Source organism: Planctellipticum variicoloris (assembly GCF_030622045.1).
GTDB classification, from domain to species: Bacteria; Planctomycetota; Planctomycetia; order Planctomycetales; family Planctomycetaceae; genus Planctellipticum; species Planctellipticum variicoloris.
In genome coordinates this window covers 2306861-2364531 of record NZ_CP130886.1, presented here as the reverse complement: position 1 = coordinate 2364531, position 57671 = coordinate 2306861, and the positions used below count along the sequence as shown (strand labels likewise).

General features: G+C 63.6%; 44 protein-coding genes and 1 tRNA gene (2 of these 45 running past the window's edge). 34 read left to right on the top strand and 11 right to left on the bottom strand.

Annotated elements, in window-relative coordinates; all coding sequences use genetic code 11:
• Together SH412_RS09225 and ahr are read left to right on the top strand one after the other, a co-directional pair.
• Positions 1-4623, top strand: partial view of a ThuA domain-containing protein gene (locus tag SH412_RS09225; protein ID WP_336523218.1) — the 3' portion only. Its footprint begins 1818 nt before the window's first position; 4623 of the gene's 6441 nt are visible here — the last part of the coding sequence; its start codon lies off the left edge, out of view; it ends in the stop codon at positions 4621-4623.
• 160 nt (positions 4624-4783) lie between these two features.
• Complete coding sequence (gene ahr, locus SH412_RS09220; protein ID WP_336523217.1) at positions 4784-5794, top strand: NADPH-dependent aldehyde reductase Ahr; 1011 nt, start codon at positions 4784-4786, stop codon at positions 5792-5794.
• Positions 5795-6207: 413 nt separating this feature from the next.
• Here the strand turns inward: ahr and SH412_RS09215 are convergent, their stop codons facing one another.
• Positions 6208-6876, bottom strand: a complete 669-nt coding sequence (locus tag SH412_RS09215; protein ID WP_336523216.1) for a Rossmann-fold NAD(P)-binding domain-containing protein — start codon at positions 6874-6876, stop codon at positions 6208-6210.
• Between the two features lie 285 nt (positions 6877-7161).
• Between SH412_RS09215 and SH412_RS09210 the strand changes: the two genes are divergently transcribed.
• The gene (locus SH412_RS09210) at positions 7162-7578 is read left to right on the top strand and encodes an STAS domain-containing protein (protein ID WP_336523215.1); all 417 of its coding nucleotides are present in this window, start codon (positions 7162-7164) and stop codon (positions 7576-7578) included.
• A 113-nt stretch (positions 7579-7691) separates the two neighbouring features.
• Here SH412_RS09210 and SH412_RS09205 read toward each other — a convergent pair whose 3' ends face one another.
• Positions 7692-7991, bottom strand: coding sequence for a type II toxin-antitoxin system RelE/ParE family toxin (locus SH412_RS09205; protein WP_336523214.1), 300 nt, complete (start codon positions 7989-7991; stop codon positions 7692-7694).
• A gap of 2 nt (positions 7992-7993) precedes the next feature.
• The gene (locus SH412_RS09200; RefSeq protein WP_336523213.1) at positions 7994-8269 is read right to left on the bottom strand and encodes a ribbon-helix-helix domain-containing protein; all 276 of its coding nucleotides are present in this window, start codon (positions 8267-8269) and stop codon (positions 7994-7996) included.
• Positions 8270-8460: 191 nt separating this feature from the next.
• Between SH412_RS09200 and ilvA the strand changes: the two genes are divergently transcribed.
• The 8 genes from ilvA (at position 8461) to SH412_RS09165 (ending at position 15740) form a co-directional block, all read left to right on the top strand.
• Positions 8461-9981: a threonine ammonia-lyase, biosynthetic gene (gene ilvA / locus SH412_RS09195; protein ID WP_336523212.1), complete on the top strand. Its 1521-nt coding sequence runs from the start codon at positions 8461-8463 to the stop codon at positions 9979-9981.
• 176 nt (positions 9982-10157) lie between these two features.
• Positions 10158-10988 (top strand): hypothetical protein, encoded by an 831-nt coding sequence (locus SH412_RS09190; protein WP_336523211.1) that lies wholly within the window; start codon positions 10158-10160, stop codon positions 10986-10988.
• Positions 10988-11413: a hypothetical protein gene (locus tag SH412_RS09185; protein ID WP_336523210.1), complete on the top strand. Its 426-nt coding sequence runs from the start codon at positions 10988-10990 to the stop codon at positions 11411-11413. The genes SH412_RS09190 and SH412_RS09185 overlap by 1 nt, the downstream gene beginning before the upstream one ends.
• 87 nt (positions 11414-11500) lie before the next feature.
• Positions 11501-11935: an ankyrin repeat domain-containing protein gene (locus SH412_RS09180; RefSeq protein WP_336523209.1), complete on the top strand. Its 435-nt coding sequence runs from the start codon at positions 11501-11503 to the stop codon at positions 11933-11935.
• 796 nt (positions 11936-12731) lie between these two features.
• Positions 12732-14759 (top strand): alpha/beta hydrolase family protein, encoded by a 2028-nt coding sequence (locus SH412_RS09175; RefSeq protein WP_336523208.1) that lies wholly within the window; start codon positions 12732-12734, stop codon positions 14757-14759.
• Positions 14760-15053: 294 nt separating this feature from the next.
• Complete coding sequence (locus SH412_RS09170) at positions 15054-15302, top strand: hypothetical protein (protein ID WP_336523207.1); 249 nt, start codon at positions 15054-15056, stop codon at positions 15300-15302.
• A complete protein-coding gene (locus tag SH412_RS28585; protein ID WP_419555776.1) occupies positions 15299-15604 on the top strand; it encodes an HNH endonuclease in 306 nt (101 codons plus the stop codon). The genes SH412_RS09170 and SH412_RS28585 overlap by 4 nt, the downstream gene beginning before the upstream one ends.
• Entirely contained in the window at positions 15489-15740 is a 252-nt protein-coding gene (locus tag SH412_RS09165; RefSeq protein ID WP_336523206.1) for a hypothetical protein, read from the top strand. Before SH412_RS28585 ends, SH412_RS09165 begins: the two co-directional genes overlap by 116 nt.
• Before the next feature lie 778 nt (positions 15741-16518).
• On the opposite strand, the gene SH412_RS09160 is transcribed toward SH412_RS09165, so the two are convergent.
• Positions 16519-17808, bottom strand: a complete 1290-nt coding sequence (locus SH412_RS09160) for a mandelate racemase/muconate lactonizing enzyme family protein (RefSeq protein ID WP_336523205.1) — start codon at positions 17806-17808, stop codon at positions 16519-16521.
• A gap of 304 nt (positions 17809-18112) precedes the next feature.
• Here SH412_RS09160 and SH412_RS09155 point away from each other — a divergent pair, with 304 nt between their 5' ends.
• The gene (locus SH412_RS09155; RefSeq protein ID WP_336523204.1) at positions 18113-19750 is read left to right on the top strand and encodes a carboxylesterase/lipase family protein; all 1638 of its coding nucleotides are present in this window, start codon (positions 18113-18115) and stop codon (positions 19748-19750) included.
• Positions 19751-19891: 141 nt separating this feature from the next.
• Here SH412_RS09155 and SH412_RS09150 read toward each other — a convergent pair whose 3' ends face one another.
• Positions 19892-21283 (bottom strand): sulfatase family protein, encoded by a 1392-nt coding sequence (locus tag SH412_RS09150; RefSeq protein ID WP_336523203.1) that lies wholly within the window; start codon positions 21281-21283, stop codon positions 19892-19894.
• Positions 21284-21293: 10 nt separating this feature from the next.
• Positions 21294-24017: a cation-translocating P-type ATPase gene (locus SH412_RS09145; protein WP_336523202.1), complete on the bottom strand. Its 2724-nt coding sequence runs from the start codon at positions 24015-24017 to the stop codon at positions 21294-21296.
• A gap of 188 nt (positions 24018-24205) precedes the next feature.
• On the opposite strand from SH412_RS09145, the gene SH412_RS09140 reads away from it, so the two are divergent.
• On the top strand, positions 24206-25330 hold the full coding sequence (locus SH412_RS09140; RefSeq protein WP_336523201.1) for an SGNH/GDSL hydrolase family protein: 1125 nt from the start codon (positions 24206-24208) through the stop codon (positions 25328-25330).
• Between the two features lie 419 nt (positions 25331-25749).
• A complete protein-coding gene (locus SH412_RS09135; RefSeq protein ID WP_336523200.1) occupies positions 25750-27045 on the top strand; it encodes an HD-GYP domain-containing protein in 1296 nt (431 codons plus the stop codon).
• 222 nt (positions 27046-27267) lie between these two features.
• On the opposite strand, the gene SH412_RS09130 is transcribed toward SH412_RS09135, so the two are convergent.
• Positions 27268-28812, bottom strand: coding sequence for a DUF1501 domain-containing protein (locus SH412_RS09130; protein ID WP_336523199.1), 1545 nt, complete (start codon positions 28810-28812; stop codon positions 27268-27270).
• Positions 28813-29050: 238 nt separating this feature from the next.
• Positions 29051-30319, bottom strand: a complete 1269-nt coding sequence (locus SH412_RS09125) for a hypothetical protein (protein ID WP_336523198.1) — start codon at positions 30317-30319, stop codon at positions 29051-29053.
• Between the two features lie 338 nt (positions 30320-30657).
• On the opposite strand from SH412_RS09125, the gene SH412_RS09120 reads away from it, so the two are divergent.
• Together SH412_RS09120 and SH412_RS09115 are read left to right on the top strand one after the other, a co-directional pair.
• Entirely contained in the window at positions 30658-32034 is a 1377-nt protein-coding gene (locus SH412_RS09120) for a DUF1501 domain-containing protein (protein ID WP_336523197.1), read from the top strand.
• A gap of 129 nt (positions 32035-32163) precedes the next feature.
• The gene (locus SH412_RS09115) at positions 32164-33801 is read left to right on the top strand and encodes a YifB family Mg chelatase-like AAA ATPase (protein ID WP_336523196.1); all 1638 of its coding nucleotides are present in this window, start codon (positions 32164-32166) and stop codon (positions 33799-33801) included.
• A 475-nt stretch (positions 33802-34276) separates the two neighbouring features.
• Here the strand turns inward: SH412_RS09115 and SH412_RS09110 are convergent, their stop codons facing one another.
• From SH412_RS09110 to SH412_RS09100, 3 genes are all read right to left on the bottom strand, one after another.
• Entirely contained in the window at positions 34277-35578 is a 1302-nt protein-coding gene (locus SH412_RS09110; RefSeq protein WP_419555790.1) for an IS4 family transposase, read from the bottom strand.
• A 376-nt stretch (positions 35579-35954) separates the two neighbouring features.
• Positions 35955-36028, bottom strand: a tRNA-Arg gene (locus SH412_RS09105).
• 122 nt (positions 36029-36150) lie between these two features.
• Positions 36151-36888 carry a hypothetical protein gene (locus SH412_RS09100; RefSeq protein ID WP_336523195.1) on the bottom strand — a complete coding sequence of 246 codons (738 nt, stop codon included), beginning with the start codon at positions 36886-36888 and terminating at the stop codon, positions 36151-36153.
• Positions 36889-37009: 121 nt separating this feature from the next.
• Here SH412_RS09100 and SH412_RS09095 point away from each other — a divergent pair, with 121 nt between their 5' ends.
• From SH412_RS09095 to SH412_RS09015, 18 genes are all read left to right on the top strand, one after another.
• Entirely contained in the window at positions 37010-39217 is a 2208-nt protein-coding gene (locus tag SH412_RS09095; RefSeq protein WP_336523194.1) for an RHS repeat-associated core domain-containing protein, read from the top strand.
• Between the two features lie 18 nt (positions 39218-39235).
• Positions 39236-39625, top strand: coding sequence for a toxin-antitoxin system YwqK family antitoxin (locus SH412_RS09090; protein ID WP_336523193.1), 390 nt, complete (start codon positions 39236-39238; stop codon positions 39623-39625).
• A gap of 178 nt (positions 39626-39803) precedes the next feature.
• A complete protein-coding gene (locus SH412_RS09085) occupies positions 39804-39989 on the top strand; it encodes a hypothetical protein (protein ID WP_336523192.1) in 186 nt (61 codons plus the stop codon).
• Positions 39990-40140: 151 nt separating this feature from the next.
• Positions 40141-41058, top strand: coding sequence for an ATP-dependent Clp protease ATP-binding subunit (locus tag SH412_RS09080; protein WP_336523191.1), 918 nt, complete (start codon positions 40141-40143; stop codon positions 41056-41058).
• Positions 41059-41122: 64 nt separating this feature from the next.
• Entirely contained in the window at positions 41123-42334 is a 1212-nt protein-coding gene (locus tag SH412_RS09075) for a glycosyltransferase family 4 protein (RefSeq protein ID WP_336523190.1), read from the top strand.
• 268 nt (positions 42335-42602) lie between these two features.
• On the top strand, positions 42603-43451 hold the full coding sequence (locus tag SH412_RS09070; RefSeq protein ID WP_336523189.1) for a sugar phosphate isomerase/epimerase family protein: 849 nt from the start codon (positions 42603-42605) through the stop codon (positions 43449-43451).
• Between the two features lie 203 nt (positions 43452-43654).
• A complete protein-coding gene (locus tag SH412_RS09065; RefSeq protein WP_336523188.1) occupies positions 43655-46789 on the top strand; it encodes a DUF1553 domain-containing protein in 3135 nt (1044 codons plus the stop codon).
• Positions 46786-48231, top strand: a complete 1446-nt coding sequence (locus SH412_RS09060) for a DUF1501 domain-containing protein (RefSeq protein ID WP_336523187.1) — start codon at positions 46786-46788, stop codon at positions 48229-48231. The genes SH412_RS09065 and SH412_RS09060 overlap by 4 nt, the downstream gene beginning before the upstream one ends.
• 357 nt (positions 48232-48588) lie before the next feature.
• On the top strand, positions 48589-48837 hold the full coding sequence (locus SH412_RS09055) for a hypothetical protein (protein ID WP_336523186.1): 249 nt from the start codon (positions 48589-48591) through the stop codon (positions 48835-48837).
• Positions 48838-49113: 276 nt separating this feature from the next.
• A complete protein-coding gene (locus SH412_RS09050; protein ID WP_336523185.1) occupies positions 49114-49356 on the top strand; it encodes a hypothetical protein in 243 nt (80 codons plus the stop codon).
• Positions 49357-49578 carry a DUF6980 family protein gene (locus SH412_RS28580; RefSeq protein WP_419555775.1) on the top strand — a complete coding sequence of 74 codons (222 nt, stop codon included), beginning with the start codon at positions 49357-49359 and terminating at the stop codon, positions 49576-49578. It abuts the gene before it with no gap.
• A 26-nt stretch (positions 49579-49604) separates the two neighbouring features.
• Positions 49605-51065, top strand: a complete 1461-nt coding sequence (gene rimO / locus SH412_RS09045; RefSeq protein ID WP_336523184.1) for a 30S ribosomal protein S12 methylthiotransferase RimO — start codon at positions 49605-49607, stop codon at positions 51063-51065.
• 9 nt (positions 51066-51074) lie between these two features.
• Positions 51075-51653 carry a CDP-diacylglycerol--glycerol-3-phosphate 3-phosphatidyltransferase gene (gene pgsA / locus SH412_RS09040; protein ID WP_336523183.1) on the top strand — a complete coding sequence of 193 codons (579 nt, stop codon included), beginning with the start codon at positions 51075-51077 and terminating at the stop codon, positions 51651-51653.
• 77 nt (positions 51654-51730) lie between these two features.
• The gene (locus tag SH412_RS09035; RefSeq protein WP_336523182.1) at positions 51731-51922 is read left to right on the top strand and encodes a hypothetical protein; all 192 of its coding nucleotides are present in this window, start codon (positions 51731-51733) and stop codon (positions 51920-51922) included.
• A 195-nt stretch (positions 51923-52117) separates the two neighbouring features.
• Positions 52118-52930: a ferritin-like domain-containing protein gene (locus SH412_RS09030; protein ID WP_336523181.1), complete on the top strand. Its 813-nt coding sequence runs from the start codon at positions 52118-52120 to the stop codon at positions 52928-52930.
• Between the two features lie 131 nt (positions 52931-53061).
• Positions 53062-54378, top strand: a complete 1317-nt coding sequence (locus SH412_RS09025; protein ID WP_336523180.1) for a tetratricopeptide repeat protein — start codon at positions 53062-53064, stop codon at positions 54376-54378.
• Between the two features lie 87 nt (positions 54379-54465).
• Positions 54466-56034, top strand: coding sequence for a bifunctional aminoglycoside phosphotransferase/ATP-binding protein (locus tag SH412_RS09020; protein ID WP_336523179.1), 1569 nt, complete (start codon positions 54466-54468; stop codon positions 56032-56034).
• A gap of 149 nt (positions 56035-56183) precedes the next feature.
• A protein-coding gene (locus SH412_RS09015; RefSeq protein ID WP_336523178.1) for a hypothetical protein crosses the window boundary here: on the top strand, positions 56184-57671 show its 5' portion. It continues 15 nt past the right edge of the window; 1488 of the gene's 1503 nt are visible here — the first part of the coding sequence; the start codon lies at positions 56184-56186; its stop codon lies beyond the right edge, outside the window.

The following is a 57671-nucleotide window of genomic DNA, read 5'->3' as shown; positions in this document are numbered from 1 at the left end:
CTCGCTGCCCAGGAGTTGAAATCGTCCGCGACGCACTGGGAGCTCTTCACCATGCCCGGAAGCGGGCAGCTCACCGCCTACCTGCCCGGCTACAAACCGGATCACGTGCGTTCGCAGGTCGACGTCGCCGACGGCAAATGGCATCACGTCGGAATGGTCTTTGAACCCGCGCGAGTCCGCCTGTTTGTCGACGGCCAGCAGGTGGCCGATCAGGCGGTGGAGTTCCAGAAAGGACAAACCGTCGCTGGCGGCATCGCTTTCGGCCAGCTCGTCGGCCGGGAAATCGGCTGCGACGGTTTCGTCGACGAAGCCCGCCTGACCCGCGGCGTCCGTGATCTCTCCGTCGTCCCCGACAAAGCCCCCGCCGTCGACCCGCGGACACTCGGCCTCTGGCGGTTCGACGAGCTCTCCCCCGACGGCAAGACCCGCGACGAAACGCCGGTCCAAAATGCCGCCAGCGCTGCGGTGGCCGCTGCCGCCCCCGCACCATCGGCCCCCCAGCAGGCTGCGCGCGGACCGATCGAAGGTCACTTCGCCGAGGGAACCGTCGGCTTCAACTGGACTGAGGGTGACTCCGTCGACAACCGCTGGAGCCAGACCGACGTCGGCCCGTTCCTCGCCAGCACCATCTTCCTCCCGAACCTCCCCCCCGTCCAGAAGGGTCTCTCCATTCGCGTTGGCGATCAGCAGCAGGGGACACTCTGCTACGACACCGAACGGGGCACCCTCCGCGCCGGCTGGACCGGCGGCTTCCTGCAGTTCGGCCCCGCCCGTTACGGCCTGATCGAGTCCCCCCGCTTCAAGGGCGAACTCAACTTCGCCTGGCAACCCCTCGCCGCCGGCGCGAAGTATCGCGGTCTGCTGCAGCACGGCAGCCGCAGTGTCCTGCAGTTCGACGTGGCCGGCACCGCTGTCCGCGAAGCCCCCTGGGCTGTCACCGTCGACACGACGACCGTCTTTCAGAGGACCTTCGAAGTCGAGCCCCACCGCGGCGTCGTCATCTATCCTCTCGCGCAGGGAACGAACGACGCGAAGGTCGCCGAGGCCGACGGCTGGCAGATCTGCAGCAGCGGTGACCTTCACTGCGGCATCCGCAAATCGGACAGTTGCCTCCTTCGGACCGCCGACAGCGGCCGGGTGGAACTTTTCTTTCGCCCCGGCGATCAACCTGTCTCTCTCGTCGCCTACCAGTGGAAAGGAACCGCCGATCCCGCCGCAGTCCTCGCCAGGTTGCCGAATGGCGCCGACAACATTACTCCCTGGAAACAACCGGCAGCCCCGCTCTGGCCGCAGATCCTGGAAACCCGCGGCGAACTGGCGACAGACGACGGCCCCTACGTCGTCGATACGCTCACCATCCCTTTCGAAAACCCCTGGAAGGCCCTGATTTTCACCAGCGGCCACGACTTCTTCTCCAACGGCGACATCGCCGTCTGCACCGCTCACGGCGACGTCTGGCGCGTCAGCGGCGTCGACGCCGGCCTCCAGCGGCTCACGTGGAAACGCTACGCCACCGGCCTCTTCCAGCCCCTAGGCCTCAAGGTCGTTGGCGACCTGGTCCACGTCCTCGGTCGCGACCAGATCACCCGGCTGCACGACCGCAACGGCGACGGCGAAGCCGACTGGTACGAGTGCTTTCATAACGCCGGCGAAACGTCCCCCGGCGGACACGACTACGTCACCTGTCTCGAAACCGATCTCCAGGGCCGTTTCTACTACGCCCATGCCAAACAGGGCGTCCTCCGCACCGGCCCCGACGGGCAGGGTCTCGAAGTCATCGCCACGGGGTTTCGCAATCCGAACGGGCTGGGAGTCGGGCCGGACGGCACCATCACCGCCGCCCCGCAGGAAGGGGAATGGACGCCGTCGTCGAACATCATCGAAGTTCAGCCCGGCGGCTACTACGGCTATCCCGGCCCCCAGGTGACCGCCGATCGCCCGCTGGGCTATGACCTCCCCATCTGCTGGATTCCCCGACGGAACGACAATTCCTCGGGCGGCCAGTGCTGGGTCACCAGCGACCGCTGGGGCCCGCTGCAGAACCAGCTCCTGCACTTCTCGTTCGGCCAGTGCTCAATGCTGCTGACTCTGCGCGAGAAAGTCGACGGCGTCACGCAGGGAGGCACAGTCACGTTTCCCTTCACGTTCTCGTCGGGAGCGATGCGCGGCCGATTCAGCCCGCATGACGGGCAGCTCTACGTGACCGGTCAGAAAGGCTGGGTCACCTCCGCCGTGCAGGACGGCTGCCTGCAGCGCGTCCGCTACACCGGCCAGCCGGTCGGCATGCCGACAGCCGTCAAGACGTATCGCAACGGCCTGGCCCTGACCTTCACGGAACCGCTCGACCGCAATCTCGCCGAAGACCCCGACCGCTATGCCATCGAGCAATGGAACTACCGCTACGCTGCGGATTACGGTTCGGCCGAGTACCGCCCGAGCGACCCGAGGCAGGAAGGCCGGGACGAGCTGCCGGTCCGGTCTGCGACGCTCCTGGACCCGAAAACGGTTTTCCTGGAGTTGCCGGGGCTGCAGCCGGTCAACCAGCTTTCCCTCAGCTACCGCATCAAACTCGCCGACGGCACGTCGGTCCGGCAGCAGCTCAATTCCACCATTCATAAGCTGAGCGAGACGGCGATTCCGCAGGACCAGCTTACGGTCCGCGCGCGGCCGGGGGTGCTGCCGGACGAGGTGATGGCGCGGCTGCGGCCGGGAATCGCGATGACCGAATCGTACACAGCGAAAGAATTGTCACTCGGTGTCTTTCGGATGGCCGCGTGGGACAAATTCTACCTCGTGGGGGACAAGATCGGAACCGATGCAGGCGTCCCGTGTTTCCTCAAGGCTCCATTCTCGGGCGAATACCGATTTCTGATCCCGGACAGTTTTGAAGAGCTGGTCATCAGCGGAGTTGCGGCAGGAAGCGGTGAGCCGGTTGACCTGCACAGGGGGTTTAACTCGATTCGGTTTCGATCATCCACCACACAACGTCAAACTGCGTCCAAGGGGCGACGTGAGAGTTCGGGGACTCGACTCCTCTGGTCAGGGGAAGACTTCGACTGGGAACCAATTCCTCCGACCGCCTTATGGCACGCTCCAGGACATAACGACCGGAACCTGCCCACGCCGGAAACTGTTCAGTCGATCCTTGAACAAAGACGATGCACAATATGCCACGATCTTAAGGAGTCAACCGACTATGCTCAGCCCGGTCCGTCGCTGGCCGGTCTCGGCAGCCGCCGCCGTGCGGACTGGGTCGCGGCCTGGATTCTTGCGCCACGCACGCTGCGTCCGACGGCGAAGATGCCTCACTTCTTCAATCCAGACAAGCAAACCGACCGCCAGACGGCGTCAGACATCGCCGCATATCTGGCGTCGTTGAAGATCGACGAGCCGGAATCTGCGACGGGTGACGCGAAACGCGGCGTCATCCTCTACGAAGACCTCGGCTGCATTGCCTGCCATCGCTTCACGGCCCCGGAGAAGGAAGACGACTTCCAGCGTCTCTCGCTCACCCATGTGTCGGCCAGCTTCTCCGAACACGCGCTGCAGGCCTACCTCCTGAATCCGCAAACGCACTACACATTGAATCCCATGCCCCGTTTTCCGCTCTCCAGCGCCGAGGCCGCGGACCTGGTCGCGTATCTCCGAGCCGAGTCGGAGGGTAAGTTCATCGCGCTGAACTTGCCTGCTGGCGATGTCGAGCGGGGCAAACAGGCTTTTTTCGGCGCCACCCGCAACTGCTTCGGTTGTCATTCCACGATCGCGGATCGCCCGCCACTGCCGGTTGCGATGGCGAAGTTCAAAGACTTCACGCGCGGTTGCCTGGCGCCGACTGCAGAACTGCGGGGTGACGCCCCCGACTTCGGCCTGACCGAGTGGGAGCGGACTGCCGTCTCAGAGAGTGTGCCACCCGAATCTCTTGGAGCGCTTTTCGCAACCGTCGTTGCAAACCCCTCCCTTGGCAGCCGCCGCCTCGTCCGCGAACTCAACTGCCGGGCCTGCCACTCTCGCGACGGCCAGCGTTCCCCCCGCGCCGAAATCCTCGCCGACGAATCCGACCGCGGCGTGGTCGCCGAAGTCCTCCCCGACCTCACCTGGGCGGGCGAGAAACTCCGTCCCGAGTGGACTGCCAGACTCCTCAACGGCGAACTCGCCGAGCGCACTCGCCCTTGGCTGAAGGCCCGCATGCCGGCATTCCCCGCCGACTATGCTGCACGGCTTGCCGTGGGACTCGCTGTCGAACACGGCGCAGGCCGCGACATTCAGCAACCCAAGCCCCCCAAGCCCGACCTCGTCGAACTCGGCCGCCGGCTGACTCTCAAGGACGGCGGCCTCGACTGCCGGCAGTGCCACGGCATCGGCCAGCTCAAACCCCAGGGAGACAGCCGGACGCAGATCGCTCCGGGCATCAACTTCGCCCAGGTCCGCGAGCGCCTGCAGCCGGAGTTTTATCACCGCTTCGTCCTCGATCCGCCAAGGTACGAACTGGCCACCCGCATGCCCAAACTCGCCGCCGACGGTAAAACGACCAAGGCCACGGCCATCCTGGACGGCGATGCGAAGAAGCAGTTTGAGGCCCTGTGGCACTACATCCAGACGGTGACGCCGGAGACCGCGGAGTAATCCTGTCCAAAGCCCTCAACTTGGCGATATTGCGATATTCCGCCGAGAACGAAGCGCCCTCGGTCATGTCGGCGATCGGCCGATTGATCCCTGGGACTGGCCGGACATATATTTTCCGGCGGGTGATGGAACCGATGCACGATGTTCGAGGAGCGTCGCGATGGCAGTCATTGAAGCTTGGGTCGCTGCAGCCGCAAAGCAGCAGCTCGTCCGGCAGCAGATCGATCTCGGGCCGCTCGGCCCCGACGAAGTCGAGGTGCAGGTCGAGAATTGCGGCATGTGCCACTCCGACCTCTCCGTGCTCGACGACGACTGGGCAATGTCGCAATATCCGGCTGTACTCGGGCACGAAGTCGTCGGCCGGGTCGTCGAAGTCGGCTCGGCGGCCAAAGGACTGAGCGTCGGTCAGCGCGTCGGAATCGGCTGGACCTCCGGGAGCTGCATGTACTGCCGGTACTGCAAGTCCGGCGATCAGCATTTGTGTCTCCAGGCGCAGCCGACCATCGTCGGCCATCGGGGCGGGTTTGCGAGTCGCGTTCGCGCTCACTGGGCCTGGACGCTGCCGCTGCCGGAGACGCTCAACGCCGCCGACGCCGGGCCGCTCCTCTGCGGCGGAATTACCGTCTTCAATCCGCTGGCGATGCACGCCACGCCGACCAGTCGCGTGGGAATCGTGGGCATCGGCGGGCTTGGTCACATGGGCGTGAAGTTCGCGGCCGCATTCGGTTGCGACGTCACCGCCATCACATCGAGCGAGAGCAAGTTCGATGAAGCCCGCGGATTCGGGGCGAACCATGTCGTTTCCAGCCGCGATTCGGACGCCATCAAGAAGCTGGCCGGTACGCTGGACCTGCTGATCGTGACCGTGAATGTTTCGCTCGACTGGGACGCCATGATGTCGACTCTGGCTCAGAAGGGCCGAATGCATGTCGTGGGAGCGGTCATGAATCCGATCCCGCTGATGGCCGTCCCGATGATCTTCGGCCAGAAATCGGTGTCCGGTTCGCCGACCGGTTCCCCGGTGGCGATGGAAACGATGCTGGACTTCGCCGCCCGCCACAAGGTGACGCCGCAGACCGAGCACTTCCCGATGAGCCGGGTCAACGAAGCGTTCGAGCATCTGAGAGCCGGCAAGGCGCGTTACCGCATCGTGCTCGACGCCGACTTTTAGCGGGATGCAACATCGGTTCCATCGCCACGGACGCCGCCCGTATCGTGCAGTACGTGCAGCAGCAGCACCACCGCCCGCGCTCGCCCATTTGCACTTTTCATTTCTCACATTTCGTTTTGCACGGATCGGCGTCGTCGCAAAGAGAGCATCCTCGCTCTTCGAATGGGAGCATGTCGATCATCACCCGGTCGCGACTCCGCCTCTGGTTCAGTCGGCAATTGATCGTCCGCAAGTGTCGACGCCTGGGTCGTCCCAGGTCCAAAGCGCCCCGCGAAATCCCCGTACGATGGACGTCCACGTCCGTCGTGATCGTCGGCAACATGGCTCGGCCCACACGGACGACGGACGAGGGCGTCCGTCGTCCATCGGTTTGACACCGAAGAACGCCCTGGTCGCGGACTTCCCTCCACCAACTACCGACTCCCCCTCTCCGCCTCGGTCGCCGGTCGTTCCACAAAACTCGCCGGTTGAATGCCATCCTCGTTCGATTCCTCATCCCCGCCAGTTCCGGGAGGCTCGGGCGGCCGTCCCCAGCGCTGCCGACTGCCGTCGCGATAGACGATCTCTCCAATCGTGGCCGCACTCCAGTCTTCCTTCAAATCCGAAACAGCATCGTCGGGAGCGGCCGGATAGCAGACCGTGAACCCGGCGATCGACGCGCGCGAAAACGACTGCAGCGGAACGTGACTGGTTTTACACTGCCTGATGCCACGCGGCCCCGGAACAACTTCTCTCGTGAGGCAATTCAACAATTCCACCTGATCCGAATCCCGACTGAGAATCGTCCCCAAGAAGGTCAGCCCCGCATGATCCGTGAGTCGGACGTACGAACCGAGAGGCGCCGCGGCGATTTCTTGAGCCACGATCTCGGCTCGGAATTGCCGCTCGGTTTCGTCCGTCACAGGAACCAGCAGCGTGGGCGGAACGGTCGTCAGGTCGATCTCAAAACCCAGCCCCGTCCGAACTCCATCCAGTCCCGCGGACGTATCGAGAGCAGACCAGACCGCCGCCGCGCCGACGGTCGCACATGCCAGCAGCAAGCAGCCTCCCAGCCATCGGTTCGAACGGAGCGTGCGGAGCATTGCTGACCCTGGTTTCGGAGAAAGTTTGACCGCGACGACGAACCTGTACGCAAAGACCGCTCGACGGTCAAGATGAGCCGGAATCCCTGACGGAAGTCCGGCTGCCCGTCAAACCCCGGTTGAACCCGTCGCCCCCGGCTCCCTGCATCCCGCAGAATCGTCAGCGCGCCGCCTGCGACCGGGCGAATCGACGCGCCGGCGCGCGGACGGATCTTGAAAAATCGCTGTCCGCCTGTCCCAATGAACGATCGAGCCAGCCCGCGGTCAACTGTTCCGGAGTTCCCCATGTCAGAGTCCCTCCCTTTCGAAGCCACGGTCATCGACGGCGACATCCTCGCCATTGTCCTCGGCGAAAATCTGGATACCGCGACGACCCCGGCGTTCGAGCAGGAAGTGCAGCGGCATCTGGAGGCCGGGTACTCGAAGATCATCCTCGACTGCCGACATCTGGGCTACGTCTCCAGCATCGGCATCGGCGCCCTGATCACGCTGCAGAGCCGCCTTCGCCGCAAGGGTGGAGCGGTCAAGCTCGCCGCCATTCTCGGCCCGGTGATGCAGCTCCTGCGTCTCGTCCGCCTCGATAAGGTCTTCGACATCTACGGCGATCTCGAATTCGCCCGCCAGTCGTTCTACGCTCAGCCCGCCCCCGAAGCAGTCGCCGACGAGCACGCGCCGATGCATGTGCCGTTCAATAATTTCTGAAGGGCGGATTGTGGAGCATCTGGCATCCCTGAGGAATGCCGGATGGTCGCGATAAGCTCACGCCTCTCCGCTCGCCTCCGACAACGCAAAGCTGGCTCCGCCGCTGATTGGGTCTAACGTCCACCGATCACGGCATCAAGATCCCTTGCCCCATGGAGCACCCGGACAATTTCAATGACACCGGTGGTTTCTGCGATGCGATAGAAAATCACGTAGTTCCCGGCGGGAAATTGGCGAAGTCCGACCGCCAGGTGATTGCAGGCTTCGCCGATCAGAGGCTGCCGAACGAACATTTCGAAGCGATCGAAGCATTGGTCGAGAAGGCGGGCGGCTGCACCGGGATCTTGCCGTGCGATGAATTCAGTGATCTCGACCAGATCGGCCTCCGCCGCATCTGAAAGACGCCAGAACATGGTCAGGCTCCGCGAGCGGCCTGCTGCTGTCCAGTCGCCTTCTGCAGGATTCGCAGGCGGATCGCGGCAACGTCGTCAGCGGTTCGCGCTTCGCTGGCGCGACCTTCGTCCAGATCCCGGAGCCCCGCGGCAAGCTGGCCGCGGATCCCTTCCTCGGCCCGCACCAGTCGCAGATGTTCCACTGCGCCGCGCACGGCGTCCTCCACCGAACCGAATCGCCCAGCCGCGACCTCAGCCTTCAGAAACTCATCGAGTTCCAACGGGAGAGTGATCGTCATCTCCATTCCCCTTGAGAGCGTCTCGTACGTGCCGCATCATAGCACGAAACCGGCACATTGGTCCAGTTGATTGTCGGGTGTCGCCGTCCCGCCCGGCAATCCTCTTCCATCCCACCGGCATCGCGAATTCACTCCGGACGTGCCAGACTACGGCGGAAAAGATCTCTTGGGCCGCAACAGGATTGCCACTCGTGGAACAGCGACGGCTGGACTATCTGCAACGAATTCTCAACGCGCGCGTCTACGATGTGGCGATTGAATCGTCCCTGGATCTGGCGCCCAAACTCTCGACCCGCCTTGGCAACCAGATCTGGCTGAAACGGGAAGACACCCAGCCCGTCCACAGTTTCAAGCTCCGCGGGGCCTACAACAAAATGGTGCGACTGACCCCTGCGGAGCTGGCGCGAGGGGTCGTCTGCGCCTCGGCGGGGAATCATGCCCAGGGTGTCGCTCTCAGCGCCCGCAAGCTGGGGTGCCAGGCGGCCATTGTCATGCCGGTCACGACACCGGCGCTGAAATCCGACGCCGTCCGGGCGTTGGGGGGCAAAGTGATTCTCCACGGCGACAGCTATTCGGACGCGTACGCCCATGCCCTGGAACTGGAGAGTCGCCATCAATACGTCTTCGTGCACCCGTTCAATGATCCGGACGTGATCGCCGGCCAGGGGACCGTCGGCATGGAGATCCTCCGGCAGCACCAGCATCCCATCCACGCCGTGTTCGTGGCGATTGGAGGCGGGGGGCTGATCTCCGGGGTCGCGGCGTATATCAAGGCCGTCCGGCCGGAGATCAAGGTCGTTGGCGTCCAGATGACCGATTCCGACGCGATGATCCAGTCGGTCAAGGCGGGTCGGCTCGTGGCCCTCAGGGACGTCGGCCTGTTTTCCGACGGAACCGCGGTCAAGCTTGTTGGAGATGAGACGTTTCGATTGACGCAGGAGCTGGTCGACGACTTTGTGACCGTCGATGCCGACGCCGTCTGCGCCGCCATCAAGGATGCCTTCGAGGAGACGCGAAGCATTCTGGAGCCGGCGGGAGCCATGGGCATTGCCGGGATGAAGCAATACATCGCGCAGCAGCGGCTTCGGGGGGAGGAGTTGGTGGCGATCACCTGCGGCGCCAACATGAATTTCGACCGGCTGCGATTTGTCGCGGAGCGGGCCGAAGCGGGCGAAGAACGGGAAGCGCTGTTTGCCGTCACGATTCCGGAGGAGCGGGGGAGCTTCAAGCGGCTCTGCGAGACGATCGGCCAGCGGAGCGTGACCGAGTTCAGCTATCGCATTTCCGATCAGCGGGAGGCCCATGTCCTGGTCGGACTGTCGATCGGCAGCCGCAGCGAAGCCCCCGACATCCGCCGCTCGCTCGCACGGCAGGGTTTCGAGGCGCTGGACCTGGTCGACGACGAGCTTTCGAAGGAGCATTTGCGATACATGGTGGGGGGAAGAAGCCGTCTTGGCGAGAACGAACGGATCTACCGCTTCGAGTTTCCCGAACGTCCCGGCGCGCTCATGCGGTTCCTCTCGTGCATGCATCCGGACTGGAACATCAGCTTGTTTCACTACCGCAATCAGGGCGCCGATTACGGACGCATTCTGGTTGGCATTCAGGTGCCGGACGAGGACCTGCCCGCCTTCCGGGAATTCATCGACACGCTGGGATACCGCGGAATCGACGAGACCGCGAATCCTGTCTATCAACGGTTTCTTCGCTGAACACCGAAAAATCAGGGTTCTCGATTGAGTGAGCAGAGAATAGAGAAGCGCCTGGCGAATTCTGGCGATTCGCGACTTCCTGCTCACTATTCCCCCCTCCCCGAAATCCTGGCTGTGACAAAGCACGATCACCGAATTGTTGTCGAATTCTCCCGCTGAGCGATGCAGAGGTCTCCATGAATGTCCCCCGCTCGTGGCTCGTGACGTCGTTTGTCCTGTCGCTCATCAGCCTCGCGGGACCGCACGCCGCGGCCCAGTCGCCGTCGAAGGACGAGCGGGAAGAGTCGCTGGCCGACTTCCTCCGGCAGGCGCGGGAGTACCGCGTCAAACTGGCGGATCGGCCCCCGGCCGAGTTCCACGACCGACCGCTGATTCGCTTCACCAAAGTCCTCAGCGAGGTCGATGACGCGGCGATGTTCGTCTGGCTGAGCAACGGGCGGCCGGTGGTTGTTGAGACGATGCTCGTGCAGCGGACCTTGGGCCTCTACCACGAGTTCCAGTCGCTGGCGCTGGAACCGCTGCAGGCCGAGCGGGGCGGCAAGACGGTCTGGAAGCCCCGGCAGGCGGGCATAGCATTCGCGCCGGTCCCCGACTGCGACCGGCCGGCCGATTCCGCCGCTCGACGGTTCACGCAGATGAAATCGCTGGCGGAACGATTTCGCGCTCAGGCCGTCAAAGGCCCGCCGTTCTATGCCGAGGGCTCGGTCTATCATTTGCGACTGCTCCCTCAGCCCATGCTCCGCTATCGCGACTCGCAGCAACCGGAACGGGACGGCGCCCTGTTCGCCTTCTGCCAGGACACCGACCCCGAAGCCCTGCTGCTCATCGAAAGTCGCCTTCGCGACGGCCAGCCGGGCTGGGAATTCGCCTTCGCCCCCATGACCGGCTGGCCGGTCCAGGCCTTCCATCGAGACGAGCCGATCTGGTCGGTCGAGCGCCAGCATCCAGCAAAAGATCCCGAGTTGACCTACTTCGTCGCGGGCCCCTATCCGCTCCTGGAGAAATAATGGCACGTTCAATCCTGAGAAGTCTCGCCGCGGTCGTCGCGGGGATCGTCGCCGCCCTGGTGGGAGTCACTGCCGTCGAAGTCTTGAGCGCCATGCTCCACCCGGCGCCGCCCGGCGTCGACTTCGCTACAGACTTTGAGGCCTGCAAAGCCCACGTCGCCCGCTATCCCGCGGGCGTCCTGGCCCTGTGCGGCGCCGCCTGGGGACTCGTCGCCTTCGCCAGCGCCTGGGTCGCAACACGCCTCGGCACCAGCCGCCATCTGGCGCACGGACTCTTCGTCGGAGCGGTTCTGCTCGCCGCCGCCATCTTCAACATGGCGATGCTCCCCTATCCCGCCTGGTTCTGGCTCAACCTGATCGTGCTGCCCGCCGCGTTCGTCTACGGAGCGATGCTCGGGCGAGGGAAATTGCAGGTTGCGAGTTGACCCGCATGGGCAGCGTCGCCGGCTCGATTGCGAGTCGGCGACGCCTTCGAAGTTCGAACATCGAATCGATACGTCGAGCACCGGACGATGGCCGAGACCCTGTTCAGCATCTGTTGCGAGCGCAATCCCGACCCCGCCGACCAGCCCCGGCGGCTGACGGAGGTGCTCAAGGCCGGGGCGGACATCCACGAAACCGACAAGAACGGCGTCACGCCGCTCCACTATGCCGTGCGGTTTCGCAGTCCGGCCGCCGTGCAGACGTTGATCGAGCACGGCGCCGACGTGAATCAGGCCTGCCGCCGATCCGGCTCGACGCCGCTCCATCGAGCCGTGACGCAGACCGGCGCTCCTGGCACCGCGGGACGCGGACCGGAAGCTCTGGAAATCGTCCGGCTGCTGATCGTCGCTGGAGCCGATCCATCGATCGTCAACAAGTCGGGCAAGACGCCGGCGGACTACGCCAAGGATGCCGCGATCAATTCCCTGTTGATTTCTGCGATCAAGCAGTCGAATTCCAAGTGACCGGATTGCTGACTCGTATGATGTTCCCCTCGATCCCAGGCTCCGTCGGGGATCGCCCCCGTCCGAGGCACCGCCTCGTCTTCAACGTCATCCTCTTTCGTCATTCGCGTCGATTCGTGTCATGCGTGGTTACCTCCTCTCCGTTCTCTTCTGCGATCTCCTCTTCCCTCTACGTCTCTGCGAGAGATCTTTTTTTCACTTTCTGATTTTTTTGAGAAACGGCTCTTGCAAACCTCCCGTACCAGAGTGAATGTGCGTCATGTCGGCCGGGTGACGAGATGCATGCACGCGAAGGGGCGACCCGGAGCGCTCGAGCGAACCCCGACCGGCAAGCGGGCCTGATCAGGGCCCATCACGGCCGGGCTTCACCGCCCGGCCGATGGAGCGCACTCCGTGCGCGCTCACTCGACGTCGAGATTCCTTCCCGGACTCCGCGGGCCAACACCCGCGAACCTGATCAACGCCAGCTCAAAGGACGCGGCGGAGCGGACTTCGACAACCCGCTCCGCCGCGTCCGAGCCGGTGAACTCTCAAGCACGCCTTTCCGCAGGCCGCGCTCAACGTGCGCTCACGGACCTCCCGCGCCCACTCGCTTCCATTTTGCATTTTGCATTTTGCAAAACTCACCACTCACCACTTTCGAACGTCGTCTCCCCTCCGCGATCCGCATCCCCGCACCGAATTCGTCTGCCGCTCCCGTTCTCCCCAACAAGGCTCTTACCATCCGCGCCCCGAACTGGCAGACTGGCGGCGTGGTCCGCTCGGTCCGTTTGGTTCATGTGTCAGGAGCAGAGGAATGTCGCTGGTCGTCCCCGCCTGGACTCGTCCCTTCGTCATCGCGTGCTGGCTGATCCTGTGCGTCGCATCAGTCTCCGGGCGCCCTGCATCCGCGCAAGCCCTCGGCCAGCCCGACCGCGGACAGCCCGGCGACGAAACGATCCAGGCCTGGCTGGCCGCTGAAGCGCGCCGGCTCGACGGTCACTTCGCCCAGGACGTCGTCTCCCGCGAAGACTTCGACCAGAAACGGGCCGGCTGGCGCGAAGAGTACCTGACGATGCTCGGCCTCTCGCCCCTTCCCGAACGGACGCCCCTCCACGCGACAATTACCGGCACGCTCGACCAGGGAGACTACCTCGTCGACTGCCTCCACTACCAGAGTCGCCCCCAGCTCTATGTCACCGCCAACATTTATCGGCCGAAGACGACAAAGCCCGGCGAGAAGCTGCCCGCGGTGCTGTATGTCTGCGGACACGCCGGCCGCGGACGCGACGGCTGCAAGACCGCCTATCAGTCCAACGCCATCTGGCTCGCCCGCCACGGCTACGTCTGCCTGATCGTCGACACCCTGCAGCTCGGCGAAATCGCCGCCATCCATCACGGCACCTATCGCGAACAGCGCTGGTGGTGGCACTCGCGGGGCTACACCTCGGCCGGCGTCGAATGCTGGAACGGCGTCCGCGGCATCGACTACCTCATCAGCCGCGACGACGTCGATCCGGCGCGGATCGGCGTCACCGGGATCAGCGGCGGCGGGGCCGCCACGTTCTGGATCGCCGCCGCGGATGATCGCGTCGCCTGCGCCGTTCCGATCAGCGGCATGTCCGATCTCGACGCCTACGTCGGCAACCGCGTCATCAACGGCCACTGCGACTGCATGTTCCTGCACAACAGCTTCGCCTGGCCCTGGACGCGGATCGCCGAACTGGTCGCTCCTCGGCCGCTGCTGTTCGTCAACAGCGACAATGACGCCATCTTCCCGATGGATGGCAACGAGCGGATCGCCAACCGGATGGAGCGCTGCTACAGCCTGTTCGGGACGGGAGATCGTTACGACACGCTGGTCAGCGTCGGCGGCCACGCCTACCGCGAAGACATCCGCCGGGGCGTGTTTCAGTTCCTGAACCTGCACCTCAAGCAGGACGGCCGCCCGGTGACGGACAGCGAAATCGACCTGGTCATCAAGGAGGGCAACAACGCGATCCATCCGATTCCGCCCGAGCGGCTGCGAGCCTTCAAGACCGACGCCGACATCCCCGCCGATCAGCTCAACACGACAATCGACGAGCACTTCGTCCCGCTCGGTCAGCCCGGGCTGCCGAATGATGGCGGGTTTGCCGAGTGGAAATCCGGTCTGCTGGCGAAGCTCAAGCGGCTCAGCTTTCACTCCTTCCCCGAACGCATCCCCGCCACCGACGTCGCCGTCTTGAACGGCGCCGACCTCGGCCAGTTCGTCCGGACCGACATTCCCGGCAGTTTTCCGGTCGACGTCGCCATGATTCAGCGGACGGCGGAACCGAAACGCGTCCGGTTGATCGTCTCACTTGAGCAAGCGGACGAGATTCCCGACGGTCTCAGCGACGAGTCGGTCTATGTCGTCCGACCCCGCGGCGTCGGTTCCACCCACTGGACGCAGAAGAATCCGCCGAATTACGTCGAACGAGCGCACGTCCTCGTCGGGCGCACGGTCGACGCTGAACGGGTCCGCGAGATCATCGCCGTCGCACGGGCGATCAAAAACGCCCACCGCTATCTGCCGCTGGTGATTTCCGGCGACGGGGCGGCGGGGGTGCTGGGGGCCTACGCGGCCTTATGGGAGGCCGATATCGACGAAGTCGAACTGAAACTTCCCTCGCTGACACACCAGTCGAACGATGCCCCGCAGTTCCTGAACGTGCTGCGGGTCGCCGATGTTCCCGAAGTCCTCGGCATGCTGGCCCCGCGGAAGCTGACCATCCGCGGGCTGACGCCAGCGCATCTTGAGGCAACCATCCAGATCTACTTGGCCGCAGGAGCTGGAGACAAACTGGTCCTCCAAGGTCGGTGAGGCCGGGCACAGTCGGTCGTTGATGACACAACGTGCGGAAGTTCTGCAGCCTCCCCAGTCAGCCCGACGGCACTGGCCTCCGTGCGGGAATCCATCGCCAATCAGGCGGAGAATCATCGTCAGACGTCGTATCGCGACGAGTTAATCCGGCTCCTGACAAACGCCGGCGTGGAAATTCGATCCGAAGTCCGTCGAACGACGACATATGCGACCCCGGCGAGGTCGCAGAAACTGCTTGGATCCGCGGTCGTTATCGTTTACACTTGTCGCTGTTTGCAGGATCAAGGGAACAGAATGTCCACCGCCGAATCGCTGCCGGTCTATGAAGAACTTCTGGACTTACTTGCCGACACCGCCAACGTCGACCGGCTCGTGGCGTTTCGTCTGTCGGACAAGCGCCAGGCACGGCTGGATGAACTGCTGCAGCGTAGCCGCGATGGCCAGCTCACCGAGACTGAACGCGGCGAGCTGGAAGAATTCGAGCGGTTGGAGCATCTTGGCCGGATGCTGAAAGCGCGTGCGCGGCAGAAACAGCGGCGATGAGTTCCCGGCCCTCCGCGCAACTCCGCCGCAAGGTCGTTGAGCGGGCAGACAGCCGGTGCGAATACTGCATGATCCACCAGGAAGACGCCGTTTCCACGCATCAGGTCGATCATGTGATCGCGGAAAAACACGGCGGAAAGACGGCATTGGAGAACCTCGCACTGTCCTGCATGACGTGCAATCTTCATGACGTGCAATCTTCGCGAGGGGAGCGACCTCTCGTCAGTGGATCCCGTCTCAAGTTCCATCGTACCGCTCTTCAACCCGCGGACGCAGATCTGGCAAGAGCACTTTCGGCTTGACGGCGTCCGTCTGGAGGGACTCTCTGCCGAGGGGCGAACCACCGTCGAATTCCTGCAGTTGAATTCCTACGAACGGCTGGCGGAACGGAGCGAGCTGGCTGCCGCCGGACGGTTTCCGCCTGTACGGTCCGAGTAGACGTCGCTTGAGATGCTCGGCACACTCGGGAGTTACGTTGCTCCTTGGCCGCCGGCGAGCCTCATTGACCTCTCCCGGGGCATGCGGACACGATTGCTTGGAATCCAGAGGTGTCGGAGCGAAGCGCTCCTCAACCGCTGGCGACCCTCTTCGAGGTCACGGAGCACCGCGTGCCGCTTCAAGCGCCGCACCAACTCCGTACCGCATTTCGCATCCCGAATGGATGCCAGAAGGTCGCCAGGGGTTGAGCGCAGCGACACCCCTGGAATTCGCGCACATCGCGCACACATTCGACCCCGCAGGGGTCGCAGAAGATCGTGCATGGAGCGAAAAACGGCGATTGCGAATGTGCGACCCCGTCAGGGTCGGGAGGATGGGACACATAGATGGCGGGCGAAGCGCTCGAAATCCAGGGGTGTCGGGGCGAAGCGCTCCTCAACCCCTGGCGACCCTCTGTGACCTCTTCGAGGTCACGGAGCAACGCGTGCCACTTCAAGGCTCGCAACAACTCCACCCCGCATTTCGCATCCCGCAGGGATGCCAGAAGGTCGCCAGCTTGGGGGACGCCTTCAGCGGATGTCGCCGTGGGAATTCGCCCGCGAACTGTTGCGGCTGGCCAGGCACGTGAAATTCTCCCGCGATCCGAAGTAGAAATGCGGACCGACGACACCGCAGCCGCGCAAGACGTCCGGCGAACGCAATCACCACATCTCGACGGCAACACTCCTGGCCGCAGCCGGGGCGAAATAACACCCTGAAACGGGCGAGGCTGCCCACCCTACGGCACGCGAGTGATCCGGTACTGCGGGTGGTTGGTGTCGAACAGCTCCTCCAGCAGCCGCACGCCCAGGCCTGGTCGTTCCGGCAGCGCGATGTGGCCGTCCTGCACGACGACCTTGTCGTCGATGAGTCGCGGGTAGAGGCTGGCGATGTGGGCGCGGACGGTTTCCTGATAGGTCACGCCCGGCACGGACGCGGAGACGTGCAGGCCGCTGAAGAGGGTCAGCGGGCCGGTGCAGTCGTGCATCAGGACCGGGACGTTGTAGATCTGGGCCAGCTCTGCGATGCGGCGGGTTTCGCTGACGCCGCCGACCCAGGTCGGGTCGATCATCACATAGTCGGCCCCGCGCTGATTGAGGACCTGCCGATAGACGTCGCGTGAGACGAGCATCTCGCTGACGGCGATCGGCACACCCGCCCGCTGGCGGAATTCGACAATGGTCTCGACGCTGTCCGGCCGGATGACGTCTTCGAGCCAGAGAGGCTGGATCTCGCGGAACGCCTCGGCGATCCTCAGCGCGGCCGGCAGCGCAAAGAAACCGTGCCCGTCGAACATCAGCTCCATCTTGTGGCCGAGCTTCTCGCGGATCGTGCGGAAGGGGGCCATTCCCCGGTCGATGTCTTCCCAGCTCACGCGCAGGCCGCCCGATTGCTGGTAGACGCCGTCGAACGACCAGAGCTTCATGGCGCGGTAGCCGGCCTCGTAGAGCTCCTGCGCCAGTTCGGCGGGTTCGTTGAGGCTCTTCCAGTTGTCTTCGAGGGGGCCGGGCTTGCCGCCGTCGCCGTGGCCCGGCCAGCCCTGTCCGCTGGCGTCACCCGGCTTGCGACCGCCGTAGAGAGGGCCGCCGCTGCTGTTATAGACGGGAATGCGATCGCGGACGGGGCCGCCCAGCAGCCGCCAGATCGGCTGCTTTGTCAATTGGCCGAGGATGTCCCAGAGGGCCAGATCAATGGCGGAGATCGCCCGGAGTTCCGCGCCCGTGCCGCCGAAGGCGGTACAGCGTTCGTAGAGGAACCGCCAGTGGCTTTCGATGGCCAGGGCGTCGGCCCCGAGCAGCCGGCGGGCCATCCAGTCGTGCAGGACGCTGGCCACGCCGTGGGGAGCATAGTACGTCTCGCCGTGGCCGATAACCGGCACGCCGTCGACGGTCCCGGCGTCGGTGTGAATCCGGATCAGCAGCAGTCCCGGCATGACGTGATCGGGGACCACGCGTTCGATGGCGGTGATGCGGGGGCCGCGACGGTAGGCATGTTCCTGCAGGGGGCTGCTGGCGGGGGACGGCGACATCGGGCGACACTTTCTATGGGCGAGCGGGTTCAATGTGTGACTGTGGGTGCTGTGAACTCGATGAAGAATCGAAAAGTCTACGAGGTGAAGCTGCTGGCGTCGACAGTCTCCGGAACAGGGCAGACGGGGCTGGACCGAAGGGAAGCCCCGGTCTTTGACTTGAGTGATTGGATTCTGCAGGACCGGGGCATCGCGAAGACGCTCCTGCCCCGGCCACCCGACACGAGGTTCTGCTGAAACCCTGCCGGAGTTTGTCGGGTAGCTTTTCGAGAACGCAGGCATTTCGTTGTCCAGGGAATTCCGCATGTTGCCGATTCACCACATCGCAGCAGCCCTCGTCTTTGCCGGTTCCCTGACGACAGATCTGCTGGCTGCGAATGCGCCCCAGGTTAAAGTTACCGGCGGCCTGATTTCCGGGACCAGCGTCGTGCAGGACGGCCAGCCGATCCACGTCTTCAAGGGAGTTCCCTTTGCCGCTCCGCCGGTCGGAGACTTGCGCTGGCGACCGCCGCAGCCGGTGATCGGGTGGCAGGGAGTTCGGCCGTGCGTGGAGTACGCGCCGGCCTGTCCGCAGCCGGCGGATGGTATCTATTCCTTTGCCTATCGCCAGCAGTCGGAAGACTGTTTGTGTCTCAACGTCTGGACGGAGTCGCTGGACGCGAGTGCGAAGCGGCCGGTGATGGTCTGGATTCATGGCGGCGGGAATCTGATCGGCGGGGCGGGAAATCCGGCCTACGACGGTCGACATTTCGCAAAGGCTGGCGTCGTGCTGGTGAGCATCCAGTACCGACTTGGCGCGTTCGGCTATCTGGCTCACCCCGCCTTGACGGAGGAAGCCCAGCGGCTGGACGGCCGGGCCGCCTCTGGAAACTACGGGCTGATGGATCAGCTTGCGGCACTCAAATGGGTGCAGGAGAACATCGCCCGGTTCGGTGGCGATCCGCAGCGCGTGACGATCTTTGGCGAATCGGCCGGGGCGGCGAACGTGACGCATCTGATGGCGTCGCCCCTGGCCAAAGGGCTGTTTCACCGGGCGATTGCCGAGTCAGGATACTTTGGAGAGCACACGCCCCATTTGAAGGAAAGTTCGGGGATTCGTTCGGCGGGGGAGGAGAACGGCCAAAAGTTTGCCGAACGACTGGATGTCACTGAGACCGACGCAGCCGGGCTGGCGGCGCTGCGAAAACTGCCGGCTGAGAAGATCCTGTCCATTCCGATGACGATCGGCGGGCTGTCGCTCGGCAAGAACGCCTTTCAGTTCGGGCCGGTCGTGGATGGCTACGTCCATGCGGAGGAGCCGCACGATGTGTGGGCGGCGGGGAAGATGCATCCGGTCCCGCTGATCGCGGGGAGCAATCTCGACGACGGCTCGGTCTTCTCGGCGGGGAATCCGATCCGTCGGCTGCCGGGGTTTCGTCTGGTGCTGCGGACGATGTTCGGGCCGGATGCGGCCCGGGCCGAGGAGATCTTCCCGGCGAAGAGTGACGCGGACGTCTCCGCCGCGGCTCACCAGTTCATCACGATCATGAGCTTTCGCGCGCCGGCCCGGCGGCTGGTCCGCTGGGAGGAGGCGGCCGGGAATGAGGCGTGGCTGTATCACTTCTCGCGGAATCCGGGAACGGGTCGCGCGGAACGGAGCGGCGTCTTTCACGGGCTGGAGATCATCTATGTCTTCGGCAATGCGCCGGTCGGGACGAAAGATGTCGACCGCCAGCTCTCGGCGGACATGCGGCAGCGGTGGGTCAATTTTGCCGCCTCGGGCGATCCCAACGGCAAACCGGGCGATCCGGTCTGCAGGACCGTGACGCCGGAGTGGCCTGCGTACCGGAAGGCGACGGACGAGCACCTGGAGTTTGGCGACAGGGTGAGCGTGGGGCGCAAATTGGATGCGGACGCGTGTGACCTGGTGGATCGCGCGGCGGAACGGCGCGGGCGGAAGTGACGCCACCGGCGTCACCCAGGTGTCGTCGCCGATCGGCGGGGTGACGGTGCGGAGGACGTCCAGGATTCTCTTCGCGCCCCTGCATGTCTCCGGCACAATTGCCCTGGCGGGCGAGCCGCCAGTGGCACACGTTGTGCGGCGTCAGTACGCGTCGCTCAGAACCGGATCGTTGATTGACTCCTGCCAGGCCGTCAGATCGGACTGGAGTTTCTGCAGCACATCCGCCTGGCCTTTGGCGTTGATCAGGTTCTTTTCCTCGTCGGGATCTTTCTGCAGATCGTACAACTCGTCCATGCCGCGGGCGCGGAAGTGGCGGATCAGCTTGAAGCGGTCGGTGCGGATCATCCGCATGTAGGCCAGGCCGCCATTATGGAGGTCGTACATGCCGAAGACGGCCGGAACCGGTTCCAGCGGCCGGCCGCGCAGTCGGGGCGAGTAGTCCCGTCCATGTACCGTCAGCCCCTCGGGAAGCGTCACTCCGGCGACACCGAGCATCGTGCGGAACATGTCGAGATTCTGCACCGGCTCGTCGACCACATCTCCCGGCTTGACCACGCTCGGCCAGCGGACCAGCAGCGGCACGGTGATCGACGTTTCCCACATGTTTGGCCGTTTCGGACCCCGCACGCCTCCCCGCCACCACTGGCCGTTCCCCTTGGTATCGACGCCGTGCCGGCCGTTGTTATAGCCGTGATCGCTGGTAAACAGGACCAGCGTGTTGTCGGTCAGCTTCAGCTCGTCGAGCGTCGCGAGGACGCGGCCGATGTTCCGATCGACCGACGAGATGCTGGAGTAGTAATCCCGCTGCCACTTCTTGAGGACGTCCGGGTTTGAGTCCGGCAGGTCGGGGATCGACGGATCGAGGTCCTTGTAGTGCGCGGAGTCCTCATCCGGAACCGGCAGATACGGCAGATGCGGCGCGCGAAAGTGCAGGCAGACCAGGAACGGACCCGCCTGGTTCTTCCGGACAAAGTCGATGGCGCTGTCGGTCAGCAGATCCGGGAGCGGGCCGGTGAGCTGCTGTTCCTTCCCTTCGACTTCCAGCGTCGGATTCATCGGCTTGTTGCCGCCGCCCAGAAATCCGAAGAAGTGGTCGAACCCCTTCTGGTGCGGATGAAACTGCGGCCGGTCCCCCAGATGCCACTTGCCGATCAGGGCGGTCCGGTAGCCGCTCTGCTGCAGCAGAGCGGGCCAGGTCGTCTCATTCAGCCCTACGCCTGCCGCCGCCTCGTCCGGAGCGATCCAGTCGTGGATCTTCACCTCCGACGGCCAGCGGCCGCTGAAGTACGTCGCCCGGCTCGGCGAGCAGACGGGCGTCGCCGTCGTCGCATTGCGGAAGAGCGCCCCCTCGCGGGCGATGCGGTCCATGTGGGGCGTCTGAATCTCCGTATTGCCATACGCTCCGACGGCCCACCGGGCCTGGTCGTCGGTCACGATGGCGACGATATTGGGTCGATCGGCGGCGCACGCGGGCATTCCGGCGAGAAGAACCATCAGTGGTGCGATGGCGTTCAAACGCAGCGAGAAGAACATCGGCAGACTCCTAAACCGGACGACGTCGCAGGGCGGCCTGGATCAGTTTGGCGACTTCAATCACAGTCACCGGGACCAGCGAGAGGCCGAGAATCACCAGCCATTCCCAGGTGAGATGCGTGTCGACTTCGAAGACCGGACGGACAAACGGCACGGTCACGGCCGTGAGCTGCAACAGTCCCGAGACGACGATCGCGCCGAACAGTTGTGGATTCGAGAACGGACCGATTTCCGGCATGGTATGCCGCTGACTGCGGCAGCCGATCGCGAAGAAGAGCTGCGAAAACGCCGTGATGCAGAACGTCACCACCTGGGCGTGGGCGATGTTTTCGAGATTTGTCTTGTCGCCCCGATAGACCCACCAGAACCCGATCGCCGCGACGGTGGCGATCAGGGTTCCATGAAACAGGATCAGCCAGCCCCGTTCGCGCGTCAGCACGCCCTCGCGCGGCGGGCGGGGCGGACGCTGCATGATGTCGCGGTCAGGCGGCTCCATTGCGAGCGCCAATGCCGGCAGCCCGTCCGTCACGAGGTTGATCCACAGGATCTGAATCGCCAGCAGCGGCATCGGCCAGCCGATCAGGGCGGCGAAGAACATCAGCAGCACTTCGCCCGCATTGCACGACAGCAGGTAATGCACCACCTTCTGAATGTTGTCAAAGATGCCGCGGCCTTCTTCGACGGCATTGACGATCGACGTGAAGTTGTCGTCCATGAGGACCATGTCCGACGCCTCCTTGGTGACATCGGTGCCGGTGATCCCCATCGCAATCCCGATGTCCGCCGCCCGGACCGCCGGGGCATCGTTCACGCCGTCCCCCGTCATGGCGACGATCTGTCCCCGCCCCTTCCACGCCTTCACGACGCGCAGCTTGTGCTCGGCGGAGACGCGCGCGTACACGGCAATGTGCTCGACCTCGTTCGAGAGTTCTTCGTCCGACAACTGATCCAGATCCCGTCCCGTCAGGACGCGATCCCCCTCGTCGGCGATATGCAGCTCGCGGGCGATCGCCTGGGCCGTTTCGGGATGGTCGCCGGTAATCATCACCGGACGGATGCCCGCCGTCCGGCTCCGTCGAACCGCGTCGCGGACCTCGTCCCGCGGCGGGTCGATCATCCCCACCATGCCCGCAAAGATAAGATCTCGTTCGTCGTAGTCCGTGTCGGGTCGCTCCGGATGTTCACGGTATGCCATGGCCAGCACCCGCAAGGCTCGGGACGCCAGTTCAGAGTTCCACTGCATGATCGCCGCCCGGCGGGCTTCGGTCAGGGGCCGGACCTGGCCGTCCACCAGTTCGGCGATGCTCAGCCCCAGGATGACTTCCGGGGCGCCCTTGGTGTGCATTACCGGCGCACCGCCGTCGCCGCGTACCACCACCGACATCGCCTTCCGCTCGGAATCGAACGGAATCTCGTAGAGAACATGCCTGGATCGTGCGCGGGCCTCAAGGCCCGCCTTCATCGCTGCGACGATGAGTGCGCCTTCGGTTGGATCGCCGATCACCTGCCAGTTCTCGCCATCGCCGCGAGGATTGAGGGTGGCGTTGTTGCAGAGCGACGCAGTCGTGAGCAGTTGCAGCAGCCCCGGTTCCCGTGACGGTGGCACAGCCGGACCTGCTTCGCCGCCGGACTGCTTCAGAAACTGGCCGTGCGGCGCATAACCCGCTCCGGTCACGTCGTACCGGTCACTACCCGCGAGAATCTCCCGCACGGTCATCTCGTTGCGGGTCAGCGTCCCCGTTTTGTCCGAGCAGATCACGGTTACCGAGCCAAGCGTCTCGACGCTCGGCAGCTTGCGGACCAGCGCATTCCGTTTCACCATCCGCTGCAGCCCCAGCGCCAGCGCCAGCGTCACCACGGCGGGCAGGCCCTCGGGGACGGCCGCGACCGCCAGGCTGACCGAAACCAGCAGCACTTCGAACCACTTTCCGCCGCGCCACAGCTCCATCGCGAAGATGACGACCACGATCGCCAGGCAGACGACGACCAGGACTTTTCCCAGCTCGGCGAGCCGCCGCTGGAGCGGCGTCGGCTCCCGCTCCGACTGCTGCAGCAGCCCCGCAATGCGCCCCAGTTCGGTCTGCATTCCCGTCGATGTCACGACCGCGCTGGCTTTGCCGGCCGCGGTCACCGTTCCCAGATAGAGCATGTTTCTGCGATCGCCGAGCGAAGTCCCGGCGGGCAGCGCAACGCCCGCGTCCTTGTCGACCGGGACCGATTCCCCGGTCAGAGAGGCTTCCTGAACGCGCAGGGCAAAAGCCGTCAACAGCCGCGCGTCGGCGGGGACGTTGTCGCCCGCTTCGAGCTCGATCCGGTCTCCGGGGACCAGTTCCGAGGCCGGGACGGACTGCAGCGTTCCATCACGCAAGACTTTGGCCGTCGGCGACGACATTTTCTGCAGGGCGGCGAGCGCTCGACCCGCCTTTTCTTCCTGCAGAAAGCCGATCACTCCGTTGACCAGCACGATCGCCAGAATGGCCGCCGTATCGGCCCATTCGCCCATCACGCCCGAAATGACCGCCGCGAAGATCAGAATCCAGATCACCAGTTCTCTAAACTGGTTCAGCAACCGTCGCCACATGGGGACCGGCGGCTCCTCGGCGAGCGAATTCGCCCCCCAGCGTTCCCGACGACGGACAACTTCGTCCCCGGTCAGGCCCCGCTCGCCGTCGACCGACAGCCCTCGCAGCACGTCGGCCGCCGGCATCGTCTCCCAGGCCTGTGTCTCGCTCACGGTTCGCACCTTTGATCGCTCCGACTCATGTCGCATTCTTGTGTGCATAATCCGGAAGCTGCAGTCTCACGCGTCCCCGAGCGGACTGCAACCGCCCCCCCCCCTTAAAAAGCTGGTGATTGACAGCAGGATCGGACTGTCGAATACTCCGCGAAAGTCTGTCACCCGTCCCTCCCTTGGAAAACCGCATGCTCCGGCTGTTCTCGCTCACAGTGGTCATGGTCAGTTTGCTGGGACATCCTCTGCGGGTCCGCGCCGAGGACTCCGTAGCGGACATTCGGCTCACGCTGCCACCCGTCGGCTATGCCGTCGCCGGGGCCGAGATGAACGTCTACTTCGACAACATCGTCCTGACGCAGCATCCGGAGCAACTCCGGTTCGTCGTCAGCAGCGATCTCGGAACCGCGGAAGCCGGCCGCTGGACTGTTACGCCTGCAGCGACCGACGTCGGCGACCACGCCTGGAAGGTCGTCGTCTTCGACGGCGATCGGAAGCTCGCCGAACAGTCGATGACGTGGCGCGTCGCCCCGGTCACCGCGGGGGCGGGACGCCATCTGACGCTGCTGATCGTCGGCGACAGCCTGACGCATGCGACGATCTATCCGAACGACCTTGCCCGCCGGCTCTCAGAATCGGGGATGCCCGCCTGGACCATGCTCGGCACGCATCGCCCGGCCAGCGCGCAGCCGGGAGTCGCTCACGAAGGCTATGGCGGCTGGACGTGGGAGCGTTTCGTCAAACACTACGAGCCAAACCCCGATCCCGCCCAGCGCAAACACAGCAGCCCGTTTGTCTTTCTGGAAGACGATCAGCCGAAGCTCGATGTGCCCCGCTACTTCCGCGACTCCTGCGGCGGCAAGACGCCGGATGTGGTGACGTTTCTGCTCGGAATCAACGACTGTTTCGGAGCCAACCCGAACGACCCGGCCGCGATGGATCAGCGGATCGATCAGGTCTTCGCCCAGGCCGAGACGCTGCTGAAGGCGTTTCACGAGGCGGCGCCCAGGGCCGAGCTGGCGGTCTGCCTGACGACGCCGCCAAACGCCCGCGAATCGGGCTTCGAGGCCAATTACAAAGGAAAGTACACCCGCTGGGGCTGGAAGCGGATCCAGCACCGGCTCGTCCAGCGACAGCTCCAGCAGTTCGGCGGTCGGGAAACCGACGGGGTTTTCGTGGTGCCGACGGAACTCAATCTCGATCCAGTCGGCGGCTACCCGGACAACAATGGCGTGCATCCGAATGCGACGGGGTATCAGCAGGTGGCCGCTTCGCTGCATGCGTGGCTGATGAGTCGGATGGACTCGGCGAGGTAATCGATGTCGGAAGCGGAAGAAATTGCTTGATTCCGATATCGCCGTGTGAAAACCTGACGAGCTTTCGCCATGTCACGTTTCTGCGAACTCGATCCCAATCGGCCGTTGTCCCGCAACGGTCGCTCCACGGCCGCAGGTACTTTCGCACAAAAGACTTCTGCCTGACACTCCAGCGCCCATCGCCCTGCACACAACATCACAATCTGCGCGGGTGCGGATAAGATTCGCTGTTATCCGTCCAGAGAATCTTGCGCGATCGACACAGGCGTTTTGTCTGCATGTCGCATCCAGATTTGCACTGAACTCTCGTCTAAGTCTCCATCCCAGAACCGCCGATCAAGATTCTTTGGAGAAACGAATTTCGAAGCACCGCAAGAGTGTCGATTGGTCGACAGTTTCACGGAATCCAGGAAAACGCAATGGCCAGCGCCGTCTCGGTCCCGCTCAATGCGCTCCGCCTGAACGAAAACCTTGAGTATCCCGTCTATTCCCAGGATGGCACGCTGCTGCTTGCCGCGGGCCTGATGATGACGGAAAACTTTCTGGACAAGCTCCGCGCGCGTGGCATTTTCGAGGTGCTGCTGAACGCCGTCGACGCTCAACGACTCACCGGAAACGATGGTCTTCCGGAGCGCGAGGAGCAGCAGCTCCGGATGCTGGAAACGGCTCTGAATCGTCAAATCGATGAGTTTGTCCAGAATAACGGTCTGCGCGTCCGCAATCGCGGCCCGTCCGTCGCGGACGAGGTCGTCTGGCACGGGAAGTCCGACTACTGCAGCGAACATCAGGCGCAGGCTGCGGCGCTCCACCAGCACAATGCGGCGGCCGTCGAATCGATGATGAATCGAATCGCCGCTGGAGGTGCAGTCAGCGGAGGCGAGAAGGTGAGCCGGGGAACGGACGGTTCCTTGAAATCCCTCGTTGCCGACTTTGCCTCAACCATCAGCACCACGTTCTCTGCAACCGGCAAACGGTCGCTGGCCGAGCATTCGACAAAGATGGCCACGCTCGGGATGGCCGTGGGGATCAAAATGGGTTTCGATGCGGACAACGTCCGCCTGATCGGGATCGCCGGCATGCTCGCCGATCTGGGAATGGCGAAGATTCCGCAACACCTGCTGGATGCCCGGCGCTGCCTGTCTCCTGGAGAAATGCTCGACATCCAGAAGCATTCGATCCACACGGCGCACCTCATCGAGCAGATGAACTCGCTGCCGAAGATCGTCTCCATCATCACCTATCAGGTCCACGAGAAACCCGACGGCTCGGGGTATCCCCGCGGACGCACGACGAAGTCGATCCATCCGATGGCCCGGATTGTCCACGCGGCCGACGCGTATGCGGCGATGACGGCCCCGCGTCCCGACCGCCCGCCGATGCTGGGATATGCCGCAATGGTTTCACTGCTGCAGCAGGCCGAAGCCAGGAAGCAGGATCCGGATGTCATTCGCGGTCTGGTGCGTTGTATCGGCATCTATCCAATCGGCAGCTATGTCGTCCTGAGCGACGGGTCGGTTGCCACCGTCCTCCGCCTCAATGACGACCTCCCCTTCCAACCGATCGTCCGACGTGTCCTGGACGCTCGGGGTCGCCAGATGGCGGAGACGGGCGAAGAGGCTGTCGTGGACCTCAAGGACTCCGACTTGACCATCGCCAAGCCGATTCCGGGACCGTTCACCAACGAAATCGTCGATGACCGCCGGCTCCGAAATTGATCGTCGGACGAGAGGTGCCGTCGGCTGATCGCCGTGCACATTCAGCGCGCATCGCCGGATGGCCGGGGCCCTTGGAATCCAGACCGGGGCTTCCCTGCGGTCCAGCCCCGGCCACCCCGCCGGGGCAGGAGCGTCATCGCGATGCCCCGGTCTGTGCGTGTCAACTCGAAGACCGGGGCTCCCCTTCAGTCCAGTCCGGGCCATTCGCGCCATGACCACGAGCTACATCAACCCCGCGATCGGGGCCCCGTGGTAAATCGGATGCGGCCGATTGACCTCGTCGTGCCACACGGCCGTGTCGGGAATCCCCAGCGACTGGTAGATCGTTGCGGCCATGTTCTCCGGCTTCTGCAGGTTGCTCGCCGGGTAGGCGCCGACCGCGTCCGACGAGCCGATCGCCTGTCCGCCGATCACGCCGCCGCCGGCGAAGAAAACGCTCTGCACGGCCCCCCAGTGGTCGCGTCCTGCTCCGACGTACGAATCGGCCAGCGTCGAAAGCTTGGGCGTCCGGCCGAACTCGCTCCCCATCACGATCAGCGTGCTGTCGAGGAGCCCGTTGACTTCGAGATCGTCCATCAGAGCGCACAGGGCGCGATCGGTCGGCGGCAGGAGCCGGTCACGCAGCCGGTGGAAGATCTCGCCGTGGTTATCCCAGGTTTCGTTGTTGCCAAGGTTCACCTGCACCAGACTCACGCCGGCTTCGACGAGCCGATAGGCCATCAGCAGCGACCATCCAAAGCTGTTCCGGCCGTAACGGATCTGCGTCTCCTCGTCGGCCCGCGTGACGTCGAACGCCTTGCGGACCGACTCCGCGGAGAGGAGCGACACCGCCGATTCGCGGTGGTTGTCGTATTGCTGCATCGTCGCCGAGCGCTCCAGTTCGGCCCGCTGGCGGTCGAGTTCGCGAAGCAGTTCTGTCCGACCGTTGAGCCGACTCAGACTCAGGCCGGGCGAGAGCTTGATATTGGGGGCCTCGAAGACGCGGTCGTCCGAATGCTTGGGCGGCTTCCTGGTCTCGTTCGGAAACGTGTATTCGGGGTAGGCCCCGCGCCAGAAGGGATCGCCGTACGGGGAGGCTTCGATAAAGAACGGATCGCGATGCTGTCCCATCAAGCCGCCAAAGGCTCCGGGGATCGTTCCGCCGGACCAGTGGACCAGTTTCTCGGGCAGCACGACCGCGGGCGGCAGATTGTTCGCCTGCTGATGCCGGACGGCATCGCCGGCAACTGAGGCAATCGACGGCCAGTCGGACGAGCGGGGCATGCGGTCGCCGCGGAAGCCGGGGGACGGGATGCTTCGGCCGGTGAGCATGTAATAGTGACCGGCGGTGTGGTCGTTGGTCGGATGCGACAGCGACCGGAGGACCGACCAGTGCCGGCTGCGCTGCGACAGGCCCGGCAAGTGCTCGCAGATCTGCAGTCCCGGCGAAGCCGTGTCGATCGGCTGAAACTCGCCGCGGATTTCGAGCGGGGCTTCCGGCTTGGGATCGAAGCTCTCGTGCTGGGAGAGCCCGCCCGAGAGAAAGATATAGATGCACGAACGGGCTCGTGCCGCAGTCCCCGACCGATTTGCCGCCCTCAACGGCTGCAGATGATTCATCCCCAACCCAAGTAGTCCAACAGCCCCGGCCTGCACGGCGGTGCGACGGGAAATCCGCGGATGCTGCCAGCGCTGCGGTGAATGCATCGGATCGGCCCTGCGGACAACGAACGAACCGTCGGGAATTCCCGCCCCGACCAGACCCATCAAGAATAACTGATGAATCATCGGCTGTCACGTGGAATTGGCTGGAGCAAAGCTCCAAACGCCAAGCTCCAATCCGAAACTCGAAATTCTAAATTCTAAAAAGTTCCAAACACCAAACATCAAGTTCCAAATCGGAGATCTATCAGATTGTTAGCGGGTGGCCGGGACAGTAGCGTCTTCGCGATGCCCCGGTCCGGCGCCGTTGGAATCCAGACCGGGGCTTCCCTTCGGTCCAGCCCCGGCCACCCGGTGATGACCCTTAGCTCCGCAGAAACAGCGACTCCCGCGGGGCCTGATAACGGACCGCCAGGTGCGGCGTTTCCAGCCGTTTCTGTCCGGTGCCGATCGAACGGACTCCTGCTTCGACCAGGCCCGTCGTCAGCAGCGTTCGTTCAATCGGGCACGGAGCTTTGCCGGTCAGGAACGTCGCTTCCGCCTTGGCCATCAGTTCGGCGGAGTAGGTCACGTTTGGCGTCTGGGGGAGGTAGAACAGCGTCGAGAGGGGCTCGGCCCGGCCCTTGATTCTCGCGGCAAACGTGAAGTCGCCGACCAGACCGTTCATGAGCAGCATCGTCGCCTTCAGGCCATCGGCATACTCGATGCGATAGGCAATCGGGTCTTTGACCCATTCGCGGATCTGTTCCGGCGTCGGATGCCGATGGCTGAAGGTCTCCGGCTGGCCCAGAGTCTGCGTGCGACAGAGGCAGGCTTCGAACAGTGCCGGATCCCAGCCGCCCCCCTGCCAGTTTCCGGCTGCCATCGCCTGCCAGACGGCATCCCCGCGCAGGCCCTGCACGGCCACGACGCCGGTCTCTCCGCCGCGCCGACGTTCGGCCATGCACTGGATCACTTCGAGGGCGTGGAAGTCGTAGCTGTCGAGGCCGCCGATCGCCAGGCAGAGGATTTCTTCGACCTCGGCCTCGTAGGGCATGTCAATCGACGGCATCCGCCATGTGCCGGGGAGGGACGATCCGGCGGCGAAGCCGAAGTTCAGCTCGCGCGAGATGTCGACCATCTCTTTGGCCCAGTCCCATTTCCACGACAGATGCTTGTCATTGAAGACCGGCGTCGTCCGGCCGTCCCTGCGGAAGACGTCGGTCACCTGCTTGAAGAACTCGTACCGCGGATATTTCTTCTGGCCGTATTCGTTGTCAGGATAGTTGCCGTGTTCGCCGATGATCAGCACGGCGTCGACGGCCAGCGTGTCGCCGCCGCAACGGATCGCCTCGGCGACGGTCGGATAGATCGGGAATCCGAATTCCTTCGAGCGCAATCGGCTGAGGTCGTTTTCGGGCTGCTGGTCGACGTAGGCTGCGACGACGTCGAATGGCGGGTGATGCCACTTGCCCTGCGTCGGATAGCCGACGAGGAACCGTTCGGCCATGTGCCAGGCGTGGGATCGGTTCCGCCATTCGGTCGTGACGACCGCCAGGCGTTTCTTCGCCGGAGTCGGATCGGCCGCGAAGGAGAGAGATCCCAGTGACAGCCCGGCTCCCATTGCTCCCAGGAATTGTCGGCGAGTATGCATGGTTCCTCCGGATAGTACGCAAGATCGGCGATCCGTCCCCAGTCATAGCAACCTACGCGACAAATCGCATCAACAAACGGCGATGGAACAGTCGACACCATAACCGTGCAATGACGGGTGGCCGGGGCTGGACCGAAGGGAAGCCCCGGTCTTTGAGGGGATTTGCGTCGGAAAACCGGGACTTCGCGAAGACGCTCCAGCCCCGGCCACCCGGCCGCCTGCACAACCGGTCTTGCTTACGGACGCGCAAGCCCGTATGAATATGTTGTCGGAATACCGTTCCGATCCCGCCGATTTTCCCGCCCGACGCTGACTCCTCCCGCCGAGGATTTTTTCCGATGACTTCACCGCGTTTCGCATTTGATCGTCGAGACTTCCTGCGAGTGGGCGCCGCGGGCGTCATCGGGGCCGGGGTTCCCTTTGCGCCGAAGCCTGCGGACGCGTCGTCCTCGGGGATCGGACGGGCCAAGTCGGTGCTGCTGGTCCTGCTGAGCGGCGGGCCGAGTCAGCTCGATATGTGGGATCCCAAACCGGACGCCCCGGCCGAGGTCCGCGGCGAGTTTTCGTCGATCAATACCGCGCTCCCCGGCGTCTCGATCTGCGAGCACATGCCGAAGCTCGCCGAGCAGCTTGCCCGCTGGACGATCCTGCGGACCATGTCGCATGTGGAGCACAATCACCTGCTGGCCACGCACGTGGCCCTGACCGGGCGGCCGACGCCGCTGCCGCGCGGCGGCAGCGATCTGGATCGCGTCGAATCGCGGAACGACTTTCCGAATTTCGCCGCGGCTCTCGATTACGTCCGCCCGCGGAACGACGGCATTCCCTCGGGCGTGACGCTGCCGAACTATTACATTGAAGGCCCCCTCACCTGGCCGGGGCAGCACGCCGGGTTCCTGGGGCCGAAGCACGATCCGTGGCAGATCAATCACGATCCGAACGACGCGAACTTCCGCATCGATTCGCTGAGTCTGCAGCCGGGCCTGACCGCCCCGCGCCTCGTTTCCCGGCGCGAACTGCTCGATACGATCAACCAGCGGCCGACGCTCAAGGGAGACGGCCGGACGACGTCCTTCGCCGAGCAGCAGGACGTGGCCTTCTCGCTGCTGACGTCGGACAAGGTGGCCAAGGCGTTCAGCATTCAGCAGGAGGACGACGCGACGCGCGAGCGGTACGGCCGAAACAAGTTCGGGCAGTCGCTGCTGCTGTCCCGCCGGCTGATCGAAGCGGGGGTGCCGATCGTCCAGGCGGCGATGGGGATCGTGCAGACCTGGGACACGCACGTCGACAACTGGGGCCGGCTCAAGAATGTCCTGTTGCCGCAGCTCGACAATGGCCTGGCCGCCCTGATGGACGACCTGTCGGCCTCGGGCAAGCTGGAGGAGACGATGGTCATCGTGATGGGGGAATTCGGCCGGACGCCGCGCGTCTCGGTCCTCCCTGGCCAGACCGTCCCCGGCCGCGACCACTGGGCCCACGCCTACTCGGGCCTGTTCGCGGGGGCGGGGATTCGCGGCGGCCAGGTGGTGGGCGCGACGGACGCGATCGCGGCGTATCCGGTGACGCGTTCGTGGTCCCCGGCGGACGTCTGCACGACGCTGTTCGACGCGCTGGGCGTGAGTCACGACGTGGCCCTGTTCGACCCGCTGGGACGGCCGAATCATCTGCTGAACGGGAGCGTGATTGAGCCGTTGTATTCGGGTGTGGCGAGTTAACGGCCATCTGCGTTTTACCTTTCGCAATTCTGTTTCCGATCCGCTGCGCCCGATGGCGTCGACACCGACGGCCCGTGTACACTTTTGATATCTCATTTATGATGTCAGTGTTCCGAGGGTCTGCTGCCGATGAACGCCAAGATGCCTTTGTTTCGTCCGTTTTTGTCCAAACGCGAACTGGCAGATCTCACGAACCGAGATCACACGCTTCGAGGCGGAGTCCTGTTCGGGATTGAAGGCAAGCTGATCGAAATCCAGGCCCGCGCCTTGTCGGTTGATGATGAAGGCATGTCCTGGGGATCTGCCATTTCGATCACTGGAATGGCAAAGGGAGCAATTCGTGAGGCCACGGCGCGAATCATTGGTGCCTTTGCAAAGCTGCGAGTTCCCGCCCCGCAAGCAGAAATCCTAATCAATCTGGCACCAGCCGACCTTCCGAAGGAGGGTACGTGGCTTGACCTGCCGCTGGCGGTCATTTCGCTGCAGGCTGCAGGTCTTCTCCCCGACCTCTCCGAGAGCCGCGAGGACAGCTATATCATCATGGGCGAGCTTGGAATCCACGGCGAGGTCCGCCGTGTTCCCGGTGCATTGTCGCTCGCCTATGAAGCGAAGGCCGGGCAAAAGCTGATCGTGCCGGCTGAGAACGCAAAGGAATGCTGCCTGATTCTCGCCAAACCCGGGCACGAAGGCTGCGGCGTCTATCCGGTCACGCAACTCGAGGACGTTATCGCGTTCTTTGCGGGGAGGAAGAAGCTGGAGAACGCTCTGGCTACGCCGATCGAGTTCGAGAACGCCATCGATCGCGCGGTCGATTTTGGCCGGATTCGGGGACAGGAGCGAGCCAAACGGGCAGCGATGATCGCTGCGGCTGGCGGGCACAACATGCTCCTGATTGGCCCTCCCGGTGAAGGCAAGTCACTCATTGCCAGTGCGATCCCCGGTATTCTTCCGCGGCTTCGTGACGACGAGAAAGTCGAACTGACAAAGATCTATTCGGCGTGTGGCGAACTAGAACGCGATGGCATGGCCGTGACTCGACGGCCGATGCGTACTGTCCACCACTCGGCGTCGAAGCAGTCGCTCGTCGGCGGCGGCAGCGGGCTGGCACGCCCAGGTGAAATCACGCTCTCTCATTTGGGAGTTCTGTTTCTTGACGAACTAGCTGAATTCAGTGGACCAACGCTTGAGGCTCTGCGCCAGCCGCTGGAATCGGGCACCGTCACAATCTCACGAGTACAGGCTACTGTCAGCTACCCCTGTCGCTTCACGTTGGTAGCCGCTATGAATCCCTGTCCTTGCGGCTATTTCGGAACGCCGCAATGCACCTGCCGTAAAGCAGACGTGGAGAAGTATCAGAAGAAACTCAGCGGGCCAATTCTTGATCGCATCGACTTAAAAGTCGATATGGAACGACTGTCGGTGGAAGAGCGATTTGCACCGACCGAAGAAGGCGCTTCACCGCGAATTCGGGCTCGGGTTGAACGGGCGCGCAAACGACAGCACGAACGCTTTGACGGAAAGCCGATTCCGTTCAATGCTGCGATTCCGGGCGGGCATGTGCTGGACTACTGCCAGTTCTCCGACAACGCATTCAGTCAGTACAAGTCGACTATCACAGAAACGAGTCTTTCGACGCGCTCGATGGATCGACTTGCGAAGGTCGCCCGCACAATTGCGGATCTGGACAACAAGGACGACGTGCAGGCCGAACACGTCAATGAAGCGACAGCCTTCATTACGGGCGGGGCAATGCTTGTGAAATTCTAACGTCGAAGTGAATCGCTCACGGTCCCGAAGGATGTGGCTGCGACGGAATGATCTCCGCCGTCAATGTTTCTGCGACCCCTGCGGGGGCGAATGCGTGCGTGATGGGCGTGGATTCCAAGGGCCTCGTTGGCGCTCAACCTCCGACGACAGGCTTGCATTCCGTAGACCGCAAGTCGTCCGTTCGAATTCGACCGGCGGCTTTTTCCTGGCGACTGCCGAACGCTGGACTTGACGTGCCTGCCCGCGTCGGCGGGGGAGGGTATCGCCTTACACCGGCAGGCCGTCGCCAGTCCTCCTCGCGTAGGAGTTGCTGCGGGGGCAGGGGCTCAGCGTCATGCAGCTTCAGCCCTCCGGCCGCCAGAGAGGCTTGCTTTGCACAACGGCGAATACGCGCCCGGACTTCAACCCGACTGGTGGTGATGTGGTGGTATCGACAGGCGCCGCCCAATCTCGTTCGGCACGGTGCTTGCATAATCTATGGCGGCTGGGGGAAGGCGGCGAGGAGTTCTTCGTCGTCGGCCCAGCCGGTCATGTAGAGACAGACCATTTCATACGCTCGACGCGACAGGTTGCCTCCCGTCGCCAGGGCCAGGAGCAGCCCGGCGAGCAGCGAACAGTAGAGCTGGATCTCCACGCCCCGCGTCTTCGCCGAGAGCAGTTGCTGGCAGCCCAGCACCTGCTTCAGAAACCGGAAGAACAGCTCGATCTGCCACCGGCATTCATAGATTAGCACCACCTGTTCGGCCGGGAGATCCAGCAGCGTCGTGGCCAGGATCAGGCCTTCCCGCCCGGTCTGGTCGCTGCGAAGCCGCCCCTGCCTTGCCGAACTTGGTCGACCGGGCACTGGCTCGACGGTGATCCGCCGCACGACGTGATTGGTTCTTGCGGGACTGGCTCCGCTGCCGCCGCCCAGCGCGATCAGTTCATCCGCCACGACCCCCGCGGCGCGATCGGCTTCGGTGAGCGCGGGGAGTTGAACCGCATGACCGTTCGCGTCGTTGACCGGTCCCTCGACCACGCGACCGTCCCCGCGATTGAGCCGGCAGACGTAGTCGCAGCGGGCTTCGACCAGTTCGTTGAACACCACGGCCGAGCGATAGCCCCGGTCCAGAATATAAAGGTCTCCCGGCGCACCGGCGGGTTGCGGTTCGCGGGCCTGGATCTGCTGGAGCGTGACGGCGCGCTCGGAGTGCGGCCCTTTGGCCGGCTCCTCGGTGAGGGTCGAGGCCACGACCCTCTGGTCGTGAATGCGAAGCTGGGTGTGCAGCCGCCACTGGCCTTGAGAACCGCGTCCCAGCCGGGCGGCGATCTGCGGCAAGGCCGACAGCACGGTCCCGTCGACGGCGACGAGACGTTCGACGATCGGGTTGGGAAGGCGTCCCAGCCGACCGCTGCGGCTCACGCGGAACTGATGCCGGGCGAACTGGCGGCGGAGTTCGTGAACGAGTCCTTCCAGGAGCGAGGGATCGAAGACGGACGAGGCCTCGGAGAAGGCCCCGGCCGAGACCTTTTGCCCGCCGGCGAGCTGTTGGACCTTTTTCAGTCCCGAGGCTGCGACGAGCGCCCGGGCGGACTTGAGAACGGGGTTGAAGAAGCCGATCAGGAGGAGCGCGGCATACTGGCTGTAGAACAGCTGCCGGTTGCGAGCGGTGTCGCGTTCTGTCCCGCAGGGAGCCAATCGTTGCAGCAGCGGAAAGATGCGCCGCAGCAGGACGGTCCCGGCCAAAGGACCAATCAGCTCCCGCCGCTCCTCCTCCGTCAGCCCCTTCTCCGCCATCGCCACTCCCTCCGCAGGGAGAAAGACTACAATCTCAATCGGCCTGCGCAAAAAGCGTGCCGAACGAGATTGGGCGCCGCCTGCGCATGCCTGACAAATGTCACACGGCGGGCTCTGGGCCGGCGACCTCTTCGCCGACGCCCGCCGGACACGCTTGCACGTGACCTTGAACTGGCGAGTCGCGTTCAAGAAATCGCAGAAGCCTCCTGGTCGCCTGATGGCAGCTTCAAGGCTGTCAACGGCTGCGTCCTGCAGGGAAGCAAGCAATCGGCCAAAGCCGGGAACGAGTCCGAAGGCATCGAATCGGGGCGATCCGACCGAATCCGAAGAGGACCGTCAAGAATCCCGTTGCCTTTCAGTCTGCAAAATTGGCAAGTATCCCCGAGAGGGCTCGAACCTCTAACCTTTGGCTTCGGAGGCCAACGCTCTATCCAATTGAGCTACGGAGACACGACGTCGCAGCATGCGGCGGCGACGTTGAGAACGGTACGAAAGGGCCTGCCGAAAGTCAATTCATCGCCGCGGGAGATTCCTCCCCGCGCGGCTCGCGGTCGCGGCAGGTAGCGATTTTCCTACTGGTCCTTGAAGACTTCGTGGCAGCGGCTGCAGGTTTCCATGCCCGCCGCAAAGTGCTTGGCGGCGGCGTCCTTGTCCTTGGCCTTCACCGCTCTGGCCGCAGAGGCCATGTGATCGGCCAGTTCCTTGGAAAGCGAGTTCCACTTTGGGATGTCGCCGGGATTCTTGACTTCGTGGGTGTCGGCGTGCGTCGCCAGGGCCAGCGTCGCGATCGCCAGGCAGTTCCGGCTGTCGGCCGCCGGGTCTTTGGGACGACGCAGCAACCGTCGCATCAGCGTTGCGCGGGCGTTCATTTCCTCCATCGATGGATGCATGCGGGTCAATTTGGCCCAGTCGTATTCGACGGGGGCTCCCTTGGCTTCGCCCTTCACGGCCGCCTGGAGTTGCTCGACGCCCTTGCCGGCGTCGGTAAAGGTCTTGCTCCGGGCAATGACAATCGCCGCGTCACGCAGGTTCGGCGCCGCGGCTTTCAACTCGCTGGCGGACGGGTGCTCGGCGATGGCCTGGGCCGTGACAGCGAGCATGCTGGCGGCCTGGCGGATCTTGTCGCCGTGCTCTTCGTACGATTCTTCCGTCTTGAGCAGGTCGCCGGTCAGGTCGGCGATCCGGTCGTTTGCTTCCGCAACCAGATCCTCGACGGGGGCGAATTCGTCCAGTTTGACGGGGAGTTCGGCCACGGCGGCCGTCGTCCCGACAGTCAACGCCATCACGCTCCAGAGCACCAGCTTGTGCATCACAGTCCTCAGTCTTCGGATGAGAGTCCCGGCAGGGCGACTGCGCGGGCAGTTCGCCTCGAATGGGCGAATTGTCCCGGTTGGAAGCGGGAGGTGTCAAGCGCCCGGGCGGCGGACACGGGTGATCGAAGCGACCGGTTCCACCGGCTGGAGCGAACTGACGGCGACCGACTGGTCGAACCTGACGACGTCCGGCTGGTCCGGGCTCGGCGTCTCGGCGGGCGAACAGGCCCGCGTCACCTGGAGTTACGACCCGACCGGGCAGCTCCTCGCCGAGGCCCGCAGTGGGGCGAACGCTTACCGCACGACCTACGTCTACGACCCGTCCGGCAATCGCACGGTGGAAATCACCGAGACAGATCGGACGACCAGCGTGTATGATGGAGCCAATCGGCTGCTCGGGTCGACCTCGTTCTCTGGCAACACGACTTACAGCTACGACCCGGCGGGGAATCGCACCCGCCTGGAAACGCCGGCGCTGGAGCTGACCACCTACACGTGGAACGCCGAGAATCAGCTCATTCAGATCGAACTTCCCGCGGGGGACGTCGTCACGCACGTCTGGTCGCCGGTCAACAAGAACGCCGAGGAGCGGATCGTCGAGCAGGACGACGGCGTGATCGTCACGCGGTTCCTGTGGGACAACAACAACGTCGTGCGGGAGACCGACGAGGTCGGCGCGGTCGAGGCGGAGTACACCTACCAGGCGGAACCGTTCGGCGACTTGGTCAGCCAGCGGCGGGAGACGGACAGCTCGTACTACCGCTTCGACGCCTTGGGAAGCACGACCGGCCTGACCGACGCCACCGGGGCCGTCACCGACGACTACCGCTACCAGGCGTTCGGGGAACCGGTCGAGACGACCGGCGCGACCGAGAATCCCTACCGCTGGGTGGGGCAGGTTGGGTATCGGCAGGAGGAGGCGACTGGACTCTACAACCTGCGAGCGCGGGATTATGACCCGGCCAGTGGGAGGTTTGTGTCCCAGGATCCGACCGGATTGCGGGCAGGCGACACCAACTTTTATCGCTATATCACCAACCAACCGGTCCAGTACACAGATCCGACGGGCCTTGGCGACCCCAACTGGCCGCCCGGGTATTGGGTCATCGAAATCCCGTCGGACGAACCCGGAATTCCAGCTACTATCGACTTTCGTCCACCGCACACAAGTCCCAGCGTCATCCAATCCATCTTAAAATACAATCCCGGCGCTAAAGTTTTGCAATCTCCGAACTACATCCCGCCAGACAAGCCGCTTCCGCCCTTGCCAGACAAAGAAGGCACTACCGATGACGCCCTTCTGTCTAACTACGAGATTGACGTCCTCTGTGCGTGTCACGGCTACGAAATGGGGCGTCCTCTCACTGACCAGGAGCGAGCGTGGTTGGCGAGAATTGACTACCAGATCGCAAAGTCTCTGGACGATTGGTTCACGACAGCATTACTGAAGGCACTAGCCGGCAACAGCTTCTCAACGTTGGTACTCCGACGCGAGGAACTTCTCAAGGCCGCTCGTCAGGACCGCCGCAATGAGTTCCAATGCGAGCACGATTTCTTCCAAGGATCGCGTGATCAGGCCCGTTGCGATGCAGCCGCGACACTTGACTTCCTGGAGTTGATTGGCGGGCTCGGCGAACTCGGCTTGGCTGGACGGGCTCTTAGATTATCCAGTATCTCGCATGTCGATGATATGCCGGATACGTTTCGTCTTAATCGGCCTCGCGGAAGTCAACCGATCTGCAGACGAGACGGTTCGAGTCCTTTTGATTCCTGTCCCATTCGGTCCCCAGAACCGTCGATAGACGGGTCTCAGCCCCCCGCCCCTCAATCACCGGCGGATCGCCTTGCTGAACGCACAATGACGAGGGGAGAATGGGAGGAGTTCTACAGGCAACTCAGGACTGCCGCGCGAAGGGCCGGCGAAGAGAATGACTTGCGTCCTAAGAGATTTCGCTCACCTGTTGAGACTGGGCTAATAGACTCGCGTACTTGCGAGACATTCACCGGACTCAACAATACATCGCTCCCGACACCACTGCATCCATTCTTGAATGACCGGTTAAAGGATTTCTTTGAGAATACTGACATTGACTTGTTCCGCTGTAATGCTGATGAATTGGGTAGGTGGGTATACAGCCAGCCTGGCGAACACGCAGAGATGCAAGCGCTAAATGAGGCGTTGTGGGCGCGGACCCGCGCAGGCTTACCAATCGATCTTAGTGAATTGTGGATGGTGAATCGGTCAAGTTCCAAGAGCTGTCGGCAAGTTCCGCGGTGTGGGTATTGCCGCGACCTTACGCATGGTGTTAACGTGCCAACCGATTGAGCATAATGGAGGTGGCATATGCCGGTAGACTGGGATGATCTAGTTTCGGAAATAGACAGTACCTACTCGCATGAAGGGAAGCCGTTTCAGGGACAGGCAGTGGTTAGGAGGGAGAACGGATCGATTGAATCAGAAGTGTCATTTGAGAACGGCGTTAAGTCAGGGCCATTCGTTGATTACTACCCGAACGGACGGATTGAATGCCGTGGAGCAATGAATGGCAATGTCTATGATGGAGAGATTGAGTATCTCAACGAGGATGGAACGCTAAACAAATCTGAAACTTATGATCTCGGGATTTGCACCAAGCGCAAGGTGTTCAAAGATGGAGAAACCGTAGCAGAGTGGAGCCTTCCTGATGATGACCCTGTCCGTGGCCTCATCGCTGCTCGTCGCAGGCGTTCCTAGCGTCTGGTTGAGACTTCAGCTTCCTGTATGAATCGTTTCTGTGATTCTTTAGCCGTCTGCCGTGATCGCCGTGGGTGGGAGGGGGGCAGGTCGGCGGTCATTGCGGTAATCAGGATTGCAAGGAGTGGCCGAAGTTGATGGCAGCGAATATTGTGATGCGTCTTCATAGAACGGAGCGATGCCCCCGACACGACGGATCGTCGACCGTGCTCTACACATCCACTTCGTCGCGTTCTTAGACTATCGCGGTCGGCCGCTGCTGGGCCACGATCCTCCGAAGCGGATCGGGCAGAGAGTGCTCGGTATCGTGCAGGAACGGACTGGCGCGCTGGGCATCGACTTCGTGTTTGCGAGTTCGGAATAAGCCAACGGAATCTCAAATGCAGACCAGCGGGGCCGACGTTGTTGATCGAATCAGCACTGCAGCGCCTCGGGAAGGCAGCATGGCGCATCGTGCCGCGCAGTGTTGGAGATTGAACACGAGCAGTGCTAATGCTGGAGCAGTGGCGACCATAATGGCGCTTTCACCCATCATTTCGACACTCTTTCGCACCCGCCGCTGCCACCCGCTCCTCATCGGCCTCCCCGGCATCGGCCGCTCACATGCTGTTCAGGACCTAGCCCGGCGGGCATCGTCCGGCGAGATCCCCTTCCTGTCCGAACACAAATTCCGCTGGATCGACTGCCGGCACGTCAGCCCGGACGACAGCCGTGCTTGCCTGGAGTCGATCTTTGCGTCGACGGTTAACGAACCGAAGCTGGTGCTCTGCCTGGACGGCATCGCTTCCTTGTTACGCCGGGCTGGAGGCGGATCGAATCGGCCGCTCCTGTGCAGTCTGCTCGACCGACCGGGGCTGCGGATCATTGGCGTAATGACTCCCTGGGAGTACGCCGATCTCGTCGCCGGCGATGCCGAGATGCTGCGGTACTTCGCGCGGGTCGACCTCCACGAACCGGACGAAGCGACCGCCGAAGCCATCGCGGCCGAGCATGCCGCGGAGTTTGCAAAGACGCAGGATGTCGCGATCGCCCCGGAGCTGGTTCGCCGGACGGTGCAGTTGACCTCGCACTTTCTGCTGAACGAGTACCATCCCGCCAAGGACATCAACGTCCTCCGTGAAGCCTGCGAACGGCTGGCCTTCGAGCGGCTGATGCAGCACAGCGACCGGCACAACCTGGAACTGGCCGACATCGCCGCCGTGCTGCACGAGCGGACTGGCATTCCCGCCGAGACGCTGCTGGGGTGCGGCGACGAGACCGACTTCGCCGCCGCCCTCTCCGCCGCCGTGGTCGGCCAGCCGAACGCCGTCGAAACGGCCGCCCGCGAACTGCGGCTGATCAAGGCGGGGCTCTCCGCCCCCGGCAAACCGGCCTCGGCGATGCTCTTCGCCGGCCTGACCGGCGTGGGGAAGACCGAATTGGCCGTTGCGTAGGAGTTTTCCTGACTCTCCCCGGCAAGCTGGCATCTTCCCGCCTGTTTCGGCCACAATTCCCCCCATGAAAACCCTCCTCGTCAGCGAAATCTTTCCCCCCAAGGTCGGCGGCAGCGGCCGCTGGTTCTGGGAGACTTACAGCCGCATGCCGTCGGACCTGTTTACGCTGGCGGTGGGGGACGATCCCGGTGCGGCGACGTTCGACGCCACGCACGCGCTGGACGTCGTCCGGACGCCTCTCACGCTGCAGGACTGGGGGCTCACCCGCTGGTCGTCGCTGCGTCAGTACTGGAAGGCCTTCCGGGCTCTCCGCCGGACCATCCGCGAACGCGAGATCACTCAGCTCCACTGCGGCCGCTGTATCCCGTGCGGCTGGCTGGCGCTGCTGCTGCAGAAATTCACCGGACTTCCTTACACGGTCTACGTGCACGGCGAAGACGTGAACGCGAACATGCAGGGGGGGGCGACCGGCACCCTCTCGAGCCGCCAGCTCCGCTGGATGACCGGGCGCGTCCTGCGCAAGGCCGCCGGGGTGATCGCCAACAGCCGGAACAGCGTCCGCGTCGTCACCGAGCAGTGGGGCGTCCCCGCCGAACGGGTGCATCTGCTGCATCCCGGCGTCGACACGAGCTACTTCGTTCCGGCCCCGCGCGACGCCTCGGTCCGACAGAGTCTCGGCTGGGGAGACCGCCCCGTCCTGCTGACCGCGGGCCGACTGCAGCGCCGCAAGGGTCAGGACACGATGATCCGCGCCCTGAAGAGCATCCGGCAGACCGTTCCAGACGTCCTCTACGCCATCATTGGTGGCGGCGAAGATCTGAAGTATCTGCAGGAACTTGCCTCCAAGGAAGGCCAGACCGATCATGTCCTGTTCATGGGCAAGGTCTCCGACGAAACGCTGCGCCTGGCCTACCAGCAGGCCGATGTGTTCGTGCTCGCCAATCGACAGATCGGGACCGACATCGAAGGCTTCGGGATGGTCCTGCTGGAAGCGCAGGCGTCCGGTACGCCCGTCGTCGCTGGCGATTCGGGGGGCACCGCCGAGACCCTTTCGCCGGGCGTCACGGGGTTCGTCGTTCCGTGTGAGACGCCCGAACCCGTGGCGAAGGTTCTGGCGGAACTGCTCGCGGATCCGACGCGCTGTCAGACGATGGGCCAAGCCGCCCGGCAGTGGACCGTGGACCACTTCGACTGGACGGCGCTGAGCCGCCAGGCCGCAGAACTGTTCGGCGTCCCTCTCGATCGGCTCGCTCCCGACCGGACTGAAAAGACGTAACCACGGATGACACGAATCAGCACGAATCGAGGAGAAGCGAGCCAGGATACGGCCAAGTTCGCTGTGGTGCTCGTTCCGTTTCGTGACTTCCGTGTTCTCCGTGGTTTCTCTCATTGTCCCCGTCTTCATTGGCGCCGATTCGTGTCATTCGTGGTTCGACTTTCCGTCACTGGTTCTGTGTCCCGAATTCCCGTAGCATCTCCGATCAACTCTCAGGCATATGTGCCGGTCTGAGACCGTCGTTCCGTCTGGTCAGGAGTGTCGTTCCATGCAGCCGTGGTCGATTGGTGTGTTTGCCTCTGTAGATGCCGGGCTGGGCGTGCATCTGGAAGTTGCTCAGGATCTGGGGATTCCCACCGTCCAGCTTCATGCCCCGCACAAGGAGTCCCGGACGCCCGAGGCCGCTCAGAAGTTTCTCGACCGCTGCAAGGCCGCAGGAATTACCGTCACCTGTGTCTTTGGCGGTTTCGAAGGCGAGAGCTACGCGGACATCCCGACGACGGCGCGAACGGTCGGGCTGGTCCCGGAAGCGACCCGCGCCGCTCGTGTGCAGGAGATGAAGGAGATTGCCGACTTTGCGAAGCTCCTGGGCTGCGACACCGTCGGCCTTCACATCGGCTTTGTGCCGGAGAAGACGAGCGCCAGTTACCAGGACCTGCTCGCGGTGACGCGTGACCTGCTCGATTACGTGTCCGCCGGCGGCCAGAAAGTCCACCTGGAAACCGGGCAGGAAACAGCCGACCACCTGCTGGAGTTCATCGCCGACGTCGCCCGGCCGAACCTGTTCATCAACTTCGACCCCGCCAACATGATCCTCTACGGCACTGGCGATCCGATCGAAGCTCTCAAGAAAGTGGGGAGATACGTCGGCAGTATTCACTGCAAGGACGCCAAATGGGCGGCTGAAGGGGATCGCGGCAAGGGCTGGGGCCGGGAAGTCGCCCTGGGCGACGGGGACGTCGGCATGGAGACGTATCTGCGGACATTGAAGGAGATCGGCTACACCGGCCCGCTGACGATCGAACGGGAAATCCCTCACGACCCGGTTCAGCAGAAGAAGGACATCGGCGCCGCGGTCAGCCTGCTGACGTCGCTGCGGACGAAGATTCTGGGCTGATGTAGAGTGAATAGCAGAAGGCGACCAGCGGAAGGCCCTATGCCTGACCTCGGTCGCCGCGTCGACGATCAATGTGTTCCGGGAAGCCCTGGCGGCCTGCGGTCGCCAGGGCTTCCTCGTTTCCAGCAAGGAAGGGCGTTTCATCACGACAGTCGCCCGGGTATACTCATCAACGCTCCGTGATGTGAGCTGGGAGTCCCGCCGTGACGACCGATGCACCGCCTGCCGTTGCGCTGCGATACGGCCCTGGCGCGGTAGTTCTGCTGTTCGCCGGCCTGTTCGGTCCGGTCGGAGCCCATTCTTCGGCCGCAGAACCGATCTCATTCAATCGGGAGATCCGGCCGATTCTGTCCGAGCATTGCTGGAAGTGCCACGGATTTGACGAACAGGCGCGGCAGGCCGGCCTCCGCCTGGATGAGCGGGCCGCCGCGATTTCGCCCGCGGAGTCCGGCGACATCGCAATTGTGCCCGGCAAGCCGGAAGCGAGCGCGCTGATCGCCCGCCTGACGACCGGCGATGCTGCCTTGCAGATGCCGCCGCACCCGACCGACAAGCGTCCCACTTCCGCCGAGATCGATCGCCTGAAGCGGTGGATTGCCGAGGGAGCGACCTACCAGCGGCACTGGGCCTTCGAACCGATCCTCAAGCCCTCCGTTCCGCAGGTGGAGGGGGTCACGCATCCGATTGATGCATTCGTCGCCGCGCAGCTCGCCGAACATGGAACGACAATCGCCCCTTCCGCGGACCGCGACACTCTGATCCGCCGCGTCTACTTCGATCTGATCGGGCTGCCGCCGACCGTGGAGGAACTTGAACTTGCCCGGCGTGCCTCGTGGGAAGCGACGGTCGACCAGTTGCTCGCTTCACCCCACTTTGGCGAGCGGATGGCGGTCGACTGGCTCGACGCAGCCCGCTACGCCGACACCGACGGCTATTTCGGCGACAAGCCGCGTCAGATGTGGCTCTGGCGGGACTGGGTCATCGACGCATTTAATCGCAATCTGCCGTTCGACCAGTTCACCGTCGAACAGCTCGCCGGGGATCTGCTGCCGGAGGCCACGATCTCACAGCGCATCGCGACCGGCTTCAACCGCAACCACATGACCAACGACGAAACGGGGCTGATTGACGAGGAATACCGCATCGAGTACGTCGCGGATCGCGTCGAGACGACGACGGCGACGTGGCTCGGACTGACCGTCGGCTGCGCGCAGTGCCACGATCACAAGTACGACCCGATTTCGCAGCGCGAGTATTACCAGCTCTTCGCCTTCTTCAATAACGTTCCCGAACAGGGACTGCTCGTCGGCCACGATGCACCGCCTAGAATCTCGGTCCCGAATGCCGACCAGCAGCGACGGCTGACAGAGCTGGAGGCTGCGACCGCGCAGGCGAAGAGCGCATTCGCACCGCTGCGGGCGGCCGCGGTGACGGACCTTGCCGCCCGTGAAGGCGAAATCCTCGCCGCGCTGGCTCCGTTGCCTGGGAAACCGGATGGAATTCCGCCTGCGATTCACTTGTCGCTCAATGGCATTGCGGATGCCGGATCGCGCTCCGTGGGAACCCCGCTGAAGCCTGCGGCCGGCATTCGGGACGAAGGCCTCAGGTTTGATGCGACGCAGCACATCGAGGTCGACGATTTCCCGTTTTCCGTCGACGAACCCTGGACACTCGGGATCTGGCTGATGTCGGAGAAATCGCTGGGGTGCCCGGTTTCGAAAATCGAGCCGGCCGGCGACCGGCGCGGAATCGAAGTTCTGTGGCAGAAGGGGCGGATCGGCGTCCATCTGGTCCATCGCTGGGGCGAGGTCGGGATCGAAGTCGTTTCCCGCGACAAACTGCCCGCTAATGCCTGGAACCACGTCGTCGTGCGGTACGATGGCTCACAGCGGGCGGAGGGTCTTCGGCTGTTTTTGAACGGCCAGGCGGTCGCAACCGAGATCCGGCGGGATTCGCTGCGCGGCTCCATCGCTACGGAAGAACCGATCCGGCTCGCCCGTCGTGACGAGGGTCTGGGATTCTATGGCGGGTTGGATGAATTCCGCTGGATTCCCGGCGCGCTGGCGGATGAGGCCATATCAGTTTGGTATCGCGGCGAACGGACTCGGGGCATCCTGGAACGCCCGGCCGACAAGCGGCCGGGACGGGATGTCGAGTGGCTGCTCGACGACCACATCGATCACCGCGCCGACGTGGCAACTCGGACTGCTCGCGATGCTTTGCGAGCCGCCCGCGCCGCCGAGCAAGGCGTCCGCGAGGCGATTCCGCTGGCGCTGGTGATGGCCGAGCGCCCCGAGGTCCGTCCCACGCAGATTCTGCTCCGCGGCGTCTACAATCAGCCTGGCGAGAGCGTGCATCCCGGCACCCCTGCAGCGCTCTCCCCCTGGCCCGCGGACGCACCGGAAAACCGACTGGGGCTGGCCCGCTGGCTGATGTCGGCCGACAATCCGCTGGTCGCGCGTGTCGCCGTGAACCGACTCTGGCGGCAGTGTTTCGGCGAAGGCCTCGTCCGCACAGCGAACGATTTCGGAACGCAGGGTGAGCCCCCCACCCATCCCGCTCTGCTCGATTTCCTTGCCGCCACGTATCGTGACACCGGCTGGGATACCAAGGCCATGCTGCGGCTGATCGTCACGTCGCAGACCTATCGCCAGCGGTCGCTGTTCACGCTGCGCGACGGGGAAGTCATCGATCCCGAAAACCGCCTGCTGGCGCGGGGGCCGCGTTTTCGAATGCCGCTGGAAATGATCCGCGACCAGGCGCTGGCCGCGTCCGGGCTGCTGGTTCCCGATGTCGGCGGGCCGAGCGTCAAGCCCTTCCAGCCGCCAGGGCTCTGGGAAGAAGTTTCCTATGCCGGCGAATCCACCTGGGAAGTCGATCCGGGCTCGGGACGCTACCGCCGCAGTCTCTACACGTTCCACAAACGCCAGTCGCCCCACCCCGCGCTGCTGGTCTTCGACGGACCGACTCGCGAGAAATGCACGCTCAAGCGACCGCGGACCAATACCCCGCTGCAGGCATTGGTGCTTCTGAATGACGAGACGTATCTCGAAGCAGCCCGCGCAATCGCCGCGACGCTCTTGTCGACTCCGGCCACCGATCCGCATCGGATCGGTCGAGCAATCCGCACGGTCCTGTCGCGTGAACCCACGGCGGATGAGCTGGCCGATCTGCAGAAGTTCCTGGCCCGAGTCCGCACTCGCTACACGTCGGACCCTTTGGCCGCCCGGCGGTTTGTTTCAGCGGATGGCGCCCCGGACGGCTCGGTCGAACTCGCCGTCTGGACGGTCCTCGTCCACACACTCTTCAACCTTGATGAGGCCATTACCCGCCGATGAAGGTTTTTGAATTCTCAACTCCTGAAGCAGCAACGCGGCGGTCCTTCCTGACGCAGTCCGGGCTGGGGCTCGGCGCGATCGCCGCTTCGACGCTCCTGTCGGAGAATGCCCGGGCCGCGAGTCTGACCTCCGGCGCCGCGCCGCATTTCCCCGCTCGCGCCAAGCGGGTGATTTCCCTCTTCATGCACGGCGGCCCGTCGCAGCTCGATCTGTTCGATCACAAACCGGACCTGAGACAGCGGCACGGACAAGAGCTTCCCGAGTCCGTCCGCAACAGTCAGCGGCTCACGGGAATGACCAGCGGCCAGAAGTCGTTCCCCATCACCGCATCGCAGTTCAACTTCATCAGGCAGGGTGACAACGGAGCCTGGATCTCTGAGCTCCTGCCGCATACGGCAGGCGTTGTCGACCGGATCGCGATCGTGCGCTCGCTCTACACGGAGGCGATCAATCACGACCCCGCCGTGACGCTGCTGCAGACCGGCCACCAGCAGCCCGGGCGCCCCAGTTTCGGCGCCTGGTCGAGCTATGGGCTGGGCGCAGAAACCGCAGACCTGCCGGCCTTCGTCGTCATGATTTCCCGGGGAAGCGCCGCCCGACCGGCAGATCCCCTCTATGCCCGGCTCTGGGGAGCGGGCTTTCTGCCCTCGAATCACCAGGGGGTCGCGCTCCGTTCGGCCGGCGATCCCGTCCTGTATCTCTCGAATCCGGCAGGACTGAACGCCACTCTGCGGCGCGACCAGCTCGATCTGCTCGCCGATTTCAATCGCCGCGCGCTCGCCCGCGAACACGACCCCGAGATCGCCACCCGGATCGCCCAGTACGAACTGGCGTATCGGATGCAGACGTCAGTCCCTCAACTGACCGATCTCTCGGGGGAGTCTCGCGAAGCATTCGATCTCTACGGTCCGGAGTCGTCGCGCCCTGGCACGTTCGCGGCGAACTGTCTGCTTGCCCGAAGACTGGTCGAGCGCGGTGTGCGGTTCGTGCAGTTGTATCACCGCGGCTGGGACCAGCATTACAATCTGCCGAGCGATCTGCGTCTGCAATGCCGCGACGTCGACCAGCCCGCCGCCGCCCTCGTGCACGACCTCGAACGCCGCGGACTGCTCGATGAGACGCTCGTGATCTGGGGAGGCGAGTTCGGACGCACCGCCTACAGCCAGGGTGCGCTCGAGCCGACGAACTACGGTCGCGACCATCACGGCGGCTGCTTCACGATGTGGCTGGCAGGGGGAGGCATCAAGCCCGGCGTGGTCTATGGCCGAACGGATGACTTTTCCTGCAACGTCGTCGAGCAGCCCGTCCACGTCCACGATCTCAACGCCACACTGCTCCACCTGCTGGGAATCGATCACAGCCGTCTCACGTATCGCTTTCAGGGCCGCGACTATCGACTGACCGACGTCCACGGCAAGGTCGTGCAGGGGCTGCTGGGATAGCGGCACGCGTTCAGGCAATTCAAAGGCTTCTTCGGACGCGCCAACGAGCTGACAGGGACGATTCGGCAGTTCGAGGCAACCAATGCGCCCGTTCCGTCAGCACAGCCCACCGACGGGGAAAATCCAGAACTCGATCCGCGGCCCGCCCTGCCCCGCAGGAGCCCTCGGCCGGCGCAAGCCCTTTGTCGGCGGAGAGTTACTCGCGACACCAGCGACCCGAAGTGAACAACTTCGCAGACTCCGGGAACAGGTCGAGTGCGGCAAGGCGAAATGGACTACGCAATGACTATCCAGACGACTAGAATAGCGTGCGGCTCCGCCACTTTTTGCCCCGCTTCCGTACGTGAGGTCTCGCCCATGCTGACATCTCCTCGACTGATGGAATACGTGACCGCCGAGCCGTTTCGTCCCTTCCGGATCAATATGGCCAGCGGTCAGTCGTTCGAGATCCGGCATCCGGAGATGATCCTTGTGGGCAAATCGCTGGTTCGTGTTTATCAAGCGGCTGGCGAAGTCCCGGGACAGCCGCCGCTGTGGCATGACGCTTCATTCTTGCTGATGGAGTCCGTTGAACCGCTGGAATCGCCGGCCGCGGGACGACGGTGATTTCGTGATTTCGAGCCTTAGGCCCCCCTGTCAACTCTGCCCTCCCCCGGTTAAAATGTAGAATTCCATCGGCGGCCTCCCCTGCCCCGCACGGGTCGCCGTCAGCGCAAGTCCTTTCCTGCCCGAGAGTTGTCCGTGACGCAATCGACCGACCACGAGCCTGCCGCCAAGGAGCCCTACGCCTTCGTGAAGGCGTAGCTGGTTGCACTTTCACGATTCATTTGCAGTGAGAATATGCCAACGCCGTCGGAGCGACAGAGACTGACCGAATTGCTAGTGAAAGCATCCGAGCACTTCGCGACCGAATGCGAGTTGCGTCCCGAGTTCCGCAAAGAGATGCGTGCTTGCATTCAAGAGATCGACGACTGCCGCATCAGCATTGAGAGTAACGGACGTGAACAGGCCAGTCTGATTCGGGTCCTGAATATCTTCTGTCCCAGCCTTGACTGGGACCACCTGGCATCCAACCCTCAACTTGCGGAAGAGATTGTCTCGGCCGCAGAAAAAGCTCTGAACTAGATGAAGCCATATTGCTGCTGGGGTATGACGAAGCAATTTGAGATCGAGTCGGATGACGAACGGTTGATCGTGTTCGTTGAAGGACTCGAACTGTACGGGTTGCTGGACCGGAAGGACCACAGTGGCTGTATACCGATCGGTTTCTGTCCGTGGTGCGGAGCAAGACTCCCACTCCCGAGCCAGTTCGAATCGGACACTCCGTTCGAAAGCAAAGATCGCTGAACTATTTCGCTGAAGTGAATTTGTTAATGAATCAATTGCCGATTTTCGATCCATCCGCTTCTCAGATTCCTGATGAGTCCAGAATCTCAAAGGGCACTTACGCCTTCGTCAGCCTGGGCTGCCCCAAGAACCTCGTCGACAGCGAGAAAATGCTGGGGACGCTGGCGCTCGACGGGTACGCCCTCGTCTCCGAGCCGTCGGGAGCCGATTTCGTCATCGTCAACACCTGCGGGTTCATTGAGTCCTCCCGCGAGGAGTCGAAATCGGTCATCCGCGAGATGCTCGACCTCAAGCGGACCGGGCAGACGCGGGGGGTGATCGTCGCCGGCTGCCTGCCGGAGCGGATCGGGCCGGCTCTGCTGGATGAACTGCCCGAGATCGATCACATCGTCGGCGTCTTCGGCCGGGATGAGATCAACCGAGTGGCCGACCACCTGATCGGCGGGGCCCGCGAGCAGCGGGAGCTGTTCCGGCCGGCTCCGGTCAAGGCGATGGACGACCGGGCCAGGCTGCGGATTACGCCGAATCACTACGCCTATCTGAAGATCTCCGAAGGCTGCGACCGGACCTGCACGTTCTGCTCGATCCCCAAGATGCGCGGCAAGCACATCACCAAGCCGATCGAAATGGTCATCGCGGAGGCCAGAGAACTCGCGGCGGACGGCGTCAAGGAACTGATCCTCGTCGCCCAGGACACGACCTACTACGGACTCGATCTGTACGGCAGAGTCCGGCTGATGGAGCTGCTGAAAGAGCTGGAGCAGGTCGATGGGATCGAGTGGATCCGGCTGATGTACCTGTATCCGATCAATTTCACAGACGCGCTGATTGACACGATCGCCGGTTCGTCGAAGATTTTGCCGTACCTCGACATGCCGCTGCAGCACATCAACGACACGATGCTCAAGCGGATGCAGCGCCGGGTGAACGGAGCGCAGACGATCGAGCTGGTCGGCAAGCTGCGGGAGCGGATCCCGAACCTGGTGATGCGAACGACCTTCGTCGTGGGCTTCCCCGGCGAGACCGACGCCCAGTTCGAGGAACTCAAGGACTTCGTCCGGGAGACGCGCTTCGAGCGCATGGGAGCTTTTCCGTACTCGCTGGAGCCGGGGACGCCGGCAGTGAAACTGCCCGATCATTTGCCGGAAGAGGTGAAGATTGCCCGGCGGGACGAGCTGATGGCGCTGCAGCAGCAGATTGCGTTCGAGTGCCAGGAATCGCTGGTCGGCTACGAGCTCGACGCTCTGATCGACGAGGAAGTCGGCGACGGCGTCTGGTCCGGGCGATTCTTCTGCGATGCTCCCGAAATTGACGGCGTGGTTTACGTTTCGGGCGAGAACCTGCAGGTGGGGCAGTTCGTCCCGGTGGAGATCGTCGAGCGGCGGGATTACGATCTGGTCGGCGTCGCGATTGCTGCGGACGCCGAGGAGACCCCGGCGGCGGCTGCCGTCCCGGCGGTCTCGCTGCCGATCGTTTCTCCCGAATGATGGACCGCCATGAGCACCGCCCCGCGTGAGCAATCGCTGAATGTGCCGAACGCAATCACGATTGCGAGGCTGGCGCTGTCGCTGGTGCTGTTCGGGCTGATGTCCGCGGGGATCGAGTGGACCTGGTGCGCCGGGCTGTTCGTGTTTGCGGTGCTGACCGACATTCTGGACGGCTGGATCGCCCGCAAATGGAAGCTGGTGACGACGCTGGGGCGGATTCTGGATCCGTTTGCGGACAAGTTCATCACCGGGGGCGCGTTCCTGTTTCTGCTGATCCACAAGGACTCGGGCGTCAATCCGTGGATGGTGCTGATCGTGATCGGGCGCGAGATGCTGGTCACCAGCCTGCGCGGTTTTCTGGAGCAGCGGGGAGCGGACTTTTCGGCGTCGGCCAGCGGCAAGCTGAAGATGTTTCTGCAGTGCGCGGCGGCGACGATGGCGATGCTGTCGCTCGATCCGCTGTTCAAAGATCTGCCCTGGTTTGCAGTGACTCGCGACGTGTCGCTGTGGACGATGGTCGCGGTGACGGTGTGGAGCGGGTACGTCTATGTGATCCGCGCGATCAAGCTGATTGCAGGCGGGGCGTAACGGACTCGCAGCTCTAAGTCGTCGCGGACTCCGACGCCAGCCACCCATTGAGAAGTTCAGACCGAGGAAGGGATGCCATGCACGACGCACCGCAGAATCCGCAGACGGAAACCGGCTCCACGCCGCCTGCGGGCGAGTCGACGGGTGACGTCGGATCCTTCTGTGTCTGCCCGGTGTGCGGCGGCGGGCTGATGGAGATCCGGCACAAGCTGGTCTGCTCGCAATGCCACGCAATCTGCGAAACGTGTTGCGAAGGCGGGCGGGGATAGCAGACAGCAGAGACAAAGACACATGAGCCGCCGGGTCGTTGCAGAGTCGCCAGACATCGGGTGGCCAGGGCTGGACCGAAGGGAAGCCCCGGTCTTCTGAATCCGGGGCATCGCGAAGACGCTCCTGCCCCGGCCACCCGCACCTCGCGACCGCCGAAACGCCCCCAGACTTCACCCGACCGGTAGCAACACAGCATGGAACTGCGGACGTTTGCGGAGCGGGTGCTGCTGTCGGAGTCGCTGGAGGTCAAACTCGAACGGGTGCGAGAGCCGTTCACGGATGATTCGCCGGGGCCGGCGCTGCGGATACTGGAACCCGGCAGACCGGCCAATCTGAAGTTTGCTCCCCGGCGGACAGCGCCTGCGATGCCGCATCCGGAGACTTTCGGCGATCCGCGACGGCGTGCGATTGCGCATCACATCATGGCGAATCATGAGCTGCAGGCGCTCGAAGTGATGGCCTGGGTCCTGTTGACGTTTCCCGAAGCGCCGACGGAGTTTCGCCTGGGAATGGCGCGGGTCATGGAGGACGAACAGCGCCACACGCGGATGCATATGGAGCGGGGGGCGACGCTCGGAATTGCGTTCGGCGAGCTGCCGGTGAATTGCTACATCTGGAAGAAGGCTCTGCAGTTTGCCAGCATCCTGGACTACCTGGCGGGGTTGCCGCTGACGTTTGAAGGGCGGAACCTGGATCATACGGTTGAGTTTGAAGGCTTTTTTCTGAAGGTCGACGATCCCAAGAGCGCGGCGATGATGCGGGCGATCCACAAGGACGAAATCGAGCACGTCCGGTTCGGGATCGAATGGCTGCGGAGACTCAAACCCGCGCATCTCAGCGACTGGGAGGCGTACACGCAGCACCTGCAGTGGCCGCTCCGGCCGGAGAAGTCGGTCGGAGACGACTTTCAGGCTGAAGCCCGCCGGGCGGCCGGGCTGAGCGAAGACTTCCTCCAGAAGCTGCAACAGTCTTCAGGCAAAGACGTTACGGGCGAAGCCGACGCGTAGCGTATCGCGGGCGGCCTGCGGCAACCGCCATTGACCGGGCGGCCGTACTGGCGTTACAACCCCGCTGCAAACAACGAGTTCGGGTGGAAACACCCGGATGGATGTCGAAACTGGTGACAAGGATGTCGCTCATGTCTCGCCTGAGTCTGCTGCTGGCGGTTGTCGTGTGTCTCGGCTGCGGTTCGGCAAAGACGCCGGAAGTGTCGTCGAGTTCCGCCAAGCCTGCCGCGACCGAGCCGATCGAGTCGCCGAATCTTGACGCAAAGCCCGCGGCTGACCTCCCCTGGCCCGCGGAACTGTCGGAGGCGATTCGCCAGCGAAATATCGCCGAAGCGATCAGCCTGGTGACCCGCGAGATTGAGTCAGCGCCGCAGCAGCCCGCGTGGTATCGGCTGCGCGGGGGGCTGTATCATCAATCGGGGACGAACGACCTGGCCGCCGAGGACTTCAGCAAGGCGATTGAGCTGTCGCCACGCGAGGCCGCACTCTACAACAATCGAGGCTTCGTGCTGCTGTCACTGCAGCAGTTTGCCGGGGCGAAAAAGGACCTGGATGAGGCGATCCGGCTGAATCCCGAGTACGCCCAGGCGTACAACAACCGGGGGCTGCTGTTGATTGCGCAGCGGAAATACAGCGAAGCCGTCGTGCAGTTCAACCGGGCCGTTGAAATCAATCCGCAGTACGTCGACGCGTACAACAACCGGGGGTTCTCGCGACTGCAGTTGCGACAGATTGAAACGTCGCTCGGCGATTTCAACACCGTCCTCAAACTGCGACCGGATTATGTCAACGGATTCAACAATCGCGGACTGCTGAAAGCCTGGGCGGGGGATTACACATCGGCGATTGCGGACTTTACGCACGCCATGACGCTCGATTCGAAGAATCCCAAGTACTATCAGCACCGGCGCGAGGTCTATCTGAAGCTGGGGAACGTCGATCAGGCCCAGGCCGACCAGAACAAGATCGAATGGCTGAAGCGTCTGGCGGACTGGAATGCCCGGCTGGCCCGTTCCCCCGAAGATGCGGGAATGTACGTCGAGCGGGCAAAGCACTTCCGGAAAGGACGCGACGACGACAGCGCAGCACGCGACATCGCCGCGGCGCTGGACAAGTCGCCGCAGTTCACACCCGGACTGCTGCTTCGTGGCCAGATAGCGCTGGAACAGAAAAAATACGACCAAGTCGTCGCGAGCTGCACCGAGATCATCGAGCGAGATCCCGTCCCGGAAGCCTTCTCACTGCGGGGCGACGCACTGCTCGCCCAGCGCAAATATGACGCGGCGCTCGCCGATTTCGCCGCCTGCCGCCGGATCGATCCTGCCGTCGCCGAGGCCCACCTGCTGAAGTCCCGCGAGCTCCAGCAGGCAGGACAGAAGGAGGCTGCAGAAGTGGAGCTCGCCCAAGCTCTGGCGCTCGATCCTTCCGTCGAGGAACGGTTGCGCTGAGCAGGCAACCCTGGCCCGCCAGCGCCTTGTTCTCCCCGGCCGAATGGACCAGACTGCAGTCGGCCGATGGTCCTGGGGAGAATCGAAGTGCCCGCGTGGATTGCAGCGCTGCAGCAGTTTCTGGAGCGACGGGACGGCGCGCCGGTCGAGCTGATCGAGACGCACATCTCCTGGGTGCTGCTCTCAGGCTCCTTCGCCTACAAACTTAAGAAGCCGGTAAATTTCGGCTTCCTGGACTTCTCGACGCTCTCCCTGCGCCGGAAATATTGCGAGGAAGAACTTCGTCTGAACGGACGACTTGCTCCGCAGCTCTATCTGCGAACCGCGGCCATCACCGGTTCCCCGCACGCCCCCGAACTGGACGGCTCCGGCGAGCCGTGGGAATACGCCGTCGTTATGGCGAGATTCGACCAGTCCCACCTGCTGGGTCGCGAGCTGGCCGGGCGCCGGCTCCCCATTGAGGCGATGGACCGATTGGCCGACCTGCTCGCCGAGTTTCATGCTGCGGTGGCGACCGCCGGGCAGGAAACCACCTTCGGCCAGGCCGCCGCAGTCCGCGTCCCGGTCGATGAGAATCTGGCATCGCTCCGCGGCCCGGATCTTCAGGGCGAAGAACGCGGCCTGGTCGAGCACGTCGCCGCGTGGTGCGAGGCGGAGCACGCCCGGCTGGCGGAGATTTTCGAGGCCCGTCGGCGCGCCGCAAAGATTCGCGAGTGTCACGGCGATCTGCACCTGGGAAACATGGTCCTGATCGACGGACAGATCGTGATCTTCGACGGTATCGAGTTCAGCGAATCGCTTCGCTGGATCGACGTCGCCAGCGAAGTCGCGTTCTGCGTGATGGACCTCGAAGACCGCGGCTTTCCGGAGTTTGCACATCGGCTGCTCAATCGCTACCTGGAGCGGACCGGCGATTACGGCTTGCTCGAGGTCTTGCCCTATTACGTTGTCTATCGGGCGACAGTCCGGGCGAAAGTGGCAGAGATCCGACGCTCTCAGGACGACGCCAACCCCGTCGAACTGGAGCGACTCCGGCGGGAACGCAATGAATATCTGAAACTCGCAGTCCGGTGGACGAAACCCCGACCACGATGGCTGGCAATCACGTTTGGCGTCTCCGGCAGCGGAAAGACTTGTGGTACACAGCCACTGATCGACCGCTGCGGGGCGATCCGAATCCGCTCCGATGTCGAACGCAAGCGACTCTTCGACCGCGAAGCGGAAGTCGGCACCCCCGACGATCAACTGCCTCGTCTCTATTCGGCCGACGCGACGGAGCGAACCTACGGCCGACTGGCGGCGATCGCGAGAGATATTCTGGCGGCGGGCTTTCCGGTCGTCGTCGACGCCACATTTCTAAGGCATTGCGAGCGGGAACGATTCTGCAGAATCGCGGCGGACAGCGGACTCCGGCCAGCGATAGTCGAATTTGCCGCCACTGAGAATGAGCTGATTCGACGCATCGCAGTCCGACGGGCGACGTCGACGGACGCCTCGGACGCGACCGGTGAAGTCATTCGTCAACAGTTGCGATCCGTCGAGCCGCTGACGGTTCAGGAGCGGGCCGACGCTTGCGTGCTGGATGGCGCCGCTCCAGATCTTCCCACGCGGCTCGAACAGATCCTGGCGCAATCGCCGGGCTTTTCATCGCAATAGCCGCATGACCGGCCCTCGCGGTCTCCTGGGAATTCCGTCGTCCGAACGCTTGTTCTGGAGGAATCGGCAGCCTAGCCTGCTGAACGACAAGCCATTCTTCGGAAATGGCACCGGTCGACGGCAGCCTGAGCGGACGGGAGTGCAGCGCGATGCGAAAACTGGGAATCGTCTGGATGTGGGCGGCGTGGGCGGCGTGGGCGGCGTTCGGCCTGACCGGCGGAGCGAGCGGCCAGGATGAAGTCTCGCCGCTGCTGAAGGCGATCCCGCGGGACGTCAACGCGGCCAGCGTCATTCGCGTCCGCGGACTGCTCGACAGCCCCCGCGGGACGCGCGAGGACTGGGAGGGCAAGTCGCGCGAGCAGTTTCTGGCTGGCGCGGCGGTGCTGCCCCCCGCCGCGGAGGTGCTGATTCGAGCCTCGCACCTGCATCCCGGCCAACCCGACGGCTCCTGGTCGGTGGCGCTGCTGAAATCGGCCGTACCGATCAACATGCAGCAGATCGCGGAACGGGAAAAGTCGACGGTTCAGGATCTGCACGGCTCGCCCGCCGTCCTGTCGCCGCGCAACTGCTATTTCGTCAAACTCGAAGAGACGCTGATCGGCGTGGTCAGTCCGGCATTCCGGCAGACGACCGCGCGGTGGGTCCAGGAACTGCATTCGCAACAGCAGCCGGAGTTCTCAACTTATCTGCAGGAAGCCCTGACGGATTCCAGGCCGCAGGTCATTCTCGCCGCCGATCTGCAGGATCTGTTCGAACCCGACTTTCTGAAAGCCCGGGTTGAAGCGGCGCCGTCGCTGAAGGGCCAGACGGCGGTTCAGGCCCGGCTGTCGCAGGTTCTGGGCGGCTTGCGGGGGATCCGCATGGCGATCCACGTCGAGGATCTCACCATGGCGACGTTGCGACTCGACTTCGACGCCCCGCTCCCTCCGGAAGCGACCAGGCTCAAAGGGGTCCTGCTGGACGTCATGGCCGACGCGGGTTCCGCCATCGAGGAATTCGAGTCTGCAGACGGCGTCGTCATCGGCAGTTCGTTTCAATTGACGACGGAGCTGCCCGACGAAGCTTTACGGCGGGTAGTGTCATTGATTACGGCGCCCCATCCGGCAGCGGCCAGCGCGACCGTGGAAGTCGCGAACAACACGCAGCGAGGAGCCACCGCCGAATCCCGCCGGTATTTCCAGGCGGTCAACCGCTGTCTGGACGACTTGCAGAAAGCCTCGCGCAAATCGGGCGATCAGGCCCGGATCGCCACCTGGTTCGAAACATTCGGCCGCAAAATCGATCAGTTGCCGACGGCAGGCGTCGATCCGGAACTGCTGGCCTACGGCGGATCAATGAGCGCCAAGCTGCAGGCGCTGGGGGCTTCGCTCCGCGGCGTGCAGATCGAAGTCAATGCCCTGCAGCAGGCGGTGACCTATAACATGCACTTCCAGCCGGGCCAGGTGTCCGCCGGCTGGTGGTCGGCCGGCTATCAGCCAAATTCCTACAATGTGACCAGCAACCTTGCGGACGTCCGCGAGAAACAGGCCACTGCCGTGGCGAGCGGCGCCAAACAGCGGGCGGAGGTCTGGTCGATGATCTCCCAGGAACGGGACAAGGTCCGTCAGCGGATGATCGAGAAGTACGGAGTCGACCTG

What these genes read in the sequence shown, in the direction of transcription:
- ahr (WP_336523217.1), top strand. Translation starts at nt 4,784, where the DNA reads ATGGCAGTCATTGAAGCTTGGGTCGCTGCAGCCGCAAAGCAGCAGCTC.
- SH412_RS09215 (WP_336523216.1), bottom strand. Translation starts at nt 6,876, where the DNA reads ATGCTCCGCACGCTCCGTTCGAACCGATGGCTGGGAGGCTGCTTGCTG.
- SH412_RS09210 (WP_336523215.1), top strand. Translation starts at nt 7,162, where the DNA reads ATGTCAGAGTCCCTCCCTTTCGAAGCCACGGTCATCGACGGCGACATC.
- SH412_RS09205 (WP_336523214.1), bottom strand. Translation starts at nt 7,991, where the DNA reads ATGTTCTGGCGTCTTTCAGATGCGGCGGAGGCCGATCTGGTCGAGATC.
- SH412_RS09200 (WP_336523213.1), bottom strand. Translation starts at nt 8,269, where the DNA reads ATGACGATCACTCTCCCGTTGGAACTCGATGAGTTTCTGAAGGCTGAG.
- SH412_RS09190 (WP_336523211.1), top strand. Translation starts at nt 10,158, where the DNA reads ATGAATGTCCCCCGCTCGTGGCTCGTGACGTCGTTTGTCCTGTCGCTC.
- SH412_RS09185 (WP_336523210.1), top strand. Translation starts at nt 10,988, where the DNA reads ATGGCACGTTCAATCCTGAGAAGTCTCGCCGCGGTCGTCGCGGGGATC.
- SH412_RS09180 (WP_336523209.1), top strand. Translation starts at nt 11,501, where the DNA reads ATGGCCGAGACCCTGTTCAGCATCTGTTGCGAGCGCAATCCCGACCCC.
- SH412_RS09175 (WP_336523208.1), top strand. Translation starts at nt 12,732, where the DNA reads ATGTCGCTGGTCGTCCCCGCCTGGACTCGTCCCTTCGTCATCGCGTGC.
- SH412_RS09170 (WP_336523207.1), top strand. Translation starts at nt 15,054, where the DNA reads ATGTCCACCGCCGAATCGCTGCCGGTCTATGAAGAACTTCTGGACTTA.
- SH412_RS28585 (WP_419555776.1), top strand. Translation starts at nt 15,299, where the DNA reads ATGAGTTCCCGGCCCTCCGCGCAACTCCGCCGCAAGGTCGTTGAGCGG.
- SH412_RS09165 (WP_336523206.1), top strand. Translation starts at nt 15,489, where the DNA reads ATGACGTGCAATCTTCGCGAGGGGAGCGACCTCTCGTCAGTGGATCCC.
- SH412_RS09160 (WP_336523205.1), bottom strand. Translation starts at nt 17,808, where the DNA reads ATGTCGCCGTCCCCCGCCAGCAGCCCCCTGCAGGAACATGCCTACCGT.
- SH412_RS09155 (WP_336523204.1), top strand. Translation starts at nt 18,113, where the DNA reads ATGTTGCCGATTCACCACATCGCAGCAGCCCTCGTCTTTGCCGGTTCC.
- SH412_RS09150 (WP_336523203.1), bottom strand. Translation starts at nt 21,283, where the DNA reads ATGTTCTTCTCGCTGCGTTTGAACGCCATCGCACCACTGATGGTTCTT.
- SH412_RS09140 (WP_336523201.1), top strand. Translation starts at nt 24,206, where the DNA reads ATGCTCCGGCTGTTCTCGCTCACAGTGGTCATGGTCAGTTTGCTGGGA.
- SH412_RS09135 (WP_336523200.1), top strand. Translation starts at nt 25,750, where the DNA reads ATGGCCAGCGCCGTCTCGGTCCCGCTCAATGCGCTCCGCCTGAACGAA.
- SH412_RS09130 (WP_336523199.1), bottom strand. Translation starts at nt 28,812, where the DNA reads ATGATTCATCAGTTATTCTTGATGGGTCTGGTCGGGGCGGGAATTCCC.
- SH412_RS09125 (WP_336523198.1), bottom strand. Translation starts at nt 30,319, where the DNA reads ATGCATACTCGCCGACAATTCCTGGGAGCAATGGGAGCCGGGCTGTCA.
- SH412_RS09120 (WP_336523197.1), top strand. Translation starts at nt 30,658, where the DNA reads ATGACTTCACCGCGTTTCGCATTTGATCGTCGAGACTTCCTGCGAGTG.
- SH412_RS09115 (WP_336523196.1), top strand. Translation starts at nt 32,164, where the DNA reads ATGAACGCCAAGATGCCTTTGTTTCGTCCGTTTTTGTCCAAACGCGAA.
- SH412_RS09110 (WP_419555790.1), bottom strand. Translation starts at nt 35,578, where the DNA reads ATGGCGGAGAAGGGGCTGACGGAGGAGGAGCGGCGGGAGCTGATTGGT.
- SH412_RS09100 (WP_336523195.1), bottom strand. Translation starts at nt 36,888, where the DNA reads ATGCACAAGCTGGTGCTCTGGAGCGTGATGGCGTTGACTGTCGGGACG.
- SH412_RS09090 (WP_336523193.1), top strand. Translation starts at nt 39,236, where the DNA reads ATGCCGGTAGACTGGGATGATCTAGTTTCGGAAATAGACAGTACCTAC.
- SH412_RS09085 (WP_336523192.1), top strand. Translation starts at nt 39,804, where the DNA reads ATGCCCCCGACACGACGGATCGTCGACCGTGCTCTACACATCCACTTC.
- SH412_RS09080 (WP_336523191.1), top strand. Translation starts at nt 40,141, where the DNA reads ATGGCGCTTTCACCCATCATTTCGACACTCTTTCGCACCCGCCGCTGC.
- SH412_RS09075 (WP_336523190.1), top strand. Translation starts at nt 41,123, where the DNA reads ATGAAAACCCTCCTCGTCAGCGAAATCTTTCCCCCCAAGGTCGGCGGC.
- SH412_RS09070 (WP_336523189.1), top strand. Translation starts at nt 42,603, where the DNA reads ATGCAGCCGTGGTCGATTGGTGTGTTTGCCTCTGTAGATGCCGGGCTG.
- SH412_RS09060 (WP_336523187.1), top strand. Translation starts at nt 46,786, where the DNA reads ATGAAGGTTTTTGAATTCTCAACTCCTGAAGCAGCAACGCGGCGGTCC.
- SH412_RS09055 (WP_336523186.1), top strand. Translation starts at nt 48,589, where the DNA reads ATGCTGACATCTCCTCGACTGATGGAATACGTGACCGCCGAGCCGTTT.
- SH412_RS28580 (WP_419555775.1), top strand. Translation starts at nt 49,357, where the DNA reads ATGAAGCCATATTGCTGCTGGGGTATGACGAAGCAATTTGAGATCGAG.
- rimO (WP_336523184.1), top strand. Translation starts at nt 49,605, where the DNA reads ATGAATCAATTGCCGATTTTCGATCCATCCGCTTCTCAGATTCCTGAT.
- pgsA (WP_336523183.1), top strand. Translation starts at nt 51,075, where the DNA reads ATGAGCACCGCCCCGCGTGAGCAATCGCTGAATGTGCCGAACGCAATC.
- SH412_RS09035 (WP_336523182.1), top strand. Translation starts at nt 51,731, where the DNA reads ATGCACGACGCACCGCAGAATCCGCAGACGGAAACCGGCTCCACGCCG.
- SH412_RS09030 (WP_336523181.1), top strand. Translation starts at nt 52,118, where the DNA reads ATGGAACTGCGGACGTTTGCGGAGCGGGTGCTGCTGTCGGAGTCGCTG.
- SH412_RS09025 (WP_336523180.1), top strand. Translation starts at nt 53,062, where the DNA reads ATGTCTCGCCTGAGTCTGCTGCTGGCGGTTGTCGTGTGTCTCGGCTGC.